52 protein-coding genes (1 of these 52 running past the window's edge) are annotated in these 57,671 nt (G+C 55.3%); 37 read left to right on the top strand and 15 right to left on the bottom strand.

Going from position 1 to position 57,671, the window contains the following annotated elements:
- Positions 1-310: 310 nt before the first annotated feature.
- From JHD74_RS13590 to nagB, 4 genes are all read right to left on the bottom strand, one after another.
- Positions 311-1,063 (bottom strand): HAD-IIA family hydrolase, encoded by a 753-nt coding sequence (locus tag JHD74_RS13590; protein WP_199062887.1) that lies wholly within the window; start codon positions 1,061-1,063, stop codon positions 311-313.
- 66 nt (positions 1,064-1,129) lie between these two features.
- Positions 1,130-2,350, bottom strand: a complete 1,221-nt coding sequence (locus JHD74_RS13595) for an N-acetylglucosamine repressor (RefSeq protein ID WP_024529305.1) — start codon at positions 2,348-2,350, stop codon at positions 1,130-1,132.
- A 26-nt stretch (positions 2,351-2,376) separates the two neighbouring features.
- Positions 2,377-3,516, bottom strand: a complete 1,140-nt coding sequence (nagA, locus tag JHD74_RS13600) for an N-acetylglucosamine-6-phosphate deacetylase (protein WP_021805318.1) — start codon at positions 3,514-3,516, stop codon at positions 2,377-2,379.
- A gap of 18 nt (positions 3,517-3,534) precedes the next feature.
- Positions 3,535-4,335, bottom strand: coding sequence for a glucosamine-6-phosphate deaminase (gene nagB, locus JHD74_RS13605; RefSeq protein ID WP_024529306.1), 801 nt, complete (start codon positions 4,333-4,335; stop codon positions 3,535-3,537).
- Between the two features lie 336 nt (positions 4,336-4,671).
- Here nagB and nagE point away from each other — a divergent pair, with 336 nt between their 5' ends.
- The 16 genes from nagE (at position 4,672) to JHD74_RS13685 (ending at position 25,848) form a co-directional block, all read left to right on the top strand.
- Positions 4,672-6,705 carry an N-acetylglucosamine-specific PTS transporter subunit IIBC gene (gene nagE / locus JHD74_RS13610; protein ID WP_199062888.1) on the top strand — a complete coding sequence of 678 codons (2,034 nt, stop codon included), beginning with the start codon at positions 4,672-4,674 and terminating at the stop codon, positions 6,703-6,705.
- Positions 6,706-6,897: 192 nt separating this feature from the next.
- On the top strand, positions 6,898-8,562 hold the full coding sequence (glnS, locus tag JHD74_RS13615) for a glutamine--tRNA ligase (RefSeq protein WP_199062889.1): 1,665 nt from the start codon (positions 6,898-6,900) through the stop codon (positions 8,560-8,562).
- 520 nt (positions 8,563-9,082) lie between these two features.
- A complete protein-coding gene (locus JHD74_RS13620) occupies positions 9,083-9,271 on the top strand; it encodes a DUF4762 family protein (protein ID WP_024529309.1) in 189 nt (62 codons plus the stop codon).
- A gap of 210 nt (positions 9,272-9,481) precedes the next feature.
- Positions 9,482-10,150, top strand: a complete 669-nt coding sequence (locus JHD74_RS13625; protein ID WP_199062890.1) for a thioredoxin domain-containing protein — start codon at positions 9,482-9,484, stop codon at positions 10,148-10,150.
- Positions 10,150-11,097, top strand: coding sequence for an ABC transporter (locus JHD74_RS13630; RefSeq protein ID WP_199062891.1), 948 nt, complete (start codon positions 10,150-10,152; stop codon positions 11,095-11,097). The genes JHD74_RS13625 and JHD74_RS13630 overlap by 1 nt, the downstream gene beginning before the upstream one ends.
- A gap of 24 nt (positions 11,098-11,121) precedes the next feature.
- Positions 11,122-13,260, top strand: a complete 2,139-nt coding sequence (locus JHD74_RS13635) for a peptidase domain-containing ABC transporter (protein ID WP_199062892.1) — start codon at positions 11,122-11,124, stop codon at positions 13,258-13,260.
- The gene (locus JHD74_RS13640) at positions 13,257-14,420 is read left to right on the top strand and encodes an efflux RND transporter periplasmic adaptor subunit (RefSeq protein WP_199062893.1); all 1,164 of its coding nucleotides are present in this window, start codon (positions 13,257-13,259) and stop codon (positions 14,418-14,420) included. The genes JHD74_RS13635 and JHD74_RS13640 overlap by 4 nt, the downstream gene beginning before the upstream one ends.
- Positions 14,413-16,368 carry an ABC transporter permease gene (locus JHD74_RS13645; RefSeq protein ID WP_199062894.1) on the top strand — a complete coding sequence of 652 codons (1,956 nt, stop codon included), beginning with the start codon at positions 14,413-14,415 and terminating at the stop codon, positions 16,366-16,368. The genes JHD74_RS13640 and JHD74_RS13645 overlap by 8 nt, the downstream gene beginning before the upstream one ends.
- Positions 16,368-17,771: an efflux transporter outer membrane subunit gene (locus JHD74_RS13650; protein WP_199062905.1), complete on the top strand. Its 1,404-nt coding sequence runs from the start codon at positions 16,368-16,370 to the stop codon at positions 17,769-17,771. The genes JHD74_RS13645 and JHD74_RS13650 overlap by 1 nt, the downstream gene beginning before the upstream one ends.
- Positions 17,764-19,014, top strand: coding sequence for a beta-ketoacyl-[acyl-carrier-protein] synthase family protein (locus JHD74_RS13655; protein ID WP_199062895.1), 1,251 nt, complete (start codon positions 17,764-17,766; stop codon positions 19,012-19,014). Before JHD74_RS13650 ends, JHD74_RS13655 begins: the two co-directional genes overlap by 8 nt.
- Entirely contained in the window at positions 19,011-19,820 is an 810-nt protein-coding gene (locus tag JHD74_RS13660; RefSeq protein ID WP_370592642.1) for a MaoC/PaaZ C-terminal domain-containing protein, read from the top strand. Before JHD74_RS13655 ends, JHD74_RS13660 begins: the two co-directional genes overlap by 4 nt.
- Positions 19,821-19,834: 14 nt before the next feature.
- A complete protein-coding gene (locus tag JHD74_RS13665; protein ID WP_024529318.1) occupies positions 19,835-20,083 on the top strand; it encodes an acyl carrier protein in 249 nt (82 codons plus the stop codon).
- A 4-nt stretch (positions 20,084-20,087) separates the two neighbouring features.
- Positions 20,088-20,822: an SDR family oxidoreductase gene (locus JHD74_RS13670; RefSeq protein ID WP_024529319.1), complete on the top strand. Its 735-nt coding sequence runs from the start codon at positions 20,088-20,090 to the stop codon at positions 20,820-20,822.
- A 578-nt stretch (positions 20,823-21,400) separates the two neighbouring features.
- Complete coding sequence (locus JHD74_RS13675; protein WP_024529320.1) at positions 21,401-22,789, top strand: OprD family outer membrane porin; 1,389 nt, start codon at positions 21,401-21,403, stop codon at positions 22,787-22,789.
- Positions 22,790-22,839: 50 nt separating this feature from the next.
- Positions 22,840-23,166 (top strand): ChiQ/YbfN family lipoprotein, encoded by a 327-nt coding sequence (gene chiQ / locus JHD74_RS13680; protein ID WP_199062896.1) that lies wholly within the window; start codon positions 22,840-22,842, stop codon positions 23,164-23,166.
- Positions 23,167-23,184: 18 nt separating this feature from the next.
- Positions 23,185-25,848: a beta-N-acetylhexosaminidase gene (locus JHD74_RS13685; protein WP_024529322.1), complete on the top strand. Its 2,664-nt coding sequence runs from the start codon at positions 23,185-23,187 to the stop codon at positions 25,846-25,848.
- 182 nt (positions 25,849-26,030) lie between these two features.
- Here the strand turns inward: JHD74_RS13685 and fur are convergent, their stop codons facing one another.
- From fur to ybfF, 4 genes are all read right to left on the bottom strand, one after another.
- Positions 26,031-26,477 carry a ferric iron uptake transcriptional regulator gene (gene fur, locus JHD74_RS13690; RefSeq protein WP_021805300.1) on the bottom strand — a complete coding sequence of 149 codons (447 nt, stop codon included), beginning with the start codon at positions 26,475-26,477 and terminating at the stop codon, positions 26,031-26,033.
- Between the two features lie 325 nt (positions 26,478-26,802).
- Complete coding sequence (fldA, locus tag JHD74_RS13695) at positions 26,803-27,342, bottom strand: flavodoxin FldA (protein WP_021805299.1); 540 nt, start codon at positions 27,340-27,342, stop codon at positions 26,803-26,805.
- Positions 27,343-27,545: 203 nt separating this feature from the next.
- Positions 27,546-27,833, bottom strand: coding sequence for a LexA regulated protein (ybfE, locus tag JHD74_RS13700; protein WP_021805298.1), 288 nt, complete (start codon positions 27,831-27,833; stop codon positions 27,546-27,548).
- A gap of 247 nt (positions 27,834-28,080) precedes the next feature.
- On the bottom strand, positions 28,081-28,863 hold the full coding sequence (gene ybfF / locus JHD74_RS13705; protein ID WP_199062897.1) for an esterase: 783 nt from the start codon (positions 28,861-28,863) through the stop codon (positions 28,081-28,083).
- 241 nt (positions 28,864-29,104) lie between these two features.
- Between ybfF and seqA the strand changes: the two genes are divergently transcribed.
- From seqA to JHD74_RS13725, 4 genes are all read left to right on the top strand, one after another.
- Positions 29,105-29,647, top strand: a complete 543-nt coding sequence (seqA, locus tag JHD74_RS13710) for a replication initiation negative regulator SeqA (RefSeq protein WP_021805296.1) — start codon at positions 29,105-29,107, stop codon at positions 29,645-29,647.
- A gap of 77 nt (positions 29,648-29,724) precedes the next feature.
- Complete coding sequence (gene pgm / locus JHD74_RS13715; protein WP_074027935.1) at positions 29,725-31,368, top strand: phosphoglucomutase (alpha-D-glucose-1,6-bisphosphate-dependent); 1,644 nt, start codon at positions 29,725-29,727, stop codon at positions 31,366-31,368.
- 189 nt (positions 31,369-31,557) lie between these two features.
- Positions 31,558-32,196 (top strand): PadR family transcriptional regulator, encoded by a 639-nt coding sequence (locus JHD74_RS13720; protein WP_024483167.1) that lies wholly within the window; start codon positions 31,558-31,560, stop codon positions 32,194-32,196.
- A complete protein-coding gene (locus JHD74_RS13725; protein WP_021805293.1) occupies positions 32,196-32,504 on the top strand; it encodes a DUF3861 domain-containing protein in 309 nt (102 codons plus the stop codon). Before JHD74_RS13720 ends, JHD74_RS13725 begins: the two co-directional genes overlap by 1 nt.
- Here the strand turns inward: JHD74_RS13725 and kdpE are convergent.
- From kdpE to JHD74_RS27055, 6 genes are all read right to left on the bottom strand, one after another.
- Positions 32,501-33,190, bottom strand: coding sequence for a two-component system response regulator KdpE (gene kdpE / locus JHD74_RS13730; protein WP_024529329.1), 690 nt, complete (start codon positions 33,188-33,190; stop codon positions 32,501-32,503). The genes JHD74_RS13725 and kdpE overlap by 4 nt on opposite strands.
- A gap of 18 nt (positions 33,191-33,208) precedes the next feature.
- Complete coding sequence (gene kdpD / locus JHD74_RS13735) at positions 33,209-35,902, bottom strand: two-component system sensor histidine kinase KdpD (protein ID WP_024529330.1); 2,694 nt, start codon at positions 35,900-35,902, stop codon at positions 33,209-33,211.
- An 80-nt stretch (positions 35,903-35,982) separates the two neighbouring features.
- Positions 35,983-36,552: a potassium-transporting ATPase subunit KdpC gene (kdpC, locus tag JHD74_RS13740; RefSeq protein WP_024529331.1), complete on the bottom strand. Its 570-nt coding sequence runs from the start codon at positions 36,550-36,552 to the stop codon at positions 35,983-35,985.
- 18 nt (positions 36,553-36,570) lie between these two features.
- Positions 36,571-38,640 carry a potassium-transporting ATPase subunit KdpB gene (gene kdpB / locus JHD74_RS13745; RefSeq protein WP_024529332.1) on the bottom strand — a complete coding sequence of 690 codons (2,070 nt, stop codon included), beginning with the start codon at positions 38,638-38,640 and terminating at the stop codon, positions 36,571-36,573.
- A 25-nt stretch (positions 38,641-38,665) separates the two neighbouring features.
- On the bottom strand, positions 38,666-40,354 hold the full coding sequence (kdpA, locus tag JHD74_RS13750) for a potassium-transporting ATPase subunit KdpA (RefSeq protein WP_074027937.1): 1,689 nt from the start codon (positions 40,352-40,354) through the stop codon (positions 38,666-38,668).
- The gene (locus JHD74_RS27055; protein WP_037375124.1) at positions 40,354-40,443 is read right to left on the bottom strand and encodes a K(+)-transporting ATPase subunit F; all 90 of its coding nucleotides are present in this window, start codon (positions 40,441-40,443) and stop codon (positions 40,354-40,356) included. Before JHD74_RS27055 ends, kdpA begins: the two co-directional genes overlap by 1 nt.
- 431 nt (positions 40,444-40,874) lie before the next feature.
- Here JHD74_RS27055 and JHD74_RS13760 point away from each other — a divergent pair, with 431 nt between their 5' ends.
- The 12 genes from JHD74_RS13760 (at position 40,875) to nei (ending at position 51,215) form a co-directional block, all read left to right on the top strand.
- A complete protein-coding gene (locus JHD74_RS13760) occupies positions 40,875-41,081 on the top strand; it encodes a YbfA family protein (RefSeq protein ID WP_024529334.1) in 207 nt (68 codons plus the stop codon).
- A 122-nt stretch (positions 41,082-41,203) separates the two neighbouring features.
- Entirely contained in the window at positions 41,204-42,157 is a 954-nt protein-coding gene (locus JHD74_RS13765; RefSeq protein ID WP_024529335.1) for a 2-thiouracil desulfurase family protein, read from the top strand.
- Between the two features lie 15 nt (positions 42,158-42,172).
- Positions 42,173-43,597, top strand: a complete 1,425-nt coding sequence (gene phrB / locus JHD74_RS13770) for a deoxyribodipyrimidine photo-lyase (protein ID WP_199062898.1) — start codon at positions 42,173-42,175, stop codon at positions 43,595-43,597.
- A gap of 22 nt (positions 43,598-43,619) precedes the next feature.
- Positions 43,620-44,600 (top strand): MBL fold metallo-hydrolase, encoded by a 981-nt coding sequence (locus tag JHD74_RS13775; RefSeq protein WP_199062899.1) that lies wholly within the window; start codon positions 43,620-43,622, stop codon positions 44,598-44,600.
- Positions 44,601-44,617: 17 nt separating this feature from the next.
- Entirely contained in the window at positions 44,618-45,361 is a 744-nt protein-coding gene (locus JHD74_RS13780; RefSeq protein WP_024529338.1) for a type 2 GTP cyclohydrolase I, read from the top strand.
- A gap of 224 nt (positions 45,362-45,585) precedes the next feature.
- Entirely contained in the window at positions 45,586-46,242 is a 657-nt protein-coding gene (gene pxpB / locus JHD74_RS13785; protein ID WP_199062900.1) for a 5-oxoprolinase subunit PxpB, read from the top strand.
- Entirely contained in the window at positions 46,236-47,162 is a 927-nt protein-coding gene (gene pxpC, locus JHD74_RS13790; RefSeq protein WP_024529340.1) for a 5-oxoprolinase subunit PxpC, read from the top strand. Before pxpB ends, pxpC begins: the two co-directional genes overlap by 7 nt.
- Complete coding sequence (gene pxpA / locus JHD74_RS13795; RefSeq protein WP_199062901.1) at positions 47,159-47,896, top strand: 5-oxoprolinase subunit PxpA; 738 nt, start codon at positions 47,159-47,161, stop codon at positions 47,894-47,896. The genes pxpC and pxpA overlap by 4 nt, the downstream gene beginning before the upstream one ends.
- Positions 47,897-47,962: 66 nt before the next feature.
- Complete coding sequence (locus tag JHD74_RS13800) at positions 47,963-48,694, top strand: DUF969 domain-containing protein (protein WP_021805279.1); 732 nt, start codon at positions 47,963-47,965, stop codon at positions 48,692-48,694.
- Positions 48,691-49,698: a DUF979 domain-containing protein gene (locus JHD74_RS13805; RefSeq protein WP_199062902.1), complete on the top strand. Its 1,008-nt coding sequence runs from the start codon at positions 48,691-48,693 to the stop codon at positions 49,696-49,698. The genes JHD74_RS13800 and JHD74_RS13805 overlap by 4 nt, the downstream gene beginning before the upstream one ends.
- An 8-nt stretch (positions 49,699-49,706) precedes the next feature.
- The gene (pcp, locus tag JHD74_RS13810; protein ID WP_074027942.1) at positions 49,707-50,351 is read left to right on the top strand and encodes a pyroglutamyl-peptidase I; all 645 of its coding nucleotides are present in this window, start codon (positions 49,707-49,709) and stop codon (positions 50,349-50,351) included.
- 72 nt (positions 50,352-50,423) lie between these two features.
- On the top strand, positions 50,424-51,215 hold the full coding sequence (gene nei, locus JHD74_RS13815; protein WP_199062903.1) for an endonuclease VIII: 792 nt from the start codon (positions 50,424-50,426) through the stop codon (positions 51,213-51,215).
- 87 nt (positions 51,216-51,302) lie between these two features.
- On the opposite strand, the gene JHD74_RS13820 is transcribed toward nei, so the two are convergent.
- Entirely contained in the window at positions 51,303-52,592 is a 1,290-nt protein-coding gene (locus JHD74_RS13820; protein WP_021805275.1) for a citrate synthase, read from the bottom strand.
- A gap of 646 nt (positions 52,593-53,238) precedes the next feature.
- Here JHD74_RS13820 and sdhC point away from each other — a divergent pair.
- The 5 genes from sdhC to sucA all read left to right on the top strand — a co-directional run.
- Positions 53,239-53,628 (top strand): succinate dehydrogenase cytochrome b556 subunit, encoded by a 390-nt coding sequence (gene sdhC, locus JHD74_RS13825; RefSeq protein WP_024483149.1) that lies wholly within the window; start codon positions 53,239-53,241, stop codon positions 53,626-53,628.
- On the top strand, positions 53,622-53,969 hold the full coding sequence (gene sdhD / locus JHD74_RS13830; protein ID WP_021805273.1) for a succinate dehydrogenase membrane anchor subunit: 348 nt from the start codon (positions 53,622-53,624) through the stop codon (positions 53,967-53,969). The genes sdhC and sdhD overlap by 7 nt, the downstream gene beginning before the upstream one ends.
- A complete protein-coding gene (gene sdhA / locus JHD74_RS13835) occupies positions 53,970-55,736 on the top strand; it encodes a succinate dehydrogenase flavoprotein subunit (RefSeq protein ID WP_024529344.1) in 1,767 nt (588 codons plus the stop codon). It begins immediately after the preceding gene.
- Between the two features lie 16 nt (positions 55,737-55,752).
- Positions 55,753-56,469, top strand: coding sequence for a succinate dehydrogenase iron-sulfur subunit (locus JHD74_RS13840; RefSeq protein ID WP_021805271.1), 717 nt, complete (start codon positions 55,753-55,755; stop codon positions 56,467-56,469).
- 256 nt (positions 56,470-56,725) lie between these two features.
- Positions 56,726-57,671, top strand: the beginning of a protein-coding gene (gene sucA / locus JHD74_RS13845) for a 2-oxoglutarate dehydrogenase E1 component (RefSeq protein ID WP_024483146.1). Its footprint extends 1,871 nt past the window's final position; the window shows 946 of its 2,817 coding nt (coding positions 1-946); its start codon is at positions 56,726-56,728; its stop codon lies off the right edge, out of view.

A 57,671-nucleotide genomic window follows, 5' to 3' on the forward strand; every position in this document is an offset into this window, starting at 1 on the left:
CGACATCAAACTTGAGTTTGGCGATATCAACGCCGACAGGGGTTCTGCGCATGATGGCACTCCATAAACATGTCTGTAATTTATCGCCGGACCATCCTTATATGTGGGTGCTCATAGGCACAGGATATCGTTCGGTCTAGAAGGCGACAGGGAAATAGACAGCCGGGGCACAATCTCTCCCGCGGGCTCAGAGGCACAAGGGCTAGGGGGAGCTCACCGGCTATCTCCCGATGATCAGTCGGGGATCTTCTCCGCTAAGGCGGAGAAGATCAAGACATAAGGGTTAGGGTGAGGGGCCATTGCTTGCGGCTTAAAAAATAGTGATATCCGCCACGGAAGGGAAGATATGGCTCGGGCGGAATGGCATGGATTCAACATCGTTCAGCGTTGAGACGCCAGACAGCACCAGCACGGTTTCCAGCCCGGCCTGGAAGCCTGCCAGAATATCGGTGCGCAGGTTGTCCCCGATAATGACCGTCTCTTCCGAATGTCCCTGCATCTTGTTCAGTGCGGCGCGGATAATCCACGGGCTAGGCTTGCCGACATAAAACGGCTTACGGCCGGTGATCTTCTCGATCGGCGCACACAGAGCCCCACAAGCCGGTGTGAAACCGTGGCCATGGGTATCCGGGTTAGTGGCTATAAACCGTGCCCCGTTGTTCACGAAGAAGGCCGCTTTATGCATCATGTCCCAGTTGTAGGAACGGGTCTCACCCACGATCACGAAATCCGGGTTGATATCGGTGATGGTAAAGCCGGCTTTGTAGAGTTCGTGGATCAGTGCGCCTTCGCCCACCACATAGGCTTTTTTACCTTCCTGGCGGCGCAGGAAATCGGCCGTCGCCATCGCTGAGGTATAAAACGCGCTTTCTGGCACGTCCAGGCCAGCGGCGGCAAAGCGGTTGGCCAGATCCTGGGCGGTTTGCGAAGGGTAGTTGGTTAGCACCACCAACGGCATCCCTTGTTCCTGAATACGGGCCAGGAACAGATCGGCTCCAGGGATCGGGGTATTGTCATGCAGCAGCACGCCGTCGATGTCACATATCACGTTTTTGATAGTCATTGTTGCTGGTCTCATGATAAACGGCAGGGCAAAAAGCCAGAAGTGCATCCCTGCCAAACAGGCAGTTTAACTTTCTAGCAGCCGTTGGAGAAGTACACCGTTGAGCATTGCCCGTTTCGCCAGGGCAAAAGCACCGATCGCTGAACGGTGATTGAGTTCGGAAGTGACCACGGGCAGGTTTCTGCGGAAATCCTTCAGCACCTGGGTGTTGATGCAGCTTTGGATGGCGGGTAACAACACTTTGTCCGCTTCGGTGATTTCACCGGCGATCACCACTTTTTGTGGGTTGAACAGGTTGATAGCGATGGCTACCGCCTTGCCCAGATAGCGGCCAACGTGTTCGATCACTTCGCTGGCCAGCAAATCTCCGCGATTGGCGGCTTTGCAGATGGCGGCGATGCTACAGTCGTCCAGCGTCATTTTGCTTGGGTAGCCCTGAGTCAGCAGGTGGCGTACGCGCTGTTCGATAGCTGCGTTGGCCGCCACGGTTTCCAGACAGCCGAAGTTACCGCAGTGGCAGCGTTCGCCGAGGGGATCGATTTGAATATGACCAATCTCCCCCACGTTGCCGTTATTACCGAGGAAGATTTTGCCGTTGACGATGATCCCGGCGCCGGTGCCCCGGTGCAGGCGCACCAGAATGGAGTCTTCACAATCCCGGGTAGCCCCGAAGTAGTGCTCCGCCAAGGCCAGGCTGCGGATATCGTGGCCGACAAAACTGGTGACGTTGAAGCGTTGCTGAAGATGATCGACCAACGCCCAGTTATCGACGTTGATGTGCGGCATATAGCGCACTACACCTAAAGCCGGATCGACCAGGCCAGGCAGGATCACGGCAATGGCGATCAGTTCGCGCAGTTTGCGTTGGTAACTTTCGATAAACTGCGCAATGGCGTTGAGCAGTGCGTTTTCCAGTGTCTCCTGGGTGCGTTCCGGCAGAGGGTAGTGCTCCTCTCCGAGCGACTTACCGCCCATATCGTACAGGGTGATAGTGGCATCATGGCGGCCCAGGCGGACGGCAACGGTGTGGAAATTGCGGGTTTCACTGACAATGGAAATGGCACGGCGGCCACCGGTGGAGGCTTGCTGATCGACCTCTTTGATCAGCCCGCGCTCCAACAGTTGGCGAGTAATCTTAGTGACGCTGGCGGGGGCAAGCTGACTGAGTTCGGCAATCTGAATGCGCGAGATCGGGCCTTGCTGGTCGATCAGGCGATACACTGCTGCGCCGTTAAGTTGCTTAACTAAGTCAACATTCCCTATTTGTGCTTGTCCGCCAGTGCTCATCAATAATTCTACTCGCTGTTCATGGATTAAACCTCGTTGCCGTTAACGAGGGTCTTGGTGATTTGGTAATCACGGGTAAAGGCGGTCAGGTTGGCGACCTTGCCGGCTTCGATGGTGCCTAAACGCTGTTCGACACCGATAGCGCGAGCCGGATAGAGCGTCGCCATGCGCAGCGCTTCGTCCAGTGCGATACCAACATGCTCTACGCTGTTTTGCACCGCTTCGATCATGGTCAGTGCGGAGCCGCTCAGAGTGCCGTTTTCGTCAACACACAGGCCGTCACGATAATAAATGGTTTTACCCGCGAAAATAAACTGATCGATATCCGCGCCTGCTGGTGCAGTAGCATCGGTGACCAGCACCAATTTATCACCTTTTACCCGCTTGGCGTTACGGATACTCGCCCAGGCCACGTGGTGCCCATCGGCAATGATGCCGGTATACACTTCTGGCGTGTCGAAGATCGCGCCCATCAGGCCCGGTTCGCGGCCGCTGATGTACGGCATGGCATTGTACAGATGGGTGGCGAAGGTTATGCCTGCGGCGAAACCCACGCGTGCCTGATCGTAAGTGGCGTTGGAGTGGCCAGCGGACACCACGATACCGGCGTCGCTCAGCTGTTTGATAAAGTGAGGTTCCACCATTTCTGGCGCCAGGGTCACTTTGCTGATCACGTCGGCGTTGGCACACAGGTAGTCGATCATCTCGCTGGTAGGCTTGCGGATAAACGCCGGGTTGTGGGTGCCTTTCTTCTCCAGGCTCAGGTACGGCCCTTCCAGATGCAGGCCAAGGGCCTGATTGGGATGGTTCTTCAGATAAGCGCGCATCACGTTGATGCCGTGCTTCATATAATCGTCGCTGCAGGTGATCAGCGTTGGCAGATAGCTGGTACAGCCGGATTTCTCGTTGGCGCGCTGCATGATTTCCAGCGTGGTTTCCGAGATGGCTTCCAGTGAGTCGTTAAATTGCACGCCGCCGCAGCCGTTAAGCTGCACGTCGATAAAACCGGGGGCTAGGATGGCGCCACCCAGATCGCGCGTTTCGATGCCTGCTGGCAATTCGGCCAGTGGGCAGACTCGTTCAATCAGGCCATCAGCAATCACTACCGCATGGTCATCAAGCACGTCATGGCCGGTAAAAATCCGGCATTGGGTTAAAGCGAACATGTAGCCCCCTGCAAAAAATTAAAGACTATTAACGCTTTCCGCTTCCAACTCGCGGAAATACTTAACGGTTTTCACCTTCAGTTCCATGGTGGACGGTTCGTCACAAACCACCACGGCTTTGGCATGCAGCTGCAGGCAGCTAATGGTCCACAGGTGGTTGATGCTGCCTTCCACTGCGGCTTCCAGCGCCTGTGCCTTGCCACGGCCGGTGACCAGGATCATCACTTCTTCCGCATCGAGCAGGGTGCCTACGCCGACGGTCAGAGCATATTTTGGCACCTGGCTTACGTCACCGTCGAAGAAGCGGGAGTTGGCGATGCGGGTTTCTTCGGTCAGCGTTTTGATACGGGTGCGTGAAGCCAGGGAAGACGCTGGTTCGTTGAACGCAATGTGGCCATCGAAGCCTACGCCGCCCATGAACAGGTTAACTTTGCCGTAGGATTTCATTTTGGCTTCGTACTGACGGCATTCTTCATCAACGTCTGCTGCGTTACCGTTCAGCAGGTTGATATTTTCACGTGGGATATCAACGTGGTCGAAGAAGTTGCGGTACATGAAGGTGTGGTAGCTTTCCGGGTGTTCCTGCGGCAGGCCAACATATTCATCCATGTTGAAGGTCACGACGTGCTTGAAGCTGACTTCACCGGCTTTGTGCATCGCGATCAGGTGTTTGTAGGCTTCCAGCGGGGTGCCACCGGTTGGCAGGCCAAGGACGAACGGGCGTTCTGCGGTCGGTTTGAAGGCGTTGATACGCTGAACGATATGGCGTGCGGCCCATTTGCCGACTTGAGTAGTGTCTTGTAGTGGGATAAGTCTCATCGTACACCTCTAGGTAGAATAAACTGTGTCTATACTGGTACGGGCAACAACCGTAGCTTAAAGCGTAACTCAGCTTTGTGAAGCTGGTATTCGGGATTACTGTCCGTTGATTTTTTGAATGATAAAATAAGTTTTGTGCGATGGCTAGCAATGTGGCAGTTTAACACTACTTTTTGGTGACATTTGTCACAAAAAAGGAGGTTTTAATTTGCGATACGAAATAATTTTTTTACACTCCGCATGAGTGATACGTGCCAAGCGTTATTTCTAAAAAGGTAGTGAGTTATCTCAATAAACTGCCAATAGGGTCCGGCATCGGACGAATAGGGGGAAAAGGTGAACATTCTTAGTTATTTACAAAAGGTGGGTCGGGCCTTGATGGTTCCGGTAGCCACACTGCCTGCCGCGGCCATCCTGATGGGCGTCGGCTACTGGATTGACCCGGTTAGCTGGGGTGGGGACAATGCTCTGGCAGCCTTGTTCATCAAATCCGGTTCGGCCATTATCGATCATATGTCGGTCCTGTTCGCCATTGGTGTGGCTTACGGTATGTCCAAAGACAAAGACGGTGCTGCTGCACTGACCGGTTTTGTCGGCTTCCTGGTAGTGACCACGCTGTGTTCACCTGCCGCCGTGTCCATGATTCAGAAGATCCCTCTCGATCAGGTTCCAGCCGCCTTTGGCAAAATTGAGAACCAGTTCGTGGGTATCCTGGTGGGTATCATTTCTGCCGAAGTCTACAACCGTTTCAGCGGTGTTGAACTGCCGAAAGCGCTGTCGTTCTTCAGCGGCCGTCGTCTGGTGCCAATCCTGATCTCCTTCCTGATGATCCTGGTTGCCTTCATCCTGATGTACATCTGGCCGGTGGTTTTCAACGGTCTGGTCAGCTTCGGTGAGCACATCCAAAAACTCGGCTCTGCCGGTGCCGGTATCTACGCCTTCTTCAACCGTCTGTTAATTCCGGTCGGTCTGCACCATGCGCTGAACTCGGTATTCTGGTTTGACGTTGCCGGTATTAACGATATTCCTAACTTCCTGGGTGGCGCGCAGTCTATTGAAGCGGGTAAAGCCACTGTCGGTATCACCGGTCGTTACCAGGCAGGCTTCTTCCCAATCATGATGTTCGGTCTGCCGGGTGCAGCACTGGCCATCTACCACTGCGCACGTCCTGAGAACAAAGCGAAAGTGCTGGGTATCATGATGGCGGGGGCGTTCGCTGCCTTCTTCACCGGGATCACCGAGCCGCTGGAATTCTCCTTCATGTTCGTTGCTCCAGTGCTGTATGTGATCCATGCCGTTCTGACCGGTATCTCCGTGTTCATCGCAGCCAGCATGCAGTGGATTGCCGGTTTTGGCTTCAGTGCCGGTCTGGTGGATATGGCGTTGTCAACGCGTAACCCACTGGCGACCCACTGGTACATGCTCATCCCGCAAGGCCTGGTGTTCTTCGCTATCTACTACGTGGTCTTCCGCTTCACCATCAAAAAATTCAACCTGATGACCCCAGGCCGTGAACTGGCCGTTGCCGGTGACGAAACCGACGGTTATGACGTGGATACCGCTGCGGGTAAGAACGAAGATGAAACCACTACCCTGGCTCGTCGCTATGTGAGTGCCATCGGGGGGTCTGACAACCTGACCGGGATCGATGCCTGTATCACCCGTCTGCGTCTGAACGTCAAAGATTCTGCGTTGGTGAACGATGCTCTGGCTAAACGCCTGGGTGCTTCTGGCGTGATCCGTCTGAACAAGCAAAGCGTGCAGGTAATCGTCGGGACTCGTGCCGAACTGATTGCCAGTGCGATGACCAAAGTGGTTGCAGCAGGCCAGGTAGCGGCAGCCTCTGCTCCAGCCGCCGCAGCCGCTGCGGCAGAAGTTAAACCGCAGGCTGTACCTAACGCTACTAAAACCGTGTTGGAAGCGCTGGTGGCGCCGGTAACCGGTGAAGTGGTTGCTCTGGATCAGGTGCCGGACGAAGCCTTCGCCAGCAAAGCGGTCGGTGACGGTGTGGCCATTCGCCCAACCGATAAAACCGTCGTGGCGCCAGCTGATGGCACCGTGGTGAAGATCTTCAACACCAATCACGCTTTCTGCCTGGAAACAGACAAGGGCGCGGAGATCGTCGTGCACATGGGTATCGACACCGTGGCGCTGAACGGTCAGGGCTTCAAACGCCTGGTGGAAGAGGGTGCTGAGGTGAAAGCAGGCCAGCCTATCCTGGAAATGGATCTGGAATACCTGAACGCCAATGCGCGCTCGATGATCAGCCCGGTAGTGGTCAGCAATGCTGATGACTATGCTGGCCTGACGGCGCTAGCAACCGGCAATGTGGTTGCTGGCCAGACCAAGCTGTTCGAGATCCAGAAATAAGTTGGGTTTAACCCTGGCTTCGCCCGGGCGTTAAACGGGCGGTAAGCAGTATCAGCGGGAAAAGAGCGATCTTTTCCCGCTTTTTTTGTTTTTGCACCATGGGAACTTGACGAATAACGGTTGTTTCTGGGCGCGGCTTATTGGAACATAGAAGGTTATATGTGTAGCGCTTTGCATTTGAGGAATAGTGACATGAGTGAGGCAGAAGCCCGCCCAACCAATTTTATCCGTCAGATCATTGATGAAGATCTGGCATCAGGGAAGCATACGTCGGTTCATACACGTTTCCCACCGGAGCCTAATGGCTATCTGCATATCGGCCATGCCAAGTCCATTTGCCTGAACTTTGGTATCGCCAAGGATTATCAGGGCCAATGTAACCTGCGCTTCGATGACACCAACCCGGTAAAAGAAGACATCGAATTTGTCGACTCCATCAAGCACGATGTGGAGTGGTTAGGCTTTACCTGGAGCGGCGACGTTCGTTATTCCTCGGACTATTTCGATCAACTGCACCAGTATGCGGTTGAGCTGATCAACAAAGGCCTGGCTTATGTTGACGAGCTTTCTCCCGAGCAGATCCGTGAATATCGTGGCTCGTTGACGGCTCCGGGCAAAGACAGCCCATACCGTACCCGCACGGTTGAAGAGAACCTGACGCTGTTTGAGAAGATGCGTAACGGCGAGTTTGCCGAAGGCACCGCTTGCCTGCGCGCCAAAATCGATATGGCCTCGCCGTTTATCGTGATGCGCGATCCGGTGATCTACCGCATCAAGTTTGCGGAACACCATCAGACCGGCAACAAATGGTGCATCTACCCGATGTACGATTTCACCCACTGCATTTCCGATGCGCTGGAAGGGATCACCCATTCGCTGTGTACTCTGGAGTTCCAGGATAACCGCCGTCTGTACGATTGGGTGCTGGATAACATCACCATCCCTTGCCATCCGCGTCAGTACGAGTTCTCACGCCTGAATCTCGAATACGCCATCATGTCCAAGCGCAAGCTGAGCCAGCTGGTGACCGAGAAGATCGTTGAAGGTTGGGATGACCCACGTATGCCAACCGTTTCCGGCCTGCGTCGTCGTGGCTATACGGCCGCCTCCATTCGCGAGTTCTGCCAGCGTATCGGCGTCACCAAACAGGACAATAACGTCGAGATGATGGCGCTGGAGTCCTGTATTCGTGACGATCTGAATGAGCACGCACCGCGCGCCATGGCCGTGCTGGATCCGGTGAAGGTGATCATCGAGAACATGTCGCAAGACGTGGAAATGGTGACCATGCCTAACCACCCGAATCAGCCGGAAATGGGCAGCCGTGAAGTGCCATTCAGCCGCGAAGTGTATATCGATCGTGCAGACTTCCGTGAAGAAGCCAACAAGCAGTACAAACGCCTGGTGCTGGGCAAAGAAGTGCGCCTGCGTAATGCGTATGTGATCAAGGCTGAGCGCGTAGAGAAGGATGCAGAGGGTGAAATTACCACCATTTTCTGCACCTACGATCCAGATACGCTGAGCAAAGATCCTGCCGATGGCCGCAAGGTGAAAGGCGTGATCCACTGGGTGTCTGCGGCACACGCCTTACCGGCAGAAATTCGCCTGTACGATCGTCTGTTCAGCGTGGCTAACCCGGCGGCGGCTGAGGACTTCCTCGCCACCATCAACCCGGAATCGCTGATTATCAAGCAAGGCTTTGTCGAGCCAAGCCTGGCGGCTGCCCAGCCGGAGAAAGCCTACCAGTTTGAGCGTGAAGGCTATTTCTGCGCCGACAGCCGCTATTCTACGGCCGATCGCTTGGTGTTTAACCGCACCGTAGGCCTGCGTGATACCTGGGCCAAGATTGGTGCTTAAGCTTAGCCAAGCCTAGCGCGTTTCTTTGTCTGTTTGTCTCTTGATCGGATCTTCTGGTCAAGAGACATCTCCAGCTTTACTCTGAATCCTCCCTTCATGCCGTTTCCCTTTCCGCTTACTGCCCCTGATTGTGATCATTTGGCCTGCGTTCTTTTAACTGCAACTCTATGCCCATAGTGAAATTGTGGTAATAAACTCGCCGGATTTATCTGAATCGCACTTAATATTGCGTAAATTTTGAGTCGTTCATCTTGGCTTATTCCTATTACTAAATATCGAAATAACGGAAGGTTGCGACCACTTATACTTATATTTTCTCGCTCTGCGTATTAGCCACAAATTTATTGATCTGAGTTAGTTGTTCGGCTATTCTTGCCGAAAATACAGGATGGTAAATAATAAAAGTCAGCATGCTTTAATAAAGGCATAGTTTATTGTGCCTTTATACTAAGCATGGTTTTTTTCTATCAAGATAGATAATCCCAAGGCTGATTTATACTCACTATATAAGGATTATGTTGTGAAAAAGCTTACTGTTTCTCAAGCAAACTCAATCGTCGGTGGTACCTGCAAAACCTGTTCTACCAAATATGTCGCCTCTGGTTTCAAGTGCAATATGGTAACGACCTGCACCGATAAAACCGGTAAAGTCATCAGCCAGGACTCTAAGCCTACCGCTTTGGCCAATTGCGGTATCATTGAGAAGTAATACTGAGTAACGGTGTCCAGTTGTCCCTGTCCTTACTACCCTTGAAAAGATGGTTATTGAGCCAGAGTCACGCTCAAGCCTGTGTCCAGTAAGGGCGGGTAAGCATGGATCATTATTCGGCGTTTATTTCAGTGCTGATGCGATTTTTTCGTGTCAGCCTGTTTTGCAACGATAAAGCTAATTGCCTGGTACTTTTAGGACGCGTTTTTCATGTTCAGAACCCCTCTGTTTATTACGCTGTATACGTTAGTGGTTATTATTGTTTCATCACTCATGACGACAGCCTATTTTCACTATTTTGTATTGAACACCAATGACGAACAGCAAAGTCTGGCCGCTTTCGATAATAACAATGTTAACAATAGTCCGATCGAAGAAGGCAATACCCTTATCGAACTCTTCTCTTATGGTTGCCATTACTGCGCCCTGAATGAAGAAAACATAGATAAGCTGGAAGCGCGGATGCCTGCCGGGAGCAAGTTGATCCGTTTGCATATCAATAATGAGCAGATGAATGGTTTGGCCAGTTTTTCCTCATTGTTTGCGACGTTAACGGTGATGGGCATTGAACCGCTGCACCGTCAGAGCGCCTACGACGCGATTATCCGTGACAAGATCGATCTGAGTAACCCTAAAAGTCGTGATATCTGGCTTCAGGAACAAAACATCGATCTCGCGGAGTACACCCGTGTTAGCCAGACCCCGCAGGTTAAAGCTTTGCTGAGCTATATGACCGATGTCACCCGCTATTACAACATCGACGCCACGCCGAGCTTTATCGTCAACAGGAAATGGCTGGCATTGCAGGATCGTGAGTTCCCCGAGTTTGCTGACCACTTGCTGTCGTTGTTACAGCATGACAAACCGCTGGAGCCCTAATGCGTTTCTTTGCTGTGTGGGCCTATCTGGCATGGCGAAATAGCCTGGCAACGCTGATGCGTAGTATGGCGCCCTTGCGCAAAGCACAGAGAAGTGTCGCCTGTTGGCTATTGCAGCACGGTGATTATCGTTGGTTTCTTGTGCTGGCGGCGTGGGGCAGAAGGTTTCGGCTAGGCGACCGAGGGGAGCGCAGGCGTGCTTTTGTGGCCGCCGCCAATAAGCAGTGCTTGCTTGGTGATGGCCGTAAATTGGACTTTGCTGGCTTGAGCTATCGCCGGCGGCTATTGGATCTGGCTGCTACCTATGGGCAAAACCCACAGATACAGGCTCAGATGGAGCGTTGTAAAGCGCAGTTGAATGCCGTGGTGGAGCCTTTGCATCAAGCCGGTTCGCCGGTGGTGCTGGCTCCGTTGCATATGGTTTCCGATGTGTTGGCTGGAATGGTTGGGGGAGCGGCTTTCCCAGGTCAGGCAACGGTGATCGTTTCCAGCAGTGTCGAAATCTATCAGGAAAAAGTCCGCCAGCTAGGGAAGGTCAATCTTTCATATTGTTCTATCCATGACGATAGCCGGGAAATTGCCGGCAACCTGATGGCGGCGATCATGGAGGCAGCGGATCATCGGCGGAACATCATGATCTTCCCTGATATCACCCCCGATTACACCGTAAATACCAATACAGCAGCAACGGCAAAACTACATTGTCGGCTTTTCGATCGCCCAGCCAATTTGCACAGCGGAGTGATACGTATTGCCCGGGCGTTATCGGCACAGGTGGTTTTTTATTACCTGTATTACGACCAGGAACTAAAAATCCATATCGAGCCGCCGGTGCAGGCTCGCAGCCTGAAAGCCAGGCTGCCGGAAATCATTGAAACGTCGATAGCCCGGCATCCTGAAGACTGGCTGTTATGGCACGCGCATTCGTTATTTTTTATCAATGAATAATCTGGAAATTGAAGAAGTCAGATCATGGAAAAGATAATCCCGACGCAGGTTTTTCAAGGTGAAACCAATGAATGTGGGTTGGCCTGCATCGCCATGCTGGCGCAGACGCAGGGCATCGATGCCCCGCTGGAGAACTTGCGTGAACGCTATCCTGCGTCGCAGCACGGCACCTCGTTGACCACGTTATGTACCATTCTCTCTGAGCTGGCCATACCCGCTTACCCGGTGATTTTCGATCATGGTGAGCTGGCGGAGCTGCCGCTGCCTGCCATTTTACACTATGGTGCCAGCCACTATGTGCTGTTGGCGTACCGCCAGGGCAACTATGTTTGCGTGATGAACCCGGCGATAGGTCAGCAGCTGTTGCCCATCGATGCATTAAAATTGGAAATCAGCGGCTACGCGCTGGTGCTGGACAGTGAAAGCCAACCCGCTTCACAGGCAAAGGCGGATAAAAAGCGCGGAACGGGTTTCAAAGCCTTGGAGTGCATGAGCCTGAAAGAGACTGCCAGGATGCCGGGTATCTATCGGCTGATGGTGCTGGCCTTTCTGATTTCCTTAACCCTGTTCATCATGCCGACGATGGTGGGCAGCGCCATCAATCAGGTTTACTCCTCGGCGGGTGACGCCGACTTTCCGTATTTCTATTTCCTGCTGGCATTTTTTGTTTCTACCCTACTGGCCTTCGCCGTGCGTTGGGTCACGGAGCGGTTTATCAAACGTTTTGTGGTGGTCAACAGCGTAGCCGGTTTCTCGCGGTTACTCAGTAATTCGCTCAACTTCTTTGCCAAACGTGCACCGGGCGACGTGTTCAGCCGCTTTTCCAACTGGCAGTTGGCGTCTGGCATCAAGATCGAGCTGGATAACGGCCTGCGTACCGATTGGATTATCGGCGCTATCGCGTTAGGCGTCATGTGTTACATGAGCCCGCTGCTGGCGATGGTCTCTGGCGTTGGCGTTACGCTAATGGGATTGATCAGCATCTGGGCCATCTACCGCGATCGCTATTATACCCAGCAGTTGCAGGTAAAAACGGCGGAGCAAAGCGACTTTATTCTGGAAAGCATTCAGGGTTTTTCCACCATCAAATCCGCCGGGCTGGATAGCCAGCGCAAAAGCGTGTTTGCCCGCTACGCGCTATCCCTGTTTACCTGCCAGCAGCAGCAGAGGATCTATGAACAGGTCAAAAGCAGCCTGTATCAGCTGATCGGCAGCCTGGAGATGGTGTTTTTCATGCTGCTGGCGTTGCCATTGTTGAAAAAGGGTGTCCTGACGTTGGGGGAGTTTTTCGCCTACAGTTTTGTGCGGGAGATTTTCACCTCGTATATCACCAAAATATTCTACGCCATTTTGCAGAAGAACCAGCTGCACGTCATCGATACCCGTGCGCGGGATCTGTTTCCTTCCAGCTCTGAACTTGAAGCGGCGCCTAAGACGCTCCCGCAGTTCAGCTCTCGGTTGAGTTTTCGCCATATTGTCTTTGCCTATGATGCCCAACTGCCGGTGCTGCATGATTTGTCGATATCGCTGCAACCCGGCCAACGGATTGCCATTGTCGGCGAGTCGGGGACGGGCAAAAGCACGCTGCTGAAAGTGATGACCGGCCTGATGGCTCCACAGCAAGGTGAGGTGGTAGTCGATGGTCAGCCGGTCGATTATCGGCAGATACACACCTTGTTCTTCCTGCAAAGTCAGGAAGATATTCTGTTCAATGCCTCGGTGCTAGAGAACATCACGCTGTTTGATGAGAACGTGGATGAGCACCGACACCAGCGGATTAAGCGTTCCCTTGAGGGGCTGAATCTGCACTCGGTCGTAGAAAAACTGCCGGGTGGCCTTAATGCCCTGATCCGTGAAAGCCATGCCGGATTGTCCCTGGGGCAGCGCCAACGCCTGTTATTGGCACGGGCAATGTACAGTAACTGCCCGGTGCTGGTGCTGGATGAACCCACGGCCAACCTGGATGAAAATACGGCGCATCAGGTGATGACGACCTTGCTGGCCCATTGCCGTGAACAGCACAAAACGCTGATCACCGTGACACACAGCGAAAGCGTGCTGTCGATGTTTGATCGGGTTTATCGCATGGACAATGGGGGTATGAAGCAGGTTGATACCCTGTTCGCACCGCAACCAGACCTGACAGCGGCAGCATACTCATGAAGATTAAAATGACAGGGAAGAAGGTGCTGATGGCTGTACTTGCATTGGCCGCAGTGAGCGGTGCGGTTGTCTGGTATGCCATGACGCCAACATCAGATGGCGCCCTCAATACTGTCGAAATTACCCGCGGTGATATTGAGAAAACGGTGCTGGCTACCGGGGTACTTAAACCGTTGCTGCAAGTCAGCGTCGGGGCGCAGGTCAACGGACAACTGCAAAAGCTGTATGTGAAACAGGGGGATCGCGTCACTCGCGGGCAACTGTTGGCAGAAATTGATCCCACGTTGCAGCAGAATGCGCTGCGGAAATCGGAAGCGGCATTACAAAGCGCTCAGGCGCAGAAACAGGTCACTCAGGCGATGCTCAAACAGTATCAGCAGGAACTGACCCGGCAGCGCAGAATGGATCGCGAAGGTTCCGGCATAAAGAGTGAGTTGCAGAAAGCCCAGGCCCAGCTCCAGACGCAGGTCGCCCAGCTAAAGGTGAATGATGCCCAAATCGTTCAGGCGCAGATGGAGCTGGAAACGGCCCGCGCCAACCTGGGCTTTACCCGAATTGTCGCGCCGATAGATGGTGAAGTGTTGGGGATTGTCACCAAAGAAGGGCAAACCATTGTCTCTTCTCAAACCGTACCCACTATTTTGGTATTGGCGGATGTCGACACCATGTCAGTGCATACCCGCATATCAGAAACGGACATCCTCAAGGTTCGCGTTGGGCAGCCACTGTGGTTTTACGTGGTTGCCGATCCGAAAAAGCGCTATGAGAGTGTGATGGGCTCGATCCAGGATGCGCCTGGGGAGGCCTTGTTGGACGACAACCTTGCGACTTCCTCCAGCCAACAAGCCTCTGCGGTGTATTACAACGGCGTATTTGTGATCGCCAACGCCCAGCGTTTGCTACGAACCTCAATGACTGCCCAAGTGTTTATCATCACCGAACAGGCCAGGAATATCCTGCGTGTGCCGGTTGCCGCCTTTGGCGCACAGCGGGATGCTGACCGCTATCAGGTGCAGGTGATGAATGGCAAGCAGCTTGAGCTACGCTGGGTCCGTATTGGGCTTAATGACCGGCAGTTTGCCGAAGTCAAAGAAGGGCTCAACGAGGGAGATCGCGTGGTGCTGAGCTCCTCGGTGCCGGGAAGCGATCATCATGGCTGAACATAGTGATCCTTTGATCGCCCTGAGTGGCGTCTCCCGACATTTCGTGTCCGGATTGCAGACGGTAGCGGTGTTGAAATCTATCTCACTCACTATTCAGCGGGGAGAAATGGTGGCGATCATTGGCGCTTCCGGATCGGGGAAATCCACGCTGATGAATATTATCGGCTGCCTGGATAAGCCGACGCAGGGGGAGATGTCCATCAAGGGAATTTCCACCCCAGAGGCCAGTAGCGAACAGTTGGCTCAATTACGCAGCCAGTACATTGGGTTTATTTTCCAGCGCTATCATCTGATGCCGTACCTCAGCGCCGCTGAAAACGTCGCCATTCCGGCTCTGTATACGGCAATGCCGACGGCTGAGCGTCAGCAACGGGCCGAGTATTTACTGACCCGGCTTGGGTTGCAGCAGCGTATCCATTACAAACCGGCCCAGCTTTCCGGTGGGCAGCAACAGCGGGTCAGTATCGCCCGGGCACTGATGAACGGGGCGGAAATCATTCTGGCTGACGAACCGACGGGAGCGCTCGATCGTGCCAGTGGCCAGGAGCTAATGGGGATCCTGCACGCACTGCACCAGGCAGGACACACTTTGATTATCGTGACCCACGATCGTGATATCGCCAATCAGGCACAGCGCATCATTGAAATCAGCGACGGTGAGATTATTTCCGACCAGGCCAACTATGCCGTCGCGCCGTTGGAGACCCCGCCAGCGCTGCCGGTTGCTGTGGCTACTGGCCGCACAAGGTTTTGGCAAAGCGTGAAAGAGGCCGTCAAGATGGCCTGGCGGGCCTTGTTAGGGCACCGCGCCCGGGCCTTTTTGTCGATGCTGGGTATCATCATCGGTATCTCTTCGGTGGTGTCATCCATGGCAGTCGGGGAAGGGGCTAGGCAAAGTATTCTGAATGAAATCAGCCAGCTGGGCACCAGTACGCTGGAGATACGGCCGGGACTAGGCTGGGATAATCTCCGTCCCGATTTTGCGCGGGCGCTCACGGTGTCCGATGTCGAACTGCTGGCGGAGCAACCTTATGTCGATAGCGTATCACCAGTGGTCAGCAATACGGTAAAAGCGGTACGTGGAGGCAAGCAGGCCATGGTGTCGATTTCTGGCATCAGCAACGCGTATTTTCGCGTGCAGGGCCTGCATTTCCTCTCCGGCAACGGCTTTACCGGGCGTGATCTGGACGAGCGTGAACCGGTGGTGATCATCGATCCAGAACTGCGCACCACGCTGTTTGAGCCAGATGAGCTGCCCGAGGGGGAGATCATCCAGTTGGCGGGTACGCCTTACCGGGTGATCGGTATTGCCGAGCGCAAAGGTGGCAAGTTCAGCGGCATGATGCTTGGGGCGTGGATGCCTTACACCGCGTTGCTGGAACGAATGTCCGGCAATATGCCGATTGAATCGATAACCTTGCGGGTCAACGACGGTATTTCATTGCGTGATGTGCAAGGCCGTGTAGAAGCATTATTGGAGCAGGCGCATGGCCAGCGTGACTTTTTCACCCAGACCAATGACCAGATGACGCAGGCCATCCGTAAGGCGTCGGATTCCATGACGCTGCTAATCACCGCCATCGCCGGAATTTCCCTGCTGGTGGGGGGCGTTGGCGTGATGAATATCATGCTGGTATCGGTGACTGAACGAACCCATGAGATCGGCATCCGCCTGTCGGTTGGGGCGCGCCCTGCGGATATTATGCGCCAGTTCCTGATCGAAGCGATGGTGATCTGCTCGCTGGGTGGGCTGATTGGCATTATTGGTGCCGGGCTGGCCGGGGTGATTTTCTCCTGGGTAACGCAGGAGTTTTCCATGATCTTTACCTGGCCACCGATGGTGCTGGCCTGCGGGTTCTCGGCGCTGATCGGCCTGGGGTTTGGCTTTTTCCCTGCGCGAAATGCAGCGCGTCTTCACCCTACGGAGGCGCTGGCACGCGAATGATGATGGGTAAACTTTCCTGGACACTGTTATTCCCTTTATTGCTCACGGGATGTGGCTCATTAGTCAAAAGCGACTATCAGCAGCCCATGCTTTCTGTGCCCTCCGAATGGCGGCAGCAGGAGAGCGGGGCAGGTTATTTACAGCACGGCCAACGCTGGTGGGACAGCTTTGACGATCCACAACTCTCGACACTGATTGGTCGGGTGCTGACCAGTAACAACGATCTGGCGATTGCCGGATTGCAGCTACAGCAGGCGCGGCTGGCTGCGGGGTTAACGGATACCAACCTGACACCGGACGTGGCGGCTAGCGGCGGTGCAAGCAATGAAAAAAATCTGCGCAGCAATACCACCCCGACGGAGTCTTACCGCACCTCGCTGGATCTGAGCTATGAATTGGATTTGTGGGGCAAGCTGGCGCGGGCCAGAGAGCAGGCTCAGTGGCAGGTTGAGGCCTCGGAGCAGGATCGGCAAAACACCGCGTTGATATTGATCGGTGATACCGCGCGCTATTACTGGCAGATCGCCAGCTTCAATCAGCAGATCACGCAGCAGCAGACCGGGCTGGCAATCAGTAAGCAGACGCTCGACATGGTGCAGTCCCGCTTCGCAGCAGGCACGGCTGGGCAACTTGATGTATTGCAGGCGCAGCAATCGGTGATTGAGCGTGAAAACCGGCTGCGTCTGTTGCAACAACAGCGCGAGGAGGCCCGCAACGCGTTGGCCATCCTGTTCAACCGCTCGCCCACCGATCGTCAGGTAGAGCGATCTTCTCTGGACACCCACCAGGATGTACCGATAGCCAAGATGCTGCCGGTTGAGGTTATCGCCCGCCGCCCGGATGTGAAAGCGGCGGAAAGCCAGCTGCGCGCGGCGTTGGCGGGTTCGGATGTGGCTCGCCTGAGTTTTTATCCGACGCTTTCGCTGAGTGCGTCACTCGGGGCTGCCAGTAATGTTTTCCAGCAGTGGTTCAGCAACCCGGCCAGAACATTGGGCGCTAACGCTGCCTTACCGTTTGTGGAATGGAACACCGTACAACTCACCATCGAAAAGTCGGATCTGGATGTCAAGCAAGCGGCGATTGTGTTTCGTCGCACGGTCTACAGTGCCTTGTCCGATGTGGATAACGCCATGACGCAGCGGCTTGGCTATCAGCAGCAAAGGAAAAACCAGCAGCAGAATCTGCAGCTAGGCCAGCAGCGTTTAGCGCTGGCGACTAGCCAATACCAGGCGGGAGCCGTTTCTTTCCAGACTCTGCTGGATGCAGAAGATGCCCTGCTGACCATTGAAAATAATCTGGCGGATCTGCAGTACAGCTACCTCAATGCCACCATGAAACTCTGGCTGGCACTGGGCGGTGGTGTGGCAAAAGAAGATGACAGGGAAAGGAGAAATCATGAATAAAGGTTCAATGCCGCGCCGAGTGGTGGTCACCGGTTACGGGGCGGTGACGCCGCTGGGAATGAATGCAACGCAAAGCTGGGCGGCAATCATGGATTATCAGCTAGGTTACCGTTATTACGATAAATCCAGCGTGGGGATCAAGTCGCGTTTTCTGGGGCTGATCGACGAGGAGCCAAGCTTGAAAGGGGTTCCTGCGGCGATCCGTCGTCGCCTGCCGCGTTTTGCCCGGCTGGTGTTGGCCGCGGCCCGTGAGGCGATGGGCATGGCGTTTCAGGGCGACAGCCCGGCGGCCTATTACGATCTGCTGGAGTGCGGCACGATTATGGGCAGCGGCTGGGCGGGGCAGGATGAAACTCATATGAATTATGAAGGCTATCTGCGCACGGGATTGGGGTCACCTTTTGGCTGTTTCCTGTCGATGCCGAATGCGGCTACGGCGGCGTGCAGCCTGTTCTGGGGCCTGCGCGGTTATCAAAACAGCCCGATTGCGGCCTGTGCGACCGGGACGATCGCCATCGGTGATGCTTTTGAGGTGATCCGCAGTGGTCGCGCCTCCATGATGCTTGCCGGAGCCGGGGAGTCGCTGCGTACCGATGCCGCAGTGTGGAACATCGATATCCTTCGAGCGTTGGCGAGCGAGCAGGAAGATATCCGCAAGGCCTGCTGCCCGTTCAGCCTGGATCGCAACGGCTTTGTGCTGTCAGAAGGGGCGGCCGTTTTGTGCCTGGAAGAACGAGAAGCCGCGCTGGCTCGCGGGGCAACTATCCTTGGCGAGATCAAAGGCTATGGTAATTATTCCGATGCCGTCGATTTTACTGCCCCGGCCGAAGACAAGCTTGCGCGGGTCAAGACTATCGCGCGAGCATTGGATCAGGCGGGATTGGTGGCGGCTGATATCGACTATATCAATGCGCATGGCACCTCGACGCCGCTCAACGATCTGAATGAAACACAGGCCATCAAACTGGCCTTCGGTGAAGCCGCTTTTAGCACACCGCTTTCCAGCACCAAATCTTATTCCGGGCATCTTATTGCGGCGGCGGGCAGCTTTGAATCCATTATTTGCCTGCAAGCCATGCAACATCAGATGATGCCCGCGACCTGCCACCTGACGAATGCCGATCCACAATGCGATCTGGATTACATCGGTGAGGGGCATCGCTCCGCAGCGTTACAAAACACGCTGAATCTGAGCTTCGGATTTGGCGGAGCCAATGCGGCCTTGGTGATTGGGCTGGCATGAGTATGGATCTCACTTACACCGTGCAAGATGCTGAAGCCTGGGCAGCATTTTCTGGCGATTACAATCCGATCCATTTTGACCTGCAACAGGCGCACAAAATCGGTGTGGCGCAACTGAGCGTGCATGGGATGCGTGCGATGCTGGATATGAAACGCCACCTGAGCACAGCCCTGTTGGCTACAGCGCCGGATCAGGATGGCTGTACCTTCCGCGCACGTTTGCGCCAGCCAGTGCTGTGCCAGACGTCATATCAGTTGCAGATAGCCAGCAAGGGAAGCTCGGTGACCGGTGCACTGCTGGACAGTACCACGCAGGAACGCTGTTTTAGCAGTACGTTGACTTCGGCCCCACTTTTGCCATCAAGTGCTGGCGTGAAGGAACACTCGCTGACGGCGGCTGAAGTGATGACACTGGCCCGCCGGTTTCCAGGAGAGGTTTATGATATCACTCAGACTTGGGGATTCCTGGATGCGTTGTTATTTCAGCTGTTGGTGCAATCCCCGGCAACGCTGGTGACGCTGAGCGCAGCGTTTCCCGAATTGGCTGCCGAGACGCTGATCGACGTGTTCGCGCAGATCCCGGTGGTGCAGACACACCATGAAACCCACTTCAGCGCCCAACTTTTTACCCCCGATCCCCATTTTCACCTTGCAGAGCGGCTGTACTACCAGATTTCGCCAATGTTGATCATGGGGGATAAACACAGCGGCCTGGTATTACGGGCGGAGATCCAGGCTAACACGCTGTCGCAGCCGCTGATAACAACGGCAGTCACTTTGAAAACCTGGCCGTTGGTCAGTGAATAACATAAGGATATACCATGGAAAAGTACCAACAAGTTTACCTCACCGTCAGCGAAATGATCTGTGACGCCAAAGATCTGGAAATGGACGACCTCTCGCCAGAGATGCCCTTGCATCAGCTAAAACTCGACAGCCTGGATTACGTCGAACTGATGGTTCTGGCCAAGCGTGAATTTGGCGCCACGTTGAGTGCCGAAATGTTTATCGATAAACCCAATATGACGCTGGGTGAACTGTGCCAATCTCTGGCCGAACAGCAAAAATAAGCCCATGACCAGACAATGGGTATTAGTGACCGGCGGTAGCCGGGGGATTGGCCGCGCGCTGGTGGAAGAGTTGGCCAAACGGTGGAACGTGGTGTTGACCTGCCGTAGCGATCAATCGCCCTCAGCCGAGGTGATTGAGGCCTGTGCTGGTTTGCCAGGTTGGGTGGAAAACTGTATTTGCGATGGCAGTGATGAACAGGCGGTGAACCTGGTAGCACCAGATCTGTTGACTCGCCTTGGAGCACCTTTGGCGGTGATCCATAATGCGGGAATTACCCAAGACAGTTTGCATATCCAACAAACGAGCGAGCGCTGGCGGCAGGTGATCGATACTAACCTCAATGCCGTATTCTACTGGAACCGCCACCTGCTGCCAGCCATGATGGGGCAGGGCGAAGGCGCCATGGTACTGATGTCTTCGGTAACGGGGATCAAGGGCAATGTGGGGCAAACGGCCTACGCTGCCAGCAAATCGGCGATGATAGGCCTGGCCAAGTCGCTGGCGTTGGAGGTGGCGCGTTTTAACATCCGGGTGAATTGCCTGCTGCCTGGGATCATTCACAGTGAAATGACAGACGCGATCCCACCGGAGGCGCTGAAGGCGCTGCGCAAACAAATCCCGCTGCGGCGTTTAGGCAAGGCCAGTGAAGTCGCCAGGGCGGCGGTATTTCTGATCGGCGATGACAGTCGTTATATGACAGGACAGAGCCTGATCCTCGACGGAGGGTTAACTGCCTGACCCACTGGGGACGAACATGTTCGTCCCCTACAAATTCCGCACCTCCAGTGCACACATGCTGCGCTTACACCTAAAACCAATCCTCCCTTGCGTTGTGGTTAGCGGTGATCACGCTTGTTTTTTTCTAAGAAATAACTTGGTTGTCACTGTGTATCATTTTTCATCATCTTGACTTATATATTCGCGATGCGAATTAATATCATTTGTAGAGCGCTCTCATTTTTAGAGTAAATCAGTGCTTTTCGCTTGCTGAAACCTTTCAATCCACAGGGGATTGGCTTTTTTAAGCTTTTATTATCTGATTTTATTGGGATTTATTTATAAATAGTGACCTTGCTCATTATTGTAACGAAATATCATCAATGTGTGCACCTTGTCATACTTTGACAAATCTCTGTCACTTTTCATTTGATAATTCGCGTCGCGAAAAATAGTCTAGCTACAGTATCAAGGCCGAGGTGAATTTTCTCATCCGGCACAATTTTACCCGATTAGGGTTTTTTTATTAGCGACCGTGCAGGGCAGTGGTGAACGCAGGCGGGCGCACTTTAAAGTCAAAGTCAAAGAGGAATTTTCTTATGGGTACGCACGGTGCTCAGCGTAAAACGCTGGCGCTCGCTGTCGCGGGTGCACTATTAGGAAGCGGATTTGTCATGGCCCCAGAAGCGCAAGCGGCTGGGTTTATCGACGATTCTACGCTGACCGGTGGGGTGTATTACTGGCAACGTCAACGCGATCGCAAAGACGTTGAAACCGGTGATTTTAAAACCAACCTCTCTCACTCTACCTGGAACGCCAACCTGGATTTCAACTCCGGCTATGCGGCGGACATGTTTGGTATCGATGTAGCGGCGTTCACCGCCATCGAAATGGCCGAATCCAGCGAGAGTGGCCACCCGAACGAAATCGCGTTCTCCAGCCGTAACCGTACCTATGACGAAGATTACTCCGGCGATAAAAGCGGTATCAGCCTGTATAAAGCGGCCGGTAAGTTCAAGTATGGCCCGGTCTGGGCGCGTGCCGGTTATATCCAGCCAAGCGGGCAAACCTTGCTGGCCCCGCACTGGAGCTTTATGCCGGGTACCTACCAGGGTGCTGAAGCCGGTGCCAACTTTGACTATGGCGATTCAGGTGCGCTGAGTTTCTCCTACATGTGGACCAACAAGTACAAAGCGCCTTGGCACATCGAGATGGACGACTTCCGTCAGAACGATCGCAAAACCGACGTTTCCTATCTGCACTCTCTGGGTGCCAAGTATGATTTCAAGAACAACCTGGTGCTGGAAGCCGCGTTTGGCCAGGCGCAAGGCTACGTGAATCAGTATTTCACCAAGGCGTCTTACAAGTTTGACCTGGCTGGTAATCCGATGACCACCAGCTACCAGTTCTACGGCGCAGAAGACCGTATCGGTGATAATCGCGATCCGAACAGCATCTATGATGGCCTGGCGTGGTTGCAGGCGCTGACCTTCGGTTATACCACCGGCCAGTTCAACTGGCGTCTGGAAGGCACCATGGTCAAGGCGGAAGGTAACCAAGGCTTCTTCCTGCAGCGTATGACCCCAACCTATGCTTCCTCAAACGGTCGCCTCGATATCTGGTGGGATAACCGTTCCGACTTTAACGCCAACGGCGAAAAAGCCGTGTTCGGTGGCGTGATGTATGACCTGAGCAACTGGAACCTGCCTGGCATGGCCGTCGGAGCTTCCTACGTTTATGCCTGGGACGCCAAGCCAAGCACCAACCCGATTTACGATCAGAGCCAGCGCCTGAGAGAGAGCGCTTACAGCCTGGATGCGATGTACACCATGCAGGACGGGCGCGCCAAAGGTACTCTGTTCAAACTGCACTTCACGCAGTATGACAACCATTCCGATATCCCAAGCTGGGGCGGCGGTTACGGCAACATCTTCCAGGACGAGAAAGACGTCAAATTCATCGTTATCGCACCGTTCACCATCTTCTAATGCGCTCCCCGGTGGCCAGGCTGCCGGGGAAAGGTCACAGGACTTTAACCATGAAAAAACTGATGCTGATTATCGCTGCGGTTGCCGGGCTTAGCGCCTGTTCGCAATCGGTCGCGCCACCGGAAGATGCCAAACTGCGCCAGGCCTACAGCGCCTGTATCAATACCGCGGAAGGTTCCCCAGAGAAATTACAGGCCTGCCAGGCGGTGCTGAACGTGTTGAAGCAAGAGAAAAAGCACCAACAGTTTGCTGAGCAGGAAACTGTGCGAGTGCTGGATTATCAAAGCTGCATCCAGGCCGCCCATACCGGCAATGGCCAGGCGTATGACGCCAAATGCGGCAAGCTGTGGAAAGAAATTCGCGCAAACAACAACTGATTACGCAAGAGGTTGCAGATGAACAAGTTTAAGATGAGTGCTCTCGCCGCCCTGACGGCTACCGTTGGGCTCTTTGGCAGCGTAGGTTCTGCCATGGCCAACCAGCAGGTGGTTGATCAACTCAGCCAGTTGCAGGTCAATCTGAAGATGTTGGACAACCGTGCCGCTGAACACGGCGTGGACTGTGCCAAGCTGGGTGCCGACTGGGCGTCCTGCCATAAGGTGCTGATCACCTTGACCAACGGCAATCAGGAAATCAAAGATAAAGATTGGGCGATCTATTTCCACAGCCCGCGCCAGACGCTGAAGGTTGATAACGACCAGTTCAAAATCACCCACATTACCGGCGATCTGTATAAGCTGGAACCGACAGACAAATTCACCAGCTTCCCGGCCAATCAGGCGGTGGAAATCCCGATTATCGCTGAATACTGGCAGCTGTTCCGCACCGACTTCCTACCGCGTTGGTATGCCACTTCCGGCGATGCTCAGCCGAAGATCCTGTCGAATACCGATACCGATGATATTAACCAGTTTGTTGCCCCATTCACTGGCGATCAGTGGAAGCGTACCAAGGATGACAACAACATTCTGATGGTCCCGGAAAGCCGCTTCACCAAGAACCAGGATCTGAAAGTGTTGCCGATGGCATCGCTGCGTGGGCAAATCATCCCAACCCCGATGGAAGTTAAAGTCCATGCGAAGGATATTGACCTGAGCAAAGGCGTGGCGCTGGATTTGAGTGCGTTGACCAAGCCAGCGGCGGATGCGGCGGCCGAGCGTTTTGCCCTGCTGGGCATTGAGAGCCAGGCGAGCGGTTATCCGATCAAGACGGATATCAAGCCAGCGGCATTCAAAGGCGATCAGGCCGTTCCAGGTGCCTACCAACTGAAGATCGGCGAGAAAGGTGCCGAAATTGTCGGTTTCGATCAGACTGGGGTGTTCTATGGCCTGCAATCCATCCTGTCGCTAATCCCTTCGGATGGCAGCAAGAAGATTGCGACACTGGATGCCAAAGATGCACCGCGCTTCCAATACCGCGGCATCTTCCTGGACGTGGCGCGTAACTTCCACCACAAAGACGCCGTATTGCGCCTGCTGGATCAAATGGCAGCCTACAAGCTGAACAAATTCCACTTCCACCTGACGGATGACGAAGGTTGGCGCATTGAGATCCCTGGCCTGCCAGAGTTGACCGAAGTGGGCGGCCAGCGTTGTCATGACCTGAGCGAGACCACCTGCCTGATGCCACAATACGGCTCTGGCCCTGCACCGCACGGTGGCTTCTTCTCCCGTCAGGACTATATCGACATCGTTAAATATGCTCAGGCGCGCCAGATTGAAGTGATCCCTGAGATCGACATGCCGGCACACGCCCGTGCGGCGATTATTTCCATGGAAGCTCGTTACAAGAAACTGCTTGCCGAAGGGAAAGAGAAAGAGGCCAACCAGTTCCGCCTGGTGGATCCGACCGATACCTCCAATACCACCTCGGTGCAGTACTTCAACCGTCAGAGCTATCTGAACCCATGCCTGGATTCCTCCAAGAACTTCGTGGACAAAGTGATTGGTGAAGTGGCCCAGATGCACAAAGAGGCCGGTCAGCCACTGAAAACCTGGCACTTTGGTGGGGACGAAGCGAAGAACATCCGTCTGGGCGCCGGCTATACCGACGTGAAAAACCCGGAAGCGGGCAAGGGCATCCTCGATCTGAGCAAAGAAGACAAGCCGTGGGCCAAGTCGCAGGTTTGTCAGGCCATCATCAAAGATGGCAAAGTGGAAGATATGGAACACTTGCCAAGCTACTTCGGTCTGGAAGTCAGCCAGTTGGTGAAAGCGCACGGCATTGACAGAATGCAGGCGTGGCAGGACGGCCTGAAAGATGCCAAAGACTCGAAGGCCTTCGCGACCAAGCATGTGGCGGTGAACTTCTGGGATACTCTGTACTGGGGTGGCTTCGACTCGGCTAACGACTGGGCGAACAAGGGTTATGACGTGGTGATCTCTAACCCGGACTACGTCTATATGGACTTCCCGTATGAAGTCAGCCCGGACGAACACGGTTATTACTGGGGCACCCGCTTCAGCGACGAGCAGAAGATCTTCAGCTTTGCGCCGAACAACCTGCCGCAGAACGCCGAAACCTCGGTTGACCGTGATGGTAACCACTTCACCGCCAAGAGCGACAAACCGTGGCCGGGCGCATATGGTCTTTCCGCCCAACTGTGGAGCGAAGTGGTGCGTACCGATCAGCAGATGGAATACATGATTTACCCACGTGCCGTGTCGCTTGCAGAACGTGCATGGCACCGCGCCAGCTGGGAGCAGGATTACAAAGCTGGCCGTGAGTATAAAGGTGGTGAAACCCATCAGGTCGATACCAAAACTCTGGATCAGGACTGGCTGCGCTTTGCCAACCTGATCGGGCAGCGTGAACTGGCCAAGATGGATAAAGCGGGCGTGAGCTATCGCCTGCCGGTCCCAGGGGCACGTATCATCGGTGGCAAGTTGGAGGCGAATATTGCTCTGCCGGGCCTGGGAATTGAATATTCCACCGACGGCGGCAAACAGTGGCAGCGTTATGACGATAAAGCGCGCCCTGCGGTGGCGGGTGAGGTGCAAATCCGTGCAATCAGCCCGGATGGCAAACGCTTCAGCCGTGCCGAGCCAGTGAAAGCGTAAGTGAAAACTCCGCCCACCTGCGTGTCGGTAGAGGGGCGGAGATAGTGCAAGGTGAGAGCAAGCTGCAATTGTGATAATTGAGTGGATATTTTTCCCCGGGCCTGTCCGGGGATTTTTTTGCCTGTCATCTGGGCATAAAAAAACCGCCGTGTAGGCGGTTTTCGCGTTCTGGCGGGCCAGAATCAGTTCTTGTTGTGCAGCGTTTCATTCTCGCGGCAATCACCGGTTTCACAGTGGCCGTACAGGTACAGGCTGTGGTTGGTGAGCTTGATACCGTGTTGCTTGGCGATATCGCGCTGACGCACTTCGATGGATTCGTCGCTGAACTCGATCACTTTGCCGCAGTCCAGGCAAATCAGGTGATCGTGGTGGTGTTGCTGAGTCAGTTCGAAAACCGACTTGCCACCTTCAAAATTGTGGCGGGTCACAATACCTGCGTCGTCAAACTGGTTCAGCACGCGGTATACCGTGGCCAGGCCAATTTCTTCGCCCATATCTATCAGTTTTTTGTACAGATCTTCCGCACTGACGTGATGGCATGCCGGATCCTGTAATACTTCCAGGATTTTGAGTCGCGGAAGAGTGACTTTTAAGCCAGCCTTCTTCAATGCGGAGTTGTTATCAGTCATGCGGATTCAGTCCTGTTACTATGCTAATCAAGTTGAGGCGTGCTCGCCTATGGCATCGGTTGGCACAAAGCGTTAATTGCGTCTCATTATAGAACCGGTTGCCGCAAATAGAAACCGCCGGTTGTTAACAAACCTATCTTTGCACGTTTACAGGGTAATCATGCAAAGCTTTGATGGATGGGATAAACCGATATCTCAGTCTACCGTGGCGAGGTAGGAAGTTACAAACTTGTAGCTTCTATTGCTCTAATCCGTGATGCCGATAACAGAAGGGCGCGCTCAACGGCGCCCCTTCCATGTGTTACGTATCCGCCGGGGCAGAGGCTTAGCCGACGATCTCGGCCAGGCTCAGCTCTTCACTGATTTGCTTGACCCAGGCATCTACGCGTTCGTTGGTCAGCTCAGGTTGACGATCTTCGTCAATGGCCAGTCCGACAAAGTGATCATCGTCTGCCAGACCCTTGGAGGCTTCAAAATGGTAGCCTTTGGTTGGCCAGTGGCCGACGATGGCCGCACCGCGTGGCTCAATGATGTCGCGGATGGTGCCCATCGCATCGCAGAAATATTCCGCGTAGTCTTCCTGATCGCCACAGCCAAACAGCGCCACCAGCTTGCCGTTAAAGTCGATGTCTTCCAGCGTCGGGAAGAAATCATCCCAGTCGCACTGGGCTTCGCCGTAGTACCAGGTTGGGATACCGAGCAGCAGGATATCAAACGCTGCCAGATCTTCTTTGCTGCTTTTGGCGATGTCGTGGATTTCTGCCACATCGTTGCCGAACTTTTGCTGAAGCGTCTTTTGGATCATCTTGGCAATGTTTTCGGTATTGCCAGTGTCGCTGCCAAAGAAAATGCCTACATGAGCCATAGTAAAGATAACCTTTTAATTCAAATGAATGTGTTGCGTAAACGCGGCCTGAGGCGCTGCCAAGGGCAGGCTTGCTCAGCCGTAAATGCGTATCATGCCAGAAATTTGTCCTGAGGTTTTATCGCGTTTATGCGATGCCTCTGCGGAGGTGGAACCGATCTGGCGTCATCCTTAACGCCGTGCCGCGCGTGCGGCAGGAGAGATCAGTGTTCTGGCTGTTCTTCTGCCAGTTGGGCCAACAGCATTTGTTCGATCAATTCGCTGCGGCTGATATTGCGCTGGTCGGCCAGTTTGTTGAGAGCATCTACCGCGTCTGCGTTGATTTTCAGCTCCACACGCCGTAATCCACGCACTTTGTCCCGTCGTAGCTGATTGCGCTTATTAATTCTAAGCTGTTCATCACGGGAAAGCGGGTTGGTTTTCGGGCGCCCTGGACGGCGTTCATCTGCGAACAGATCCAGCGTCGTGCGATCCGTTTGTTCTTTTGCCATTGTTGCGCTACTGCAAGGGAGTTTGCATCAAAAAGCGGTTTACGCTTCCAGACGGTTCGATTTACACAATTCGGGCCAATAAACCCTAACCCAAATTCACCCCCAGCCAAGCGCAGTTTCACACCTGGACAGGGTGGCAAAATTATAGCGCGCCATATTACCCCAGCAGATGGAGCGACGACAATGCCTAACTTAGCCACAAACGCGCTAAGCTATTCTCTCTAGCGCGTTTTTTCGCCACTTAAGCTCAGGGCTGGTCAATAAAGCGGTGGATTGCCCGTAATACGGCGTCCGGTTTTTCCGCATGGACCCAGTGACCGGTGCCTGCAACCACATAGGCGCGCGCCTGCGGGAACTGGCGGGCGATGTCATCGCGGTAGCTATCTTGCACGTAAGGCGAGAGGCCACCACGGATAAATAGCGTCGGGTGCGGCCAGGGTGGAACCTCCTGCCAGCCGATAATGTTCTCATACTGCTCGATCAACACCGGCAGGTTGAACCGCCAACTGCCTGCATGGAAGGATTTCAACAGAAACTGGATCACGCCTTCTTCATCCAGCGTGGCCCGCATGAGCTGCGCAGCCTGCTGACGCTGAGTGATACCCGCATCGGTGACGGCTTGCAGTGCGGTAAAGATCTGGTCATGGCGGCGAGTGTCGTAATCCACCGGGGCGATATCGATCGCCACCAGCCGTTCAATCCGCTCCGGGGCTAGCGCGGTCAACGCCATCGCTGCTTTGCCGCCCATTGAGTGGCCGATTACGATGGCTTGCTCGATTTGCAAGTCGTCTAACAGCGTCAACAGATCCTGCGCCATCGCCGGGTAGGTCATCTCCGCCGCGCGCGGTGACAGCCCGTGATTGCGCAGATCGACCTTGATCACCGTATGCTGCTGGTTCAGATCGCGTGCCAGCACGCCCAGGTTATCCAGATTGCCAAACAGGCCGTGGATCAGCACGATCGGTAGGCTCGCTGGCGTGGCAGCCTCTGCGGCCAATAATTGATAATGTAATTTCATGGTGAAGTTCATGATCTTGAGATAATGAGTTAGGTTAACATGGCTAGAGAGATTATTGGTTGGTCCGCAGAATTTTGCCGATATTTCATGGTATGGTGAGGGCTTGGCGGCCAAGGCGGTTGGCTAAAGTCTGCTTTTGCCGTTTGGGAGAACATTGTAGTGTTCGCACCCGCGCTTTTAACCTTATAATCCCATGGCTTGAATGCACCAATTGGCTTCAGGTTCATAAGTAGAAAAAACGTACTGGATAAAGATGAAAACTATTGAAGTCGACGAAGAACTTTACCGTTATATTGCCAGCCACACGCAACATATCGGTGAAAGCGCGTCTGATATTTTACGGCGTATGTTGAAGTTTACCGCAGGACAGCCTGTGCGCACGGCTCCTGTGGTTGCCAGTGGCCAGGCAGAGCCGTCAGCGGCTGCCGTTGCAGCACAGCGTCCACGCGATCGTGTGCGTGCGGTGCGCGAGCTGCTGCTATCGGACGAATATGCCGAACAGAGCAAAGCTGTAAATCGTTTTATGCTGGTACTTTCCACCTTGTACACCCTCGATGCGGCGGGCTTTGCCGCGGCAACGGATTCGTTGCATGGCCGTACCCGGACCTATTTTGCTGGCGATCAGCAAACGCTGTTGGCCAACGGAACGCATACCAAGCCCAAGCATGTGCCAGGTACGCCTTACTGGGTGATCACCAATACCAACACCGGTCGCAAACGCAGCATGATCGAACACATCATGCAGGCCATGCAGTTCCCAGCGGAACTGATCGAGAAAGTTTGCGGCACCGTCTAATTTAGCGAACAGCCCGTCACGGTGGCCGTAAGCGACTCATTGCCCGGCCACAGTACTGGCATTTTAGGGAGTAGTCGATGGCTAATGACCCACGTGCCGGGCAACCCGCTCAGCAAAGTGATTTGATCAACGTAGCCCAGCTGACGTCGCAGTATTATGTGCTGCAACCAGAGGCCGGTAATGCTGCACACGCGGTGAAATTCGGTACCTCAGGGCATCGTGGCAGCGCGCTTCGTCAGAGCTTTAACGAAGCACATATCCTGGCGATCGCTCAGGCCATTGCCGAAGTGCGTCGTCAACAGGGCACCACTGGCCCTTGCTACGTGGGTAAAGACACCCATGCGCTGTCCGAACCCGCCTTTATTTCCGTGCTGGAAGTGCTGACCGCCAACGGCGTTGACGTGGTGGTGCAGGAAAATAACGGCTTTACGCCAACCCCTGCCGTGTCACACGCTATCTTGTGCTTCAACCGCAAAGGGGGCGCGCAGGCAGACGGCATCGTGATTACGCCTTCGCATAACCCACCTGAAGACGGCGGCATCAAATATAACCCGCCAAACGGTGGCCCAGCCGATACCAACCTGACTTCGGTGATTGAAAAGCGTGCCAACGAACTGCTGAGCCTCAAGCTGCAGGGCGTACAGCGTCAATCGCTGGAAAAAGCCTGGACTGGCGGCCATCTGCATGCGCAGGATCTGGTGCAACCTTACGTAGAAGGGCTGGTAGATATCGTCGATATGCCTGCCATTCAGCGTGCGGGCCTGAAACTGGGTGTCGACCCGCTTGGCGGTTCCGGCATTGCCTACTGGCAGCGGATTGCCGAGCACTATAAGCTGGATCTGACGTTGGTGAATGACTCCATCGATCAGACCTTCCGCTTTATGCACCTCGACCATGACGGCATCATCCGCATGGACTGCTCGTCCGAATCGGCAATGGCGGGCCTGCTGGCCCTGCGCGACAAGTTCGATCTGGCGTTTGCCAACGATCCGGACTATGACCGCCACGGTATCGTCACGCCTGCGGGCCTGATGAACCCGAACCACTACCTGGCCGTTGCCATCAATTACCTGTTCCAGCATCGCCCGCAATGGGGTGCCAACGTTGCCGTGGGTAAAACGCTGGTTTCCAGCGCGATGATTGACCGCGTAGTGGCCGATCTGGGCCGCAAGCTGGTGGAAGTGCCGGTCGGTTTCAAATGGTTTGTTGACGGCCTGTTCGACGGTAGCTTCGGCTTCGGCGGCGAAGAGAGCGCCGGGGCTTCGTTCCTGCGCTTCGACGGTACACCTTGGTCTACCGACAAAGACGGCATCATCATGTGCCTGCTGGCGGCAGAGATCACTGCGGTCACCGGTGAAAACCCGCAGCATCATTATAACGATCTGGCCAAACGCTTCGGTGCGCCAAGCTACAACCGTATCCAGGCTCCGGCAACCTCCGCACAGAAAGCGGCGTTGTCCAAACTATCACCGGAAATGGTCAAGGCCAGCACCCTGGCGGGTGATCCAATCACCGCGCGTTTGACGGCAGCTCCGGGTAACGGCGCTTCCATCGGCGGCCTGAAAGTGATGACAGACAACGGCTGGTTTGCCGCTCGGCCATCGGGTACCGAAGAGGCTTACAAGATCTACTGTGAAAGCTTCCTGGGTGCCGAGCACCGTGAGAAGATCGAACGCGAAGCGGTCGAGATCGTCAGCGAAGTGTTAGCTTCAGCCAAGTAATCTCTCCCTCGATAATGAAAAGGCGCTGTTTTTACAGCGCTTTTTTTATGCCTGTAATTTAGATATATCTAATTTCAGGTTACCTCTTGCGCATTTAGATATATCGATCTAGATTAGAGCCATCGACGCAGTTTAGATATATCTAAATGCGTCGATGCTCATATCATCAATCAAGAGGTAACAACCATGATGTTTAATCGATTTGCACGTCACCACGACCAGCGGGAAGAGGGGCATTGCCACCACCGCCGTGGCGGCCGTCATCATTTTGCTGGCCGCGGGGAACACGGCCGTGGTGGTGAAGAACATGGCCGGGGCGGGCGCGGGCGTCATCGCCTGTTTGAACACGGCGATCTGCGTTTGGTGCTGCTGGCGCTGGTAGAGCGTAAACCTAGCCACGGCTACGAGCTGATCAAGGCGATCGAAGAGGCTTCTTCCGGCCTGTATGTGCCAAGCCCTGGCGTGATTTACCCAACCCTCACGTTGCTGGAAGAGCAGGACTTCCTGGAACCGGCAGTGGCTGGCAATGGCCGTAAGAGCTACCAAATTACCGAACTCGGCAAGCAGGAGTTGCAAAAACATCAGGCGGCCATCGAAGTGATTTTTGCCCGCCTGGCTGGCGCTGGGCGTGACCATCGCCATGAGGGCAATCTGGCCGAAGGGATCTCCGAAGTGATGAATCGCCTGCGCTACCTGCTGCGCGGCAACATGATGCGTGCGGATTTGTCTCAGGAGCAGGTCGGGCGTATCAATCAGGCACTGCTGACCGCCGTGGAGGCTATCGAAGCCGAAATGGTATCGCCAAAACAGCCACAGGAGGATAACTGATGCCAGGCCACCGTTTCCGCATTACCGTAGAAGCCCTGACAGACCGTAAAGGCGAACCCGTCGACAAGCCGGAGTTGGTGTTTGAGGTAGAAAATCACGACGATATTCTGGCCATTGTTGAGCGCATTCAAGGGCGAGAGGATCTGAACTTTGGCGAACAGAACAGCGCGGCCTTTGCCGTCGGGCTCAAGCTGTTCTCCGAAGTGATGATAGAAAACCGTAAGCATCCGCTGTTTGAGCCACTGCGTGACTCGTTTAAGGCGTTTATGATCGGACTGAAAAAGGGGCCAACATCGTCGCAGGATTAAGGCATAAACCGATAGCCGACGCCGGTCTCAGTGAGCAGATGCCTGGGCCGCGCCGGATCGGCTTCCAGCTTTTGCCGCAGATGGCCCATATAAATGCGCAGATAGTGGCTGTGTTCGACGTAATTGGGTCCCCAGACGTGGCTGAGTAGCTGCCGCTGGGTGATCACCTTACCGGAGTTGGCCAGCAACTCGGACAGTAAACGGAACTCGATGGGCGTCAGATGCAGATCTTCACCGTTACGCAAGACGCTACGGTTGATCAGATCGACGGTGATATCGGAGAAGCTGACCAACGGGCTTTCCTGTTGGCTATTGGCGTGGCGGCGTAGCGCAACCCGCACCCGGGCCAGCAGTTCACCAATGCCGAACGGCTTGCTCAGATAGTCATCGGCCCCCGCATCCAGCGCGGCAATCTTGTCCTCTTCGGCATGGCGAGCGGAAAGGACAATCACCGGCACGGCGCTCCATTGGCGCAGATCGCGAATGTAGTCCAGCCCGTCGCCATCGGGTAACCCCAAATCAAGAATGATCAGATCCGGCTTGCGTGTGCCGGCTTCTATCAGCCCACGCTGCAGCGTTTCACTTTCAAATACCCGTAACCCTTCGCTCTCCAGCGCGGTGCGCACGAAGCGACGGATCTCTTTCTCGTCTTCCACAATCAGAATGTTAGTCGGCGATGTGGTCACGGGGCCTCTACTCTTTGGTTACAAGTCAAAATCTGCTCCATCCAATTCGGGTGGCTTTTCCAACGGCAGCATAAAGTGGAAACTGGCTCCGCCTTCGGCGCGGTTCTCCGCCCAGATGCGGCCGCCGTGTACTTCAATAATGGCACGACAAATCGCTAACCCCAAGCCGACGCCGGGGATCGCCGACTCTTTATTGCCACGGGAGAACTTGTCAAATATCAGTTGCGTCTGTTCCTCTGGGATGCCGGGGCCATTATCCCAAACCTCCACTTCCAGCCAGTCCTTTACTGCGTGGGCGCGGATCCCGATGATAGCATCGGCACCGGCATATTTATTGGCATTTTCCACCAGGTTGGTGAACACCCGCTCTAACAGGCTGCCATCACAGTTGATCAACACCATCTCTGGCGGCAACTCCACCTTGATCTCGTGCAATACCAGCAGCGGTTCCAGCATATGCAGTGAGGCACCGACGATCTCTTCCAGCGATTGCCACTCTTTACGCAGGTTAAAACCACCGGACTGAATGCGTGCCATATCCAGCAGATTGTTTACCAGGCGGGTGGTACTGAGCACCTGCTGGCGGATTTGGCTGGCCTGTGGGGCGTGGCTGGAGCCTTCGGTGGCCAGATCCAGCGTCAGGATCTCTGCCTGACCAAACAGCACGGTAAGCGGAGTACGCAGATCGTGAGAAAGGGCGGCCAGCAGCGAGTTACGTAGCTGTTCGCGTTCGGCATCCAGCTTGGCCTCTTCGGCGCTGCGGGCCAGATGCAGGCGCTCCAGCGCGCTGGCGATCAGCACCGCAAAGGTCTGTAACAGCCGCTGTTGCTCCGGCACCATTAACTGGCGCACATTGTTCGGCTCAATTGCCAGCAGGCCAAAGGTTTGTTTGGAGGTGCTGAGCGGCAGCAGTTGGTACGGCACACCGGGCAGGGTGTCGGTACCGGCCCCGGCGGGCAAGCCTTTGCCATAGCTCCAGCGGGCGATGGCCTCATCCACCGACAGCAAGCCGCCTTCTTCACCCACCATCTGTTGCAGGGAGCCATCCTCCTGCGGCAGCAGCAGTACGGTCTTGGCCTGGAAGCTGCTGGAGATAAAATGACGGCTGGTTTTGGCAATATCTTCTCTGCTCAACGCCTGGCTGAGCCCACGGGACATCTCATATAAATGGCGCGCCCGTTGTTCGCGATAGCGTGCCACCCGGGCCTGATAACGTACCCCGGCGGTCAGATTACCAATGGTGATACCGACGGTCAGCATCACGGCAAAGGTCAGCAGATATTGCATATCACTGACGGCGAACGACCATTCGGGCTGTACGAAGAACAAATCGAAGCTGGCGACGTTGATCACCGCGGCCAGCACCGAAGGCCAGCGGCCAAAGAACAGGGCAACAATCGCCACGCCCAGCAGATAAACCATCACCAGGTTGGCGGAATCGAAGCCCGGCAGTAACCATTGTGACAGCAACGTGATGATGGCGCACAAAGCTACGGCAACGGCACAGCCCCGCAATTGGAAACGCCATTTTTCGCTAAAGGCGCGATTATCGTGCTCTTTTATCTGCGGCTGGGGCGTATCGTTTTCCAGCGCTACAATCACCAGATCGAGATCCGGCCCAAGCTGGCCAAGGCGATCGGCAAAGCTGCCGCGTAGCTTCCAGCGCTGTTCGCCACGGCGGCCGATAATGATTTTGCCCAGGTTATGTTCCCGGGCATAGCGCAGTACCGCACGTTCTTCAGAAGGATCGGAAAGGGTGGCGGTTTCTGCCCCTAATTCTTGCGCCAGCCGCAAGGCGCGCAGGATGGCTCGCCGTTGATTTTCCGGCAGGCGGTGCAGCTTGGGGGTTTCAACATATACGGCATGCCAGTGGCAACCGAGGCGCGCCGCGAGCCGTGCTGCGATGCGCACCAGCTTTTCGCTACCGCTGTTATGGCCGACGCACAGCAGGATGCTGTCCCGGGTATGCCAGACCTTTTCACGCCCCTGATTATCGCGAAAGGCCCGCATTTGGTCATCAACGCGGTCGGCAGTGCGGCGTAGTGCCAATTCGCGCAGGGCGATCAGGTTACCTTTACGGAAGAAATGCTCGATGGCGCGTTCGGCCTGGCCTGGGATATAGACCTTGCCTTCGTTGAGCCGTTGGCGCAGATCGTCTGGGGGCAGGTCCACCAACACCACTTCGGTCGCTTCGTCAAACACGTGGTCAGGCACGGTTTCCCTGACCCGTACTCCGGTGATGCCGCCGACGACGTCGTTCAGGCTTTCCAGATGCTGGACGTTAACCGTGGTCAGCACATCGATACCGGCATCCAGCAGTTCGTCCACATCCTGCCAACGTTTGGGATGGCGTGAACCCTGGGCGTTACTGTGCGCCAGCTCATCCATCAGGATCAGGGCCGGATGGCGTGCCAAAGCGGCATCGAGGTCGAACTCCTGCACCTGGCGGCCACGATGTTGGATGCGTTTTGCTGGCAGGATCGACAACCCTTGCAGCAACGCTGCCGTTTCCTGGCGGCCGTGGGTTTCCACCACGCCAATCAGCACGTCTAGCCCCTGCGCCCGTTGCCGCTGAGCTTCCTGCAACATGGCGTAGGTTTTACCTACCCCGGCGCAGGCCCCGAAGAAGACTTTCAGTTTGCCGCGTGGCTTTTCATTGGCTAACGCCAGCAGGCTGTCTGGATCGGGGCGTTGCAGTTCGTCATCCACCATCAGAGTTCCTTGTTTACCCATGCAAAGCGGGTTCGGCAATGCCGAACCCTTTATTTAGCTACTTTTTATCACGTCTTCAGTTATTTCAACGCATCCAGCGCCATATTCAGCTTCAGCACGTTGACCACCGATTCCCCCATAAAATTGGGCGTGGCGCGATCGGTGTTTTCATCAATCAGCTTGGCAATCTGCTCCTGTGGCAACTGACGAGCGTTGGCGACACGCGCTACCTGGTACTTGGCGGCGGCCAGCGAAATTTGCGGATCCAGGCCACTGCCAGAAGCGGTCAGCAGATCGACCGGGATCGGCCCGCTCATCGCCGGGTTAGCCTGGCGCAACTGCGTTGCCCGCTCACCGATCGCTTTATCCAGCGCCGGGTTGGTGGCGGCCAGATTACTGCCGCCGGATGCCATCGCATTATAGGCCGAATCGCTGGTGGCAGAAGGGCGACCCCAGAAATAACCCGGTTGGGTGAAGTTCTGGCCAATCAACGCCGAGCCGACCGCTTTATCCCCTTGATAGAGCAACGAGCCGTTGGCCGCCCCGCTGAACAGCAACTGTGACAGCCCAGTGGTGAGTAATGGGTAAGCGATACCGGTGATCGCCGTCAGCAGGATCAGCATAACCAAAGAAGGACGTAAATAAGACATCATAAATTCCTCGTTATCTTAGCCGGCCATATTCAGCGCGGTCAGCAGCAGGTCGATCAGCTTGATACCCACGAACGGTACCAGCAGGCCACCCACACCATACAGCCACAGGTTACGGCGCAGCAGAGCCGCGGCGCTCATTGCTTTGTAACTCACCCCTTTCAACGCCAGTGGGATCAGGAAGACGATCACCAGAGCGTTGAAGATCACCGCCGACATAATCGCCGAGGCGGGGGAGTGCAACTGCATCACGTTCAGCGCATTCAACTGCGGATAGGTTGCCGCGAAGGCCGCCGGGATAATGGCAAAGTACTTCGCCACATCGTTGGCGATACTGAAGGTGGTCAGTGAACCGCGCGTCATCAGCATCTGCTTACCGATATGCACCACTTCGATCAGCTTGGTCGGGTTGGAGTCCAGATCGACCATGTTGCCCGCTTCCTTGGCCGCCTGCGTCCCCGAGTTCATGGCAACCGCCACGTCGGCCTGTGCCAGTGCAGGGGCGTCGTTGGTGCCGTCGCCGGTCATCGCAACCAGGCGTCCTTCCGCCTGATACTGACGGATCAGCGCCAGTTTGGCCTCTGGCGTGGCTTCCGAAAGGAAGTCATCCACACCGGCTTCAGCTGCGATGGCGGCGGCGGTCAGGCGGTTATCCCCGGTGATCATCACCGTCTTGATGCCCATCTTGCGCAGTTCGGCAAAGCGTTCTTTAATCCCGCCTTTGACGATGTCTTTCAGCGCCACGACCCCCAGCACGCGTGGTCCTTCGGCGACCACCAACGGCGTACCGCCGGTACGAGCGACGCTTTCCACCAACTCATCTACTGCACGTGGGAAGTGGCCATTGTTGGATTCGACGTGGCGGCGAATGGCGTCCACCGCCCCTTTACGGATCATCCGGTCCTGCACGTTGACGCCGCTCATGCGGGTTTGCGCAGAGAAAGGCACGAAGGTGGCATTCAACGCCTGCAAATCGCGTTCGCGCAGGTTGAAGCGCTGCTTGGCCAGCACCACGATACTGCGGCCTTCCGGCGTTTCATCGGCTAGCGAAGAGAGTTGGGCGGCATCGGCCAGCTCTTGCTCTTTTACCCCAGGTGCCGGCAGGAATTCGGATGCCTGACGGTTACCGAGGGTGATGGTGCCGGTCTTGTCCAACAGCAATACGTCAACGTCACCGGCGGCCTCAACGGCGCGCCCGCTGGTGGCAATCACGTTGGCTCCCAGCATGCGGCTCATCCCGGCGACGCCGATAGCGGACAATAGCCCACCGATGGTGGTCGGGATCAGGCAGACCAGCAAGGCCACCAACACGGTGATCGACACTATGCTGCCGCTGCCTGCGGCTTCCACGCTGTATTGCGAGTAAGGGAACAGGGTTGCGGTTGCCAGTACGAACACGATAGTCAACGCCACCAGCAAAATGGTCAGCGCCACTTCGTTTGGGGTTTTACGGCGTTTGGCACCTTCGACCATGGCGATCATACGATCGAGGAAGGTTTCCCCTGGGTTGACGCTACACTGCACCACCAGCCAGTCGGACAGAATACGCGTCCCGCCGGTCACGGAGGAGAAGTCACCACCGGATTCACGGATCACCGGTGCAGATTCACCGGTGATGGCGCTTTCATCGACCGATGCGCCGCCTTCCAGCACTTCGCCATCGCAAGGGATAGTATCGCCAGCTTCTACCAGCACGATATCCCCTTTACGCAGGCTCTCGGCCGAGACTTTCTCGGTGGCCCCATCACGCTTCGGTGTGGCGAGTTTCTTCGCCCAACTGGTTTTCTTGGTGCCCTTCAGGCTTTCTGCCTGAGCCTTGCTGCGTCCTTCCGCCAGCGCCTCGGCGAAGTTGGCGAACAGCACGGTAAACCACAGCCACATGGCGATGCTGCCGGTAAAGGCCGCGCTACCTTCGGCGTTGCCTGAAAGCACCGCCAGCCAAATGACTGAAGTCAGGATACTGCCGAGGTACACCACGAACATCACCGGGTTACGCCACTGAACGCGTGGGTCCAGCTTTTTCACCGCATCGATCAGCGCGGTACGCATCAGTGCCGGTTCAAACAGTGCGCGTTGTTTGCGAGTCATCTTGTTCTTCTCTCTGTTATGACTGTTAATTGGCCAACCACAGTTGTAAATGTTCGGCTACCGGGCCTAGCGCCAGCGCTGGGACAAAGGTCAAGGCACCGACCAGCAGGATGGTACCGACCAACAGGCCGATAAACAGTGGCCCGTAGGTTGGCAGCGTGCCGTTGCCCGCCGGTTGGCGTTTTTTGACACACAGCGAACCCGCAATGGCCAGCACCGGCAGGATCACCCCAAAGCGACCAACAAACATCGCAAAGGCCAGCAGCAGGTTGTAGAACGGCGTGTTGACGCTCAGACCGGCAAAGGCGCTACCGTTGTTGTTGGCTGCCGAAGAGACTGCGTACAGCACTTCACTGAAGCCATGCGCCCCTGGGTTGAGGATGCCAGCACGACCGGCGTCGGTAGCAATCGCCAACGCGGTGCCCAGCAGCACCAAGGTCGGCGTCACCAGGATTGCCAGTGCGGTCATCTTCATGTCATAAACATCGATCTTCTTGCCGAGATATTCCGGCGTGCGGCCAATCATCAGCCCGGCGATAAACACCGTCAGCAGCACGAACAGCAGCATGCCGTACAGGCCGGAACCGACGCCGCCGAACACGACCTCGCCAATCTGCATCAGCCACATCGGCACCATACCACCCAGTGCGGTAAAGGAGTCATGCATGGCGTTGACCGCACCGCAGGAGGCCGCAGTGGTCACCACCGAGAACATGCTGCTGGCGAGAATGCCAAAGCGGGACTCTTTGCCTTCCATATTGATGTTGCTGCTACTGCCAAGCGCGCTCAGATGCGGGTTACCAGCCAGTTCAGCATTCATCACCACGATCACCGCAACGATAAAGATCAGCGCCATGGCCCAGATCAGCGCGTGACCCTGACGGTTTTCACCGGCCACCTGACCAAAGGCGAAGCACAGGGCGCAAGGGATCAGGAAGATCGCCAGCATCTGCACAAAGTTGGTCAATACGGTCGGGTTTTCAAACGGATGCGCCGAGTTGGCACCGAAGAAGCCACCGCCGTTAGTACCGAGCATCTTGATCGCTTCCTGAGAAGCCACTGGTCCCATTGGCAAGGTCTGCTGTGCTCCTTCCAGCGTGGTGACATGCAGGTAAGGCAGGAAGTTCTGCAATGTCCCCTGGCTGACGAAGAACAACGCGATCAGCAGTGACAGCGGCAACAACACATACAGGGTAATGCGCAGGATATCGATCCAGGCGTTACCGATGGTGGCGCTGGAACGGCGTGCAAAGGCCCGGATCAGGGCAAAGGCAACGGCGATACCGGTGGCGGCAGACAGGAAGTTCTGTACCGTCAACCCGGCCATCTGGCTGAGATAGCTGAGGGTATTTTCCCCGCTGTAGGCCTGCCAGTTGGTATTGGTGACGAAGCTGACGGCAGTATTGAACGCCAGATCCCAAGATAAACCGGGGAACCCTTGCGGGTTGAGCGGTAAGGAACCCTGTGCCATCAGCAGCACCAACAGCAGCACCAAACCGAGGATATTGAACCACAGGATCGCCAGTGCGTATTGCCACCAGGTCATCTCGGCGGTGTCATTACCACAGCAACGCCAGACGGTTGCTTCCACATGGCGCAGCACCGGTAGCGGCTCTCCCTCGATCAGGCGAGCCATAAAGCTGCCCAGGGGACGGGCCAGCACCAGAAGCACCAGCATAAAGCTGGCGATCAACAAGAAGGCTGAAGCTGCCATCAGAAGTCCTCCGCATTAAACAGGGCATAAACCAGATAGCCCAACAGCAGCAGAACCAACAGCGCACCACCAATAACGCTGAAACTCACGGGACACCTCCAGAGGTGTTGTTTTTGATAGCCTGAGTGTAGGGAGGGCAGTAGAAAGAAGATGAAAAAATAGCGTGGACGGGTGTAAAAAAAGTATAAAAATGATTGAAATAACGGCAAAAATTGGCGGTTTTATACGCAGCAAGGGCGTGGGGGGATGGGGTGTTGGCATAAAAATCCGTTTAACGACCCCAACAACGCCAAGAAACCACAATGTAACCAATGTTAAGTTAGTTATTAACCTTGATGTAACAAAATTACGTTGTGGAGGCCTTTTTTGTGCTCTTTTTGCGCATTTTAGTGGTCGGATGAGTTGTAAAATTACACCCTATGCGGTAATATTTTGCTCAGTTTCCAATTGGCCATCATTTATCGTTTTGCATTGCGTCGGGTCCTGACAACCTGGCGCGGATGTTTTTAAGGAGGTTCGTATGTCTAACTACCAAGCCTATCCGTTGCATCGGGTCCTCCTGCGCCGTAGCGCAGTGATTCTGGTCGGTGTTCTTGCCTTGCCGGTGATGCTGTTCCGTGCCGATCGCGCACGTTTTTACAGCTATTTACACCGCGTCTGGTCAAAAACCAGCAATAAACCGGTCTGGCTGCAACAGGCAGAAACGGCGTCCTGCGATTTTTATTAATCCTGGCCCGTAGCAATACTACGAACCCTCGCCCCTTTGGCGGGGGTTTTTGCGTTTTAAGCCGCAGTAACGCATTAACTCCTCTACACTTCTAGCATTAACCCGTTGGTGGGAGACAAGATATGAGCAACAAGATCCCTATTGGAATCAGTGCCTGCCTGTTGGGCAGTGCGGTGCGTTTCGATGGTGGCCATAAACGCTGCGAATTTGCCGTGGAACAATTGGCGCCCTATGTCGCGTTTGAGCCGATTTGTCCCGAAATGGCGATTGGCTTGCCAACGCCACGGCCTGCGCTGCGTTTGGTTAAAAACCAACAGCAGACGCGGTTGCTCCACAGCAATGACCCCAATGTAGATCTTACCGAACGGATGCAACAGTTCTCTGAACTGCGGGTTAGCCAGTTGCAACATTTATGCGGCTACATAGTCTGCGCAAAATCGCCTACTTGCGGAATGGAGCGGGTCAAGCTCTGGGACGAGAACGGCCAGGGGGCGCGTAAAAGTGGCGTCGGGCTGTTTGCCGCCGAGCTGCTCCAGCAAATGCCGTGGTTGCCGGTAGAAGAAGACGGTCGTCTGACCGATCCCGTGCTGCGGGAAAACTTTGTCGAACGGGTGTTTGCCCTTTATGAACTGAATATGCTGTGGCGCCAGGGGTTAACTCGTGGTGGGCTGATCGCTTTTCATAGCCGTTATAAACTTTCACTGTTGGCGCATTCACAGCCAGAGTACCGGGAGCTGGGGCGTTTCGTCGCGGATATTGAACGCTGGGAGTCGCTGGACGCTTTTGCGGTGGAATATCGCCAACGCCTGATGAGGCTATTGCAGCACAAGGCGACACGGCGCAACCACACCAACGTCTTGATGCATGTTCAGGGTTACTTCCGCCGCCAGCTCAGCAGCTCTCAGCGCCAGGAACTGGCCAGGCTTATCGATCACTATCGCCAGGGGATGCAACCGCTGCTGGCACCGATTACGCTGTTAAAACATTACATGGCCGAATATCCTGATAGCTATCTGGCGCAACAGCGCTATTTTGAGCCCTACCCGGAGGCGCTGCGCCTGCGCTACGGCCATTAACCCGCAAGGAGTGTTATGACCACGCATCTGGTCTGGTTGCGTAACGATCTGCGCATTACGGACAATAAAGCCCTCTCCGCCGCCTGTAGCGATCCGCAAGCCAAGGTGATGGCGGTATTTATCGCTACACCCGCGCAATGGCGGCAGCACAATATGGCACCACGCCAGGCGGCGTTTATTCACGCTAATCTGCTACAGGTACAAGCGGCGCTGGCGGCTCGGGGCATTGAACTGATTTGCCATCAGGGAGGCGATTTTGCCGGTTCGGTTAACTGGCTGGTGGAGTTCTGCCAGCGCCAGCAGGTCTCGGCCCTGTTTTACAACCGTCAGTATGAAATCAATGAGCGTCAACGTGACGCCCGCCTTGAGCAGGCGTTGGCCGGGCAGGTGAGCTGCCACAGCTTTGATGATAGCCTGCTGTTGCCCCCCGGCAGCGTGCAAACCGGCAACGGCGAGATGTACAAGGTCTATACGCCCTTTCGCAAAGCCTTTCTCCAGCGGTTGACCGAGTCCGATGTGAGCTCTCTGCCGGCCCCACGCCCGCGTGGGGAAGCCGTTGGTTTTACCGCAGCGGCGGCGTTCGATTATCCCTTGGCTGAAGTGGGAGAGGGCTATCCCGCAGGCGAAGAGGCTGCATTGCACAGGCTGCGTGCTTTCTGCCGCGAGCAGGTGCAAGACTATGCCGCACAGCGCGATTTGCCCGCCATTGCCGGCACCAGCAATCTGTCACCCTATCTGGCTATTGGCGTTATCTCCCCGCGCCAGTGCGTCAACCGTCTGCGCGTCGAGTGCCCTGATGTGCTGGAAGATCCGCAAAGTGGTGCTTTCTGTTGGCTTAATGAGCTGATCTGGCGAGAATTTTATCGTCACCTGATGGTGGCGTATCCTGCGTTATGCAAGCACCGTCCCTTTATCGCCTGGACGGATAAGGTATGCTGGCAACGCAACGACGCGGCGTTACTGGCCTGGCAACAGGGCAATACCGGTTACCCGATTGTCGATGCTGCCATGCGTCAGCTCAATCAAACCGGCTGGATGCACAATCGCCTGCGGATGATCGTGGCCAGCTTCCTGGTCAAGGATTTGCTGATCGACTGGCGCGCCGGTGAACAGTATTTCATGTCCCAATTGCTGGATGGCGATCTGGCCGCCAACAACGGTGGCTGGCAGTGGGCCGCCTCTACCGGCACCGATGCTGCACCTTATTTCCGTATCTTTAACCCGACCACTCAGGGCGAACGTTTTGATCCAAAAGGCACTTTTATCCGTAAATGGTTGCCTGAACTGGCGGATGTACCGGACAATGAGCTCCATCAACCCCATCGCTGGGCGGAAAAGCAGCAGCAGGTTCTGAATTATCCGCCGCCGATAGTCCAACACCAGCAGGCTCGGCTGGAGACGTTGGCGGCTTTTGAAGCGGCCAAGCGAGGGGGACTTTAAAGTAACAGCAAGGAGCTTCCTGATGATGAAGAAACTACTGGCCCTGTGCCTGGGCGGCTATTCCGCGTTGGCCGTGGCCGGTTTTGACGTAGTGGCGCTGGGCGTCGACGGTGGCGTCAGCGACGGCAATCTGACTTCTTATCTGATCCGCAGTGATAGCCAGACGCAGTATCTGGCACTGGATGCCGGGACGCTGCTGCCGGGGATTGCCAAAGGGCTGGAAAAGGGTAGTTTTCCTCAGGTCACGCCCGAGCTGGCGGCTCCCTACACCCCACAGGGCTATATTTTCAGTCAACTGATTGGCGGTTACTTCATTAGCCACGGCCATCTGGATCACGTCGCTGGGCTGATCCTCGGTTCACCGCAAGACAGTAAGAAAACCGTTTATGCGCAGGCCGATACCGTATTGACGCTACGCAATCACTATTTTAACTGGAAGGCCTGGCCCAACTTTACCGATGCCGGTAATGGCTCGCGGCTGGGCACTTACCGTTTGCAAACGGTACGCCCGCTGCAGCGCGTCACCCTGGGCCTGACCGGTTTGAGCGGGGTGATGTACCCCCTTAGCCACGATCGCTATCCCTCATCGATGTTGCTGGTGGCCGACCGTGAAGGATCATTTGCCTACTTTGGCGATACCGGGCCGGACGCGCTGGAGCAGTCACGTAATTTGGATAGTGCGTGGCGCGAGCTGGGGCCGCTGATTGAGCAGAAGAAGCTAAAGGGCATGATTATCGAAACCTCTTACCCGAACGAGGTGGATGATAAACACCTGTACGGTCATCTTACCCCGGCCTGGCTACTGAAAGAGCTGAAAAACCTACAGCAGTACAGCGGCGGAGAGGGATCGTTAAAAGATCTGCCGGTGATCATCAGCCACATCAAGCCCAGCCTGAAACAGGGGGAAGATGCGCGTGCTACCATCAAGCAACAGCTGGATCAGGGCAACGATCTGGGGGTGAAATTTATCCTGATGGAACAGGGCGATCGGCAACAATTTTGAATGAGAGTGAGATGACTATGCATAACCTAGATCTGGAACATCTGATCAACAGCGAACTCAACTGTGCGGCCTTCCAGGACTACGCGCCAAATGGCCTGCAGGTGGAAGGGCGGGCGCATGTGCAGCGCATCGTGACGGGAGTGACGGCCTGCCAGGCATTGTTGGATGCGGCGGTGGAACATCAGGCCGATGCCATAGTGGTGCATCATGGTTACTTCTGGAAAAACGAAGCACCCGCGGTGCGCGGCATGAAGCGTAACCGGCTGAAAACTCTGCTGAGCAATGATATCAACCTCTATGGCTACCACTTACCGCTGGATGCACACCCGGAACTGGGCAATAACGCGCAGTTGGCAAAGGCGTTGGGCATCCGCGTGATCGGCGAGATCGAGCCTTTGGTGCCGCACGGAGAATTTGAGCAACCGCTCAGCGCTGGTGAACTGCAACAGCGTATCGAAAGCCGTCTTGGCCGTGCGGTGCTGCACTGTGGCGATAATGCTCCGCAGGCAATCCGTCGGGTGGCCTGGTGTACCGGTGGCGGCCAGGGATTTATCGACAGCGCTGCGCGATTTGGTGTTGATGCATTTATCAGCGGAGAGGTTTCTGAGCAAACCATTCATACGGCGCGGGAGATGGGGGTGCACTTTTTTGCCGCCGGCCATCACGCGACGGAACGCGGTGGGATCAAGGCGTTAGGCGAGTGGTTAGCGCAACATCACGGCTTTGACGTCACCTTTATCGATATCCCCAATCCGGCCTGATTTGCCTATGGGTTCGGTAAAACGAACCCTTTAGCGCTGCTAATCCCTTATATTCCCGAAGGTTGCTCTCTTGACAGCCGACGTTACGTCCCGCATAACTGATACGCTTTTCAAATAATAAAATACCCTGTGAACTTCAAGTTGCTACCCAGTGACCCGCTCATTCGTTCGTGAGCGGTCAGTCATGCTGCGGCTTGAAACACGACGAGTATAAGGAGATAGGGGTGCAACGAGCACAATATTACCTGCTAGGGGAACGCGCTGTAGTGCTTGAATTGGCACCCCCGGTGACGCTGCAAAGTCAGCAGCGCATCTGGGCATTGGCAGAAAAGTTAAATCACCACGCTGACGTGCGGGAAGTGGTGCCGGGAATGAATAACCTGACGCTGTTGCTGTATACGCCGCAGGCCGATGCCGAGGCGATGCTGGAACTGCTGCGTCAAGGATGGGAAGGCAACGAAAGTCTGGTGCCAGAATCCCGCGATGTTGATATCCCGGTGATCTATGGCGGTGAATATGGCCCAGACCTGGATGAGGTGGCGCGCCATACCGGCATGACGCCGCAACAGGTAGTGGAATGCCATTCATCGGCCGCGTATGTGGTTTATTTCCTGGGCTTCCAACCTGGTTTTACCTACCTGGGTGGGATGCCGGAGCGTCTGGCTACTCCTCGCCGAGCGGAACCGCGACTGTCTGTTGCTGCGGGTTCTGTGGGGATTGGTGGCGGCCAGACGGGGATCTATCCGCTGGTTACGCCGGGTGGTTGGCAACTGATTGGCCGCACGCCGCTGGCGCTGTTTAATCCTAATGAAATGCCGCCGACGCTGTTGCGCCCGGGCGATAACGTGCGCTTTGTACCGCAAAAGGGGGGCGTATGCTGAAGATCTTGCGAGCCGGTATTTACACCACCGTCCAGGACCTGGGGCGTAACGGTTTCCGGCGTTTGGGCATCAGCCAGGGAGGCGCTCTGGATATCCCTGCGCTGAAAATAGCCAACCTGCTGGTGGGCAACCCGGCTGAAGCGGCCGGGTTGGAGATCACGCTGGGGCAATTCAGTGCCGAATTTACCCATAATGGGTGGATTGCGCTGACCGGCGCAGGCTGCGATGCTCAGTTGGACGGCAAATCTTTGTGGACGGGCTGGCGCTATCCGGTAAAAAAAGGCCAGCAACTGACGCTGAAGATGCCTAAACGCGGGATGCGTAGCTATCTGGCGGTGTCTGGTGGTATCAATGTGCCGGAGATGCTGGGCTCACGCAGCACCGATCTGAAAGCGGGCTTTGGTGGATTGGAAGGTCGTCAGTTGAAGGAAGGCGACCTGCTGCCAGCGGGTAAGCCGCAGGCGCTGCCGACTACGGTCATCGGTGTGAAACAGCCGCTGTTCAGCAACCGGATAAGGGTGTTGACCGGGCCGGAATATGACGAGTTCAGCCAACAGGCGCAGGACGATTTCTGGCGCACTGCTTGGCAGCTCAGTCCGCAGAGTAACCGCATGGGGTATCGCCTGCACGGTGGTAGTGCCCTGACGCGCACCACTGAACGGGAAATGCTCTCCCATGGCCTGATACCTGGCGTCATCCAGGTTCCACACAATGGTCAGCCGATCGTCTTGATGGCCGATGCTCAGACTACCGGGGGATACCCGCGTATTGCCTGCGTGATCGAGGCCGATCTGTTCCACTTGGCGCAGATCCGCCTGGGGGATGCGCTTCACTTTATCCCCTGCACCCTGGCAGAGGCGCAGCGCGCCAAGGCTGAACAGGATCACTTTATTCAACAGATTGCCTGGGGGGTTAAATGATCGTCGATTTGAATGCCGATCTCGGTGAAGGTTGCGCCAATGACGAAGCGTTGTTGCAGTTGGTCAGCTCGGCCAATATTGCCTGCGGCTTCCATGCCGGGGATGCCCAGACCATGCGCCAATCGGTGCGCTGGGCGTTGCAATACGGTGTGGCGATTGGTGCCCATCCCAGTTTCCCGGATCGGGAAAACTTCGGCCGCACCCGGATGCAGTTACCGGTAGAAACGGTGTATGCCCAAGTGGTGTATCAGTTGGGTGCGCTGGCCGCCATTACCCGTGCTGAAGGCGGCGTGATGGCCCATGTGAAACCGCACGGCATGCTCTACAACCAGGCGGCGGTGAAGCCTGAACTGGCCGAAGCCATCGCTCGTGCAGTGTATGCGGTAGATCCTTCGTTACGCTTGGTGGGGTTGGCTGGCAGTGAGCTGATCCGCGCAGGAGAAAAACTGGGGTTGGCGACGCGGCAGGAAGTGTTTGCCGATCGTGGCTATCAGGCCGATGGAACATTGGTACCTCGTGGGCAACCTGGGGCACTGATCGCCAGTGATGAACTGGCATTGCAACAGACGCTGGAAATGGTTCGCCACCAGCGTGTACGAACCATTGAGGGGGGCTGGGCCTCCGTCAAGGCTGAAACCGTTTGCCTGCACGGCGACGGGGAACATGCGCTGGCCTATGCCCGGAAGCTGAGAGAGAGCTTTGCTCAGCAGCAGATTGGCGTCAGCGCCACATAAAAAAATAATGACTACAGCAAACACAACATTGCCCGTAAGACCGAGGGCGACAAGAGGGACGTTAATATGGAACAAGCGGTAAACCTCTGGCCACTGATAGGCATCGCTGCCATCGTGGTTGGATTTGTATTGCGTTTTAACCCGGTGCTGGTGGTGATCGCCGCCGGTATTATCACCGGGCTGGCAGCTTTGATGCCGCTGGATGTCATTTTGGAAAAGCTCGGCGAGGGCTTTCTCAATACCCGTAACCTGCCGCTGATCCTGCTGTTGCCGCTGCCGATTATCGGGCTGTTAGAGCGCCACGGCTTGAAAGAGCGTGCGCAGGCGTGGATAGCCAAAATCAAAAGCGCCACCGCAGGGCGTTTACTGATCGTTTACCTGTTTGTGCGTGAAGTGACGGCGGCAATGGGGCTGACCAGCCTGGGCGGCCAACCTCAGATGGTACGTCCGCTGTTGGCACCGATGGCGGAGGGGGCCACGGAAAACCGCTATGGGGAACTGCCGGAACGTGTGCGCTATCGTCTGCGGGCAATGTCTGCCGCGACCGATAACGTCGGGCTGTTCTTTGGCGAAGACATTTTTGTCGCCTTTGGCGCGATCATCTTTATGCATAACTTTATGCTGGAATCCGGCGGCATTCAGACCGAACCACTGCACATTGCGCTGTGGGGGATCCCAACGGCGATCTTTGCCTTCCTGATCCACTCGTTCCGTTTGTACCGCATGGACAAGCAACTCAACGCTGAACTGAGCAAACTTAACCAGGCTGCGTTGCAGGCCAAGGGAGAAGGCCAATGATATTCCAACAACAATATCTCTATTGGCTGGCGGGCGCGGTATTACTGATCGTCGCCGCGATGTCGTTTGGCGATAAGGCCAACCCACGTCGTATCTCTACCGGTCTGTTCTGGGCCTTGTATGGATTGATCTTCCTGGTGGGGGATTGGACCTATGGGCTATTTGGCTCAGGGGCCGAAGCCAAACGTCAACTGCATATCACCGTGGGGGTTCTGGTGGTGGTGATGGCTCTGATCGCCGGTTTTGGCGGTGTGCGTCTTGGCAGCTATCATCAGCGCAGCCCGCAAGAGCGCGAAACCAGTGCCAAACGCTTGGGCAACCGTCTGTTTATCCCGGCGCTGGCGATCCCGGTCGTCACGGTGATCGGTGTGCTGCTGTTCAATAATATCCCGGCCTTGCAACAGGCGGTGTTTGGCAGCGGTAACCACTCCACCTTGATCACGCTGTTCTCCATGACCCTCGGCTGTTTGCTTGGCCTGGTTATTGCGGTGAAGATGACCCGTGAGAAAATGTCGCAGCCAGTGCAGGAAGCTCGTCGTCTGTTGGATTCCATCGGCTGGGCCTTCATCCTGCCGCAGATCCTGGCTACTCTTGGCCTGCTGTTCACCGTTGCGGGCGTTGGTACGGCCATCTCCCACTTAACGCAGGAATACCTGGCGGTAGATAACCGCTTTATCGCCGTAGCGGTGTATGCCATCGGCATGGCCGTGTTGACCATGATCATGGGGAACGCGTTTGCGGCCTTCCCGATTGTCACTGCGGGTATCGGTATTCCGATCCTGGTACTGCAACATGGTGGTAACCCCGCGGTGATGGCGGCTATCGGCATGTTCTCCGGCTATTGCGGCACGTTGATGACGCCAATGGCTGCTAACTTTAATATTGTACCGGCGGCGTTACTGGAGTTGCCGGACAAGAATGCGGTCATCAAGGCGCAGATACCGACCGGGGTCACGTTGCTATTGGTTAACGTATTCCTGCTTTATTTCCTGATGTTCCTCTAGGAGAACGCATGCAGAAAGTATTGATTACCGGCTTTGAGCCGTTTGACGGCGAGCGTGTCAACCCATCCTGGGAGGTAGTGAAGCAGCTTAACGATCTGGAGCTTGGCGGGGCGCATATTATTGCGCGTCAGCTACCTTGCGTCTTCGGTGAGGCGTTGACGGTGTTGAACGCGGCCATTGACGAAGTTCAGCCAGCGATGGTGTTGGCGATCGGTCAGGCGGGCGGGCGTACCGACATCACGCTGGAGCGGGTCGCGATTAACGTCGATGACGCGCGCATTCCCGATAATCAGGGACAGCAGCCGATCGACCAGGCCATTGTAGCTGACGGCCCGGCGGCCTATTTCAGCACCTTGCCGATCAAGGCGGTGGTGAATGCGATGCGTGAGGCTGGCATTCCGGCCTCGGTATCACAAACCGCCGGGACCTATGTCTGTAACCATGTGATGTACGGTCTGTTGCACCGTTTAAGCGGGCAGCAGGCGGTGAAGGGCGGTTTTATCCATATCCCTTACCTGCCTGAGCAGGCTGCACAGCATCCTGGTGCGCCGAGTATGGCAGCACAGACGGTGCTGTTTGCTTTGGAAATGGCGATTTCGATTGCCTTGCAGGTAGAACATGACTTGAAAGTGGTGGGTGGCGCCACGCATTGAGGTGATTTATGCTACCTCCATGTTAACCTCAGGGTTCGGCTTGCCGGACCCTTTTCAATCAAGGAGTTGTCCATGCCAGAAGGGCCGGAGATCCGCCGGGCGGCAGATAAGCTGGCGGCGGTGATGATCGATCAGCCACTGACCGAAGTCTGGTTTGCTTTCCCACAATTGAAACACTATCAGGGCGAGCTGGTCGGTGAACGTATCACTGCCATTGAACCGCGTGGTAAAGCCTTGTTAACCGATTTTTCCAACGGTTTGACCATGTACAGCCACAACCAGCTTTACGGCGTGTGGAAGGTGGTGCGAGCGGGCGAAACGCTAGAAACCAAGCGCGATCTGCGCGTACGACTGGAGACTGCCGAGTGGGCGATCTTGTTGTACAGCGCTTCGGATATCACCATTGCGCCGCGCGGTGAGATCGAGCAACACCCGTTCTTAAAGCGTATTGGCCCTGACGTGCTGGATATGGCTTTGACCGTGCAGCAGGTGGAACAGCGGCTGTTATCGCCGGCGTTTTGTAAGCGCCAGTTAGGCGGGATGCTGCTGGATCAGTCTTTTCTGGCTGGCCTGGGCAACTACCTGCGAGCCGAGATTTTGTGGCAGGCAGAACTGGCACCCAAGCATAAACCGCAGGATCTCACCCCTGATGCGTTGCATCAGTTGGCGCAGGCGTTGTTGGATATTCCACGTATTTCATACCAGACCCGTGGTCAGGTAGATGAAAATCGCCATCATGGCACGCTGTTCAGCTTCAAGGTGTTTCATCGCAGTGGTGAGCCTTGCCCGCGCTGTGGGGCAATGATCGAGAAAACGGCGCTATCTTCGCGACCGTTCTATTGGTGCCCGGTTTGCCAGAAGTAACCCATAAAAAAACGCTGCCAGTGGGGCAGCGTTAAGTCGATAGGGTCATTAGCCGAGTTGGGGCGAATATGACGCCCCTGCTAAAGCTTACTTCTTAACCTGAGACTTGAACTCACGCTCGGCATAGCCGGTATACAGCTGACGTGGGCGGGCGATCTTGATGCCTTCGTCGTGCATTTCGTTCCAGTGGGCAATCCAGCCAATGGTACGGGCAATTGCGAAGATCACCGTAAACATGGAAGAAGGAATACCCATCGCTTTCAGGATGATGCCTGAATAGAAATCGACGTTCGGGTACAGTTTCTTCTCGATGAAGTACGGGTCGTTCAACGCGATGTGTTCCAGCTCCATCGCGACCTGCAGCAGGTTGTCGTCTTTCTTGTTCAGTTCTTTCAGCACTTCGTGACAGGTTTCACGCATCACGGTGGCGCGTGGATCGTAGTTTTTGTACACGCGGTGGCCAAAGCCCATCAGACGGAACGAGTCATTCTTGTCTTTGGCGCGCTTGATGAACTCAGGGATGTGCTCAACGGTTTTGATCTCTTCGAGCATCTTCAGTGCCGCTTCGTTGGCACCGCCGTGCGCAGGCCCCCATAGGGAAGCGATACCGGCCGCGATACAGGCAAACGGGTTGGCACCTGAGGAACCGGCGGTACGCACGGTGGAGGTGGACGCGTTCTGCTCATGGTCGGCATGCAGGATCAGAATACGATCCATGGCGCGTTCCAGCACTGGGTTCACCACGTACTCTTCGCAAGGTGTAGCAAACATCATGCGCAGGAAGTTACCGGCGTAGGACAGGTCGTTGCGTGGATAAACAAACGGCTGGCCAAGGGAATATTTGTAACACATCGCTGCCACGGTAGGCATTTTGGACAGCAGGCGGAACGCGGTGATCTCACGGTGACGTTCATTGTTGACGTCCAGCGCATCGTGATAGAACGCGGCCAGGGCACCTGTTACCCCGCACAGCACCGCCATTGGGTGCGAGTCACGGCGGAAACCACGGAACAGATGGGTGATCTGGTCGTGGATCATGGTGTGACGGGTTACCGTGGTTTTGAAGGTTTCGAACTCTTCAGCGCTCGGGGTTTCGCCGTACAGCAGGATGTAGCACACCTCCAGGTAGGAGGACTCTTTTGCCAACTGCTCAATCGGGAAGCCGCGGTGCAGCAGGATACCTTTGTCGCCGTCGATGAACGTGATTTTGGATTCACAGGAAGCGGTAGAAGTAAAGCCGGGATCAAATGTGAAATAACCTTTGGAGCCCAGGGCGCGTACGTCAATCACATCAGGACCCAGTGAAGGGGTGAGTACGCCCAGTTCGATCGGAGCTTCGCCGTTGTTGATGCTTAGCGTCGCTTTCTTATCAGTCATTTACAGTCTCCTTAACGCCTTATTTTAAAAACCTCTAACAACTGAAATACCTTAAATCTCCGCAGGTTGCCCGCATTAAAGTCGAGCGAACGCTAACTCTGTGAGCGACAGCGCATTTGCGCCGGTAGGGGACAGAGTTTGCACCAGGCGAACAAGACGGGTTAGCAGCCGTTAACGATTCATCGGGATTCGTTATTTTCTTTTAATCATTACCTACGATCTGTTTGGAATGTTAACCACATACACTATCGCTACACTCTTGCATAACTTGTGCTTAGGGGGAAGTGTATCCGGTGACCGCTAGTGCATCATAGGGTTGATTGCTACCCTATTTGTAATGGAAATGTTGATCTCTTGTCAAATCAGATAATTAATTTCGTGCTAAATGTAATAATCGTGATCTAAATCACTGTTCTGGGGAAATGTGACCAAAGGGATTGTATGGGAATTGTAATAAGAATGTGAACCTCCTATACTGCCGCCAGGTCTCCGGATTACCCTGAAGTAGGAGCACCCAGCGTTATCACTACGCGCCGTTTAAGCACTAGGATGTCGATGTTTGAGCGCGTGAGGTGTAAGAGTGAAAACTCTTGGACGCTGTCTGATCCCCACCCAGGTCCGGAGGAAGGAAAATAATAAGAGCTGTGTGGGCAAAACCGTGAAAAAACAAAGACCTGTCAATCTGGATCTGCAAACGATCCGGTTTCCTGTAACTGCGATAGCGTCCATCTTACACCGAGTCTCTGGCGTAATTACTTTCGTTGCCGTGGGCATTCTCCTCTGGCTGCTGGGTATCTCTCTCTCTTCTCAAGAGGGCTTCCTGCACGCTGCCGCCATCATGAATAGCTTCTTCGTGAAATTCATCTTCTGGGGGATCCTCACCGCGTTGGCCTATCACATTTGCGGTGGCATTCGTCACTTGTTAATGGATTTTGGCTATATCGAAGAGAGTTTAGCCGCAGGTACCCGTTCTGCCCAGGTGGCGTTCGGTCTGACCGTCGTGCTGTCAATTCTGGCTGGAGTCCTCGTATGGTAAGCAACGTTTCTGCATTAGGACGTAACGGCGTACACGACTGGTTGTTACTGCGTGCTTCCGCTATCGTCATCACCCTGTATGTTCTCTATATCCTGGGCTTCGTGGTTACGGCTCCGGACATCACCTATGAAATCTGGCGCGGCTTCTTCGCCACCTCCATTACGAAAGTATTCACCTTGCTGACATTGCTGTCGATCCTGGTTCACGCCTGGGTGGGAATGTGGCAGGTGCTGACGGACTATATCAAGCCACTGGCGTTACGCCTGGTGCTGCAACTGGCGATTGTTGTCACGTTGCTGGTCTATTTACTGTACGGAACAATCGTAGTGTGGGGTGCATAAATGAAACTGCCAATCAGAGAGTTTGATGCAGTTGTTATCGGTGCTGGTGGCGCAGGTATGCGCGCGGCGCTGCAGATTTCCCAGGCGGGCTCAACCTGTGCCCTGCTTTCCAAAGTATTCCCGACCCGTTCCCATACCGTGTCTGCACAAGGCGGCATTACCGTTGCCTTGGGCAATAACCACGAAGACAACTGGGAATGGCATATGTACGACACGGTGAAGGGTTCCGACTACATCGGTGACCAGGACGCCATTGAATATATGTGTAAAACCGGCCCGGAAGCGATTCTGGAACTGGAACACATGGGCCTGCCGTTCTCCCGTCTGGACGATGGCCGCATTTATCAACGCCCGTTTGGCGGCCAGTCACTGAACTTTGGTGGCGAGCAGGCGGCCCGTACCGCTGCGGCGGCAGACCGTACCGGTCACGCGTTGTTGCACACCCTTTATCAACAGAACCTGAAAAACCACACCACCATCTTCTCCGAGTGGTATGCGCTGGATCTGGTGAAAAACCAGGATGGTGCGGTAGTTGGTACCACCGCTATCTGTATCGAAACCGGTGAAGTCGTGTACTTCAAGGCCAAGGCAACCATTCTGGCTACTGGTGGGGCAGGCCGTATTTATCAATCCACCACCAACGCCCACATCAATACCGGTGACGGTGTCGGTATGGCGCTGCGTGCCGGTGTACCGGTGCAGGATATGGAAATGTGGCAGTTCCACCCAACCGGTATTGCCGGGGCTGGCGTACTGGTCACTGAAGGTTGTCGTGGTGAGGGTGGTTACCTGCTGAATAAACATGGCGAACGTTTCATGGAACGTTATGCGCCAAATGCCAAAGATCTGGCGGGTCGTGACGTTGTGGCACGTTCGATCATGATTGAGATCCGTGAAGGCCGCGGCTGTGATGGTCCATGGGGCCCACATGCCAAGCTGAAACTGGATCACCTGGGCAAGGAAGTGCTGGAGTCCCGCCTGCCGGGTATTCTGGAGCTGTCCCGTACCTTCGCCCACGTCGATCCGGTGAAAGAGCCGATCCCGGTCATTCCTACCTGCCACTATATGATGGGCGGTATTCCGACCAAAGTGACCGGCCAGGCGCTGACCGTGAACGAGAAAGGCGAAGACGTGGTGATCCCAGGTCTGTTCGCGGTAGGCGAAATTGCCTGCGTATCGGTACACGGCGCCAACCGTCTGGGTGGCAACTCGCTGCTGGATCTGGTGGTATTTGGTCGCTCTGCTGGTATGCACCTGCAAGAGTCGTTGGCAGAGCAGGGCGAAAGCCGCGAAGCCAGCGAATCGGACGTCGAAGCTTCGCTGGATCGTTTGAACCGTTGGAACAACACCCGTTCTGGTGAAGATCCGGTGGAGATCCGTAAGGCACTGCAATCCTGTATGCAGCATAACTTCTCGGTGTTCCGCGAAGGTGATGCGATGGCGAAAGGGTTGGAAGAGCTGAAAGTGATCCGTGAACGACTGAAGAACGCACGCCTGGATGATACCTCCAGCGAATTCAACACCCAGCGCATCGAATGCCTGGAGTTGGATAACCTGATGGAGACCGCGTATTCCACCGCCGTGTCGGCCAACTTCCGTACCGAGAGCCGTGGCGCGCATAGCCGCTTCGACTTCCCGGAGCGTGACGATGCCAACTGGCTGTGCCATTCGCTGTATCTGCCGCAATCGGAAAGCATGACGCGTCGTGAAGTGAACATGCAACCGAAGCTGCGCGCGGCATTCCCGCCGAAAGTGCGTTCTTACTAATTGCGGAGCTCGATTGATGAAACTTGAATTCTCTATCTATCGCTACAACCCGGATGTCGATAGCGCCCCGCATATGCAGGACTACAGCCTGGAAGCGGAAGAAGGCCGTGACATGATGCTGCTGGATGCGTTGATCCAGCTGAAAGAAAAGGACCCGACCTTATCTTTCCGCCGCTCTTGCCGTGAAGGCGTGTGCGGTTCAGACGGCATCAATATGAACGGTAAGAACGGTCTGGCCTGTATCACTCCGGTCTCGTCGTTGCGTAAAGGCAACAACAAGATTGTGATCCGCCCGCTGCCGGGTTTACCGGTGGTGCGCGATCTGGTGGTGGATATGGGGCAGTTCTATACCCAGTATGAAAAGATCAAGCCGTTCCTGATTAATGATGGCAAGAATCCTCCGGCGCGTGAGCACCTGCAAACGCCGGATCAGCGGGAAAAACTGGATGGATTGTACGAATGTATTCTCTGTGCCTGTTGCTCCACCTCTTGCCCATCGTTCTGGTGGAATCCTGACAAGTTTGTTGGCCCGGCAGGTCTGTTAGCGGCGTACCGCTTCCTGATCGACAGCCGTGATACGGAAACTGAAGCACGATTGGACGATCTGAACGACGCTTTCAGTGTTTTCCGCTGCCATAGCATTATGAATTGTGTCAGTGTATGTCCTAAGGGCTTGAATCCGACCCGTGCAATTGGTCATATCAAGTCTATGCTGCTGCAACGCGGCGCATAAACAGAACGAGATGCTGCGCCGGGGGCTTTACCGGCGCACATCCCAAGAGGGGATCTCTAAAAACTGACCCGTGATTGTGGTTAAAGGCAATCAGGTTTGTCCCGCCGGTTTTTAGAGGTTCCTTGTAAGGGGCCGCAAGGTCCAAAACAGAACGTGCACTTAGGTATAAGCACGTCTAGTGAACCGTTAAGCGTACCATTACGGTAATTATGTTAACCACGGCGAAAACTGAAGCTTTAAAGCTTAAGGGATCAAAATGCAGAACGGCGCAATGAAGGCCTGGCTGGATTCCTCCTATCTGGCGGGCGCGAACCAGTCCTACATAGAGCAGCTCTATGAAGACTTTTTAACCGATCCGAGCTCCGTTGAAGATAGTTGGCGTTCCATTTTCCAGCAACTACCAACTGCGGGTGTCAAACCCGATCAGCTCCACTCCCAAACGCGAGATTACTTCCGCCGCCTGGCGAAAGATTCTGCTCGTTATAACACCACCATCAACGATCCTGAAACCGATGCCAAGCAGGTCAAGGTATTGCAGCTGATCAACGCTTTCCGCTTCCGTGGGCATCAGCACGCCAACCTCGACCCGTTAGATCTGTGGAAACAGGAGCGCGTTCCCGATCTCGATCCGGCGTACCACAACCTGACCGAAGCCGACTTCCAGGAAACCTTCAACGTGGGTTCTTTTGCCATCGGCAAAGAAACCATGAAGCTGAGCGATCTGTACGCGGCGCTGAAGCAGACCTACTGCGGTTCGATCGGTGCCGAGTATATGCACATCACCAACACCGAAGAGAAACGCTGGATCCAGCAGCGCATTGAATCGGTCGCGGGGCGTGCCAGCTTCACCACCGATGAGAAACGCCGTTTCCTGAGCGAACTGACGGCAGCCGAAGGGCTGGAGCGTTACCTGGGTGCCAAATTCCCTGGGGCCAAACGCTTCTCGCTGGAAGGTGGCGACGCGTTGGTGCCGATGCTGAAAGAAATGGTGCGTCACGCGGGCAAAAACGGCACGCGTGAAGTGGTGCTGGGTATGGCCCACCGTGGCCGTCTGAACGTGTTGATCAACGTGCTGGGTAAAAAACCGGCTGACCTGTTCGACGAGTTTGCCGGCAAACATAAAGAACACCTGGGCACCGGTGACGTGAAATATCACCAGGGCTTCTCTTCCGACGTGGAAACCGAAGGCGGCATGGTTCACC

It is taken from the genome of Serratia sp. ASV30 (assembly GCF_016428815.1).
In the GTDB taxonomy this organism is placed as follows: domain Bacteria; phylum Pseudomonadota; class Gammaproteobacteria; order Enterobacterales; family Enterobacteriaceae; genus Chania; species Chania fonticola_C.

Coding starts and splice junctions, on each gene's coding strand:
- JHD74_RS13650 (WP_199062905.1), top strand. CDS start 16,368: ATGATGGGTAAACTTTCCTGGACACTGTTATTCCCTTTATTGCTCACG.
- JHD74_RS13780 (WP_024529338.1), top strand. CDS start 44,618: ATGCATAACCTAGATCTGGAACATCTGATCAACAGCGAACTCAACTGT.
- nagB (WP_024529306.1), bottom strand. CDS start 4,335: ATGAGACTTATCCCACTACAAGACACTACTCAAGTCGGCAAATGGGCC.
- nagA (WP_021805318.1), bottom strand. CDS start 3,516: ATGTTCGCTTTAACCCAATGCCGGATTTTTACCGGCCATGACGTGCTT.
- phrB (WP_199062898.1), top strand. CDS start 42,173: ATGACCACGCATCTGGTCTGGTTGCGTAACGATCTGCGCATTACGGAC.
- nei (WP_199062903.1), top strand. CDS start 50,424: ATGCCAGAAGGGCCGGAGATCCGCCGGGCGGCAGATAAGCTGGCGGCG.
- ybfE (WP_021805298.1), bottom strand. CDS start 27,833: ATGGCAAAAGAACAAACGGATCGCACGACGCTGGATCTGTTCGCAGAT.
- kdpC (WP_024529331.1), bottom strand. CDS start 36,552: ATGTCTTATTTACGTCCTTCTTTGGTTATGCTGATCCTGCTGACGGCG.
- JHD74_RS13630 (WP_199062891.1), top strand. CDS start 10,150: ATGCGTTTCTTTGCTGTGTGGGCCTATCTGGCATGGCGAAATAGCCTG.
- JHD74_RS13670 (WP_024529319.1), top strand. CDS start 20,088: ATGACCAGACAATGGGTATTAGTGACCGGCGGTAGCCGGGGGATTGGC.
- kdpA (WP_074027937.1), bottom strand. CDS start 40,354: ATGGCAGCTTCAGCCTTCTTGTTGATCGCCAGCTTTATGCTGGTGCTT.
- sdhD (WP_021805273.1), top strand. CDS start 53,622: ATGGTAAGCAACGTTTCTGCATTAGGACGTAACGGCGTACACGACTGG.
- fldA (WP_021805299.1), bottom strand. CDS start 27,342: ATGGCTCATGTAGGCATTTTCTTTGGCAGCGACACTGGCAATACCGAA.
- seqA (WP_021805296.1), top strand. CDS start 29,105: ATGAAAACTATTGAAGTCGACGAAGAACTTTACCGTTATATTGCCAGC.
- JHD74_RS13675 (WP_024529320.1), top strand. CDS start 21,401: ATGGGTACGCACGGTGCTCAGCGTAAAACGCTGGCGCTCGCTGTCGCG.
- JHD74_RS13625 (WP_199062890.1), top strand. CDS start 9,482: ATGTTCAGAACCCCTCTGTTTATTACGCTGTATACGTTAGTGGTTATT.
- JHD74_RS13725 (WP_021805293.1), top strand. CDS start 32,196: ATGCCAGGCCACCGTTTCCGCATTACCGTAGAAGCCCTGACAGACCGT.
- JHD74_RS13805 (WP_199062902.1), top strand. CDS start 48,691: ATGATATTCCAACAACAATATCTCTATTGGCTGGCGGGCGCGGTATTA.
- JHD74_RS13665 (WP_024529318.1), top strand. CDS start 19,835: ATGGAAAAGTACCAACAAGTTTACCTCACCGTCAGCGAAATGATCTGT.
- JHD74_RS13775 (WP_199062899.1), top strand. CDS start 43,620: ATGATGAAGAAACTACTGGCCCTGTGCCTGGGCGGCTATTCCGCGTTG.
- JHD74_RS13765 (WP_024529335.1), top strand. CDS start 41,204: ATGAGCAACAAGATCCCTATTGGAATCAGTGCCTGCCTGTTGGGCAGT.
- pxpC (WP_024529340.1), top strand. CDS start 46,236: ATGCTGAAGATCTTGCGAGCCGGTATTTACACCACCGTCCAGGACCTG.
- JHD74_RS13660 (WP_370592642.1), top strand. CDS start 19,011: ATGAGTATGGATCTCACTTACACCGTGCAAGATGCTGAAGCCTGGGCA.
- JHD74_RS13760 (WP_024529334.1), top strand. CDS start 40,875: ATGTCTAACTACCAAGCCTATCCGTTGCATCGGGTCCTCCTGCGCCGT.
- pcp (WP_074027942.1), top strand. CDS start 49,707: ATGCAGAAAGTATTGATTACCGGCTTTGAGCCGTTTGACGGCGAGCGT.
- kdpD (WP_024529330.1), bottom strand. CDS start 35,902: ATGGTGGATGACGAACTGCAACGCCCCGATCCAGACAGCCTGCTGGCG.
- JHD74_RS13645 (WP_199062894.1), top strand. CDS start 14,413: ATGGCTGAACATAGTGATCCTTTGATCGCCCTGAGTGGCGTCTCCCGA.
- JHD74_RS13800 (WP_021805279.1), top strand. CDS start 47,963: ATGGAACAAGCGGTAAACCTCTGGCCACTGATAGGCATCGCTGCCATC.
- JHD74_RS13685 (WP_024529322.1), top strand. CDS start 23,185: ATGAACAAGTTTAAGATGAGTGCTCTCGCCGCCCTGACGGCTACCGTT.
- pgm (WP_074027935.1), top strand. CDS start 29,725: ATGGCTAATGACCCACGTGCCGGGCAACCCGCTCAGCAAAGTGATTTG.
- JHD74_RS13640 (WP_199062893.1), top strand. CDS start 13,257: ATGAAGATTAAAATGACAGGGAAGAAGGTGCTGATGGCTGTACTTGCA.
- JHD74_RS13635 (WP_199062892.1), top strand. CDS start 11,122: ATGGAAAAGATAATCCCGACGCAGGTTTTTCAAGGTGAAACCAATGAA.
- pxpA (WP_199062901.1), top strand. CDS start 47,159: ATGATCGTCGATTTGAATGCCGATCTCGGTGAAGGTTGCGCCAATGAC.
- kdpB (WP_024529332.1), bottom strand. CDS start 38,640: ATGACTCGCAAACAACGCGCACTGTTTGAACCGGCACTGATGCGTACC.
- glnS (WP_199062889.1), top strand. CDS start 6,898: ATGAGTGAGGCAGAAGCCCGCCCAACCAATTTTATCCGTCAGATCATT.
- sdhA (WP_024529344.1), top strand. CDS start 53,970: ATGAAACTGCCAATCAGAGAGTTTGATGCAGTTGTTATCGGTGCTGGT.
- JHD74_RS13655 (WP_199062895.1), top strand. CDS start 17,764: ATGAATAAAGGTTCAATGCCGCGCCGAGTGGTGGTCACCGGTTACGGG.
- JHD74_RS13590 (WP_199062887.1), bottom strand. CDS start 1,063: ATGACTATCAAAAACGTGATATGTGACATCGACGGCGTGCTGCTGCAT.
- JHD74_RS13595 (WP_024529305.1), bottom strand. CDS start 2,350: ATGAGCACTGGCGGACAAGCACAAATAGGGAATGTTGACTTAGTTAAG.
- ybfF (WP_199062897.1), bottom strand. CDS start 28,863: ATGAACTTCACCATGAAATTACATTATCAATTATTGGCCGCAGAGGCT.
- chiQ (WP_199062896.1), top strand. CDS start 22,840: ATGAAAAAACTGATGCTGATTATCGCTGCGGTTGCCGGGCTTAGCGCC.
- JHD74_RS13840 (WP_021805271.1), top strand. CDS start 55,753: ATGAAACTTGAATTCTCTATCTATCGCTACAACCCGGATGTCGATAGC.
- JHD74_RS13820 (WP_021805275.1), bottom strand. CDS start 52,592: ATGACTGATAAGAAAGCGACGCTAAGCATCAACAACGGCGAAGCTCCG.
- JHD74_RS13720 (WP_024483167.1), top strand. CDS start 31,558: ATGTTTAATCGATTTGCACGTCACCACGACCAGCGGGAAGAGGGGCAT.
- fur (WP_021805300.1), bottom strand. CDS start 26,477: ATGACTGATAACAACTCCGCATTGAAGAAGGCTGGCTTAAAAGTCACT.